Source organism: Hungatella sp., assembly GCF_046966825.1.
Genome location: NZ_JBKVCZ010000032.1, coordinates 1 through 55,355 on the forward strand (window position 1 = coordinate 1; position 55,355 = coordinate 55,355).

Sequence of the window (55,355 nt, forward strand, 5' to 3'; positions counted from 1 at the left end):
CGATAATGGTATAGACCCCGTCAATATAGAAGAAGTATGCAATCATGAAAACAAAGATCTTCTTATGATTCTTCAAATCAAGAAGCGTATGCCCCAGGCGGCGCAGGCTCTCCTTCACCACTCCGCGTCCCGACTCCGTGTTGTCCGTATAGTGAACCTGTTTGTAGTGGCGGAGCAGAGGCACCGTCACCAGGAACCACCACAGGGCGTTGATTATGAGCGCAATCACCATGGCAGTCACCATAGTGATGCCGATCTTCTCATAGAACAGAACAAACACAAGGCTGAACACAAACGGAACACAGCTTCCGATATACCCCCATGCAAAACCATGAGAGGAAACCGCATCCAGACGTTCCGGCGTTGTGATATCCGGAAGCATGGAATCGTAGAACACCAGACTCGCAGAGTAGCCCACCTTTGCAATCACAAATACCACCAAAAATACAATCCAGGATTTTGGTATGGCAAGTGCGGCACATCCCAGAACGCCCACCATCATACAGATCATAAATATTGGTTTCTTATACCCCTTCGTATCGGCAATGGCGCCGCAGACCGGACCGATAAAGGCCACCAGCAGCGTAGCAATCGAGGCTGCATATCCCCAATAGGCCAGATAATCCACCTCGGAGACGCCCGCCAGTCCCGCCAGATAATTAAAGTAAATGGGCAAAATCGTCGTCGCAAGCAGCACGAATGCGGAATTTCCTACATCGTACAGAATCCAGTCTATCTCCATTTTTGTAAGCTTTTCTTTTTTCTCCTGTCCCATGTAAGGTTTCCTCTCACTTTCTCTGTTTTCACTGCAGAAAATCAAACAGACTCATCTGGCTGTTTTCGTAATTCTTCTTATACCCGTGAATAATGTCCTTCATGCGGTACAGAATCCCGTATTTCTCACACTCTGCCGCGAATATGGCCCAGAGCCGCTTTGCCGCCGGACTCCGGCATTCGTAGCGTTCTCCGTACCGTTTTCTGTATTCCGCCGCCAGATCCCGCTCCGGAAACAGCTGCCCCAGCTTATCATAGTACCACTCCCTCTGATTATCACGGAGCGTCACACCAAAAGCCGCATAAATAAAAGAAGCTCCCGCCTCATGGGCCTTTCTCACGACAGCCGTAATATTTTCCGGACTGTCTTCCAGAAACGGAAGGACCGGCATCAGCAGAATACCGGTAAACAGCCCTCTGGAGCTTAAGTAATCGATCAGTTCAAACCGCTCGGTCGAGGACGGCACGCCGGGTTCGATCTTCCCCGCCAGCTCATCATCCGCAGTCGTCACCGTCACTTTTAAGATTACAGGCGAATGCTCTTTTATGCTCTCTAAAATATCCGCATCCCTTCTTAAAAGAGTGCTTTTTGTGGCAATCCCTGCTCCGAAGCCGAAGGCGTCCACCAGCTCCAGCGCATGTCTGGTCAGCTCCAGCTCCTTTTCAAATGGATTATAGGGATCACTCATGGCTCCGGTGCCTACCACTCCGGTCTTCACCTTCCGCCGCAGATCATCCCGGACAATCCGCAGGGCGTCTTCCTTGGCCCGCACCGTGTCAAACCGTTCGATCCGATAGCAGGAAGACCGGCTGTCGCAGTAGATACAGCCATGGCAGCAGCCTTTATAAATATTCATATTATAATCGATGCCGAACCATTCGGAGCTCTTCGTCTTCGTCACGATGGTTTTCGCCGGTATATATTCCATACGCGCTCCCTTTCTGATTGATTCCATTAGTACCATTCTATCAAATGCAGTACGGTAGGGCAACTTATTTTCGAAAGAATTACTTTGTTTTTCAAAATAATTTTTCTGTTACGAAAAATTATAACCGTGAACTGCAACAACCATGAACCATAACTATTTGAAATTCCGGTGTCTTGCTTGATATTTTTTTGCGGTCATGGTAATATTTTAGTTATATCATTAACAAAAAGGGGATATCATGATTGGATTAATACTGCGAGGCAAACAGATCTACGACAAATTCAGCAAGGATGAAATGACTGTTTACGCGGCTCAGGCATCTTTTTTTACCATCATCGCGGCATTTCCGTTCATCATGCTGCTGATGGCTATGATCCAGTTGATACCAACGATAACAAAGTCCAACCTGCTGCAGGTAATTACAAGTCTGGTACCGGCCAACCTAAAGAGCCTGGTCTTCGGCGTCGTCGAAAATATCTATACCAACTCTCCCGCTACCGTTTTATCCGTAACGGCAATCGCCGCCATCTGGTCGGCCTCCCGCGGCATGCTGAGCATCGAGCGCGGACTGAACCGGGTATTCGGGAAACAGAAGAAGAGAAATTACGTGGTGACGAGGATGATCTGCGCCGGTTATACCATCATATTCATGCTGATCTGCATTCTGACGCTGGTTTTGCTGGTTCTCGGAAGTTCGATTCAGGGATTCGTCGAACACCATTTTCCGGTCGTTGCAGAGATCACCCACTACGTCATCAGTTTTCGGACCGTGCTCCTACTGATCCTGACGATCTGCTTCACTTTCCTCTATACGTATGTGCCGGAAAAGAAGCAGCATTTTAAAAAGCAGCTGCCCGGCGCTATTTTCTCCACACTGGGATGGATCGCATTTTCATTTGCATTTTCCATTTATTTTAACAATTTCAGCAATTTTTCTGTTATGTACGGGAGCCTTACGGCTATTGTGTTGTTGATGCTGTGGCTCTATGTGTGTATCTGTATACTGTTTCTTGGGGCGGAAATTAATTATTTTTATTCTGGGGACTGGAAGGAGCAGAAAAAGGCAGGATAACGGTTATGCCAGGTGGCCTGCAAGAGATCGGAGCGCGAAGTGTTTCAGGATTATGGAATTAATGACTTGAGAAAATGAAGATGAGGGATTGAAGCACCATTTTCCCAGATCAAGGATGGTGGTAATTCTTCCCTTTACATGTGGGCAGGCTGATGTACAGCCTGCTCTTCTTATGACTTTAGCCGGTTGAACGCTTAATGCGCAAAATCATAAACACCCGTTTGACAGGTGTTCATGATTTTACTGTTTGGCAGTAACTGTGACGCATTTTTGTTATAGTGTAACAATCTTGATAATCCACAAGGGATCTTCTGCCATACCATCACAGTTCTACTGTATATATGGCTATTTTTCCTCAAAAATAAACAAAACTTCGATTGGTGTTTCCACCTCTCTCGAAATATCGATCGCCAGCTTCAGCGATGGATTGTATCTGCCCGCTTCCAGGCGCATGATAGTTTCCCGTCTTACACCGACTTTTTCAGCCAGTTGTTCCTGGGTCATCTCCTTCATTTGTCTGTACTTCTTAAGATTGCACGTAAATTCCCCCATGGCTACTCTCCATTTTCAAAACGGTACAGCAGGTACTGTTGAAGAAACAGCGATAAGCCAAATGCAAAACCGATAACAGCAATTAAAAGTTTTAGCATCACATATGGATTATTGATCCGAAATGCCGACATGGAAAGAAGCGCCACAGCGATAATCAGAGTAAGGGCCACTTTGTTAGCTATGGCACTGGCTTTGTTCTCATTGGCTAAATAACGCTCATCAATCATCGTACCGGACATCTTCCCCTCATAGTAAAAACCGAAAAATCCAAAAAAGCAGAAAAATATCAGCGGAAACGGCACAGGCAAAATACCGTCTTCACGAAAGAACTGGGGCAGAAAACCCAGAAATCCCGACAACCCCAAAAAACCTAACAGCCCCATCTTCGGACTGATTTTTCTGGTAAAAGTGGGTTTTTGACCTGCGGAGTATTTATTATTCATGACAGCCTCCTTGTGGTGATATATTTATCTCTTTATAGGATAAATATATCACTTCTCTGTGTTGATTGTCAATCCCTTATCAATACTGGTATAAAGCATTTTATATGCACAACTCTTACATTCCCCTATAAACCTTACAATTCTTTCTATAACTTTTGCGATCAGCTTTTCCTTCCCTTTTTATCTTGCTTCATAAACCAACTGCTAATAATACAGCCACTCATACAACCAATTCCATTGTGAATCATATCATCCCATTCAAATAGTCCCCGGCGGAAAATCAATTGATTAGTCTCAATGAATAAAGAAATGAGAATACCTGCAATCAGCCCCCTACACCATGAAAGTTTATGTCTGTGCAAAAAGGGCAATAAGATTCCCACGGGAAACAGCAGTATCATATTTAGTAGATTTTCTTTCATTAATTCCTGATTACCATTGTAAACTGCTTTCCAAGACCAGAACAGTTCAAGTTCATAATCGAAGTATGGCTTAGGTGTTCTGGTAAATACCGTTGAACCAAATACAATTCCTAAAAAAAGTAGTAATAACAATCCTGCGACAGCCTGCGATAAAACAATCTTCTTATATCGCAACAATGCACATGATATAATTGCTGCTATTATAAAAAGCACTGAAAAACACATAATCTCACAGAATGTCCATACACGGTTATGTGAAATAAAAATTTGGTATAAATCCATGAGATCACACTTTCTGATTACTATTCACCATACTTTATCAATTTTTTAAGTTTATTTCTTAAAGAAGTCGGCATTAATGTACTTATCAGCCTTTTGGGTTTCAATAATAGTGTAGTAATTATTCCTCTTTCCCGTAATACTGTTTTATGTAATCCATATTGAAACAAACATTTTTTAAACGAAGCATGATTAAGATCAGCTTTACGACTCTCAAAAAACATTCTATTATTTGATAAAACATGAAATACATCGGCAGATTCTACATGAAATCCCATTTGATTACACTTTTCAATATAGTTAATACCTTTCGCTGATTTTGTTAAAAGCACAGAAACACCCAAGGCATTATATCCGCTTTGTCGTTCATCAATCCCCCAATAATCGCCGATCGTAATATCAGCTTTGTGGTTATTTCCTTTAAACTGACAATTTGCACATGAACTACGAGAATAGTGATCCATTGCAAATCCTAAATCTGAATCGTAGAAGGCCTTTATATAGCATTTTCCATTTTCAAATTCCGCCCGAAGATAAGGAGGTACCCAGCTTTTCTTCTTATATTTTACAGAGAAACTAATAGTTTTAGACTTGTATCGTTCTTCTATCTCTTCAATAAAATATTTTTGCGCTTCAGGCAACGTTGGCCCATGACATATCAGATCCACTGTTGTCAAAGTTTCTATCTGTATACCTTGTTGTTCCAAATATTTAAGCAATGCCCCTACATCACACCCTAATCCTATGAAAAGAATTCTCTTTCGTTCTTTTAACAAATCACCAACAACATGATAAACACTTTTAACTTCATTCTTATACAATACTTTTTTTTCAGGGAAAATATACTTAGACCCTCTAAATTTTTTTAATTCTTCACTGGTAGAGGCTAATTCATATTCAGCAGTTTTAAAATCCTTTGAGTATTTTACACCAAACACCATACCACCTTCTGCTATCATAACTTCAGATAGAATGGTGGCGGCTCCTCCTGATGCAGAATTTCTTAGTTTTTCAGTATCATAAATATAGCCTGAATATGCTTTCCAGCAAGAAAATTTATCTGTAATTATATCTTTCATAGTTTAATCTCACCTATTGGACTATATGAATTGGATTTAATGCTTTCCATTGTGCCTTAAAAACAAATCTGGCATCTTTATAAAAAATATTTGAGACAATCAGGGATATAAATTGCGATACTGCCGTAGCTATAGCTGCTCCGTTCATTCCCCAGACAGAAATAAAACTATAATTTAAGAGTATATTAATAATAACTGTAATAATCTGCGTCTGCATCAATATTTTTCCATTTCCTGTAATGGTAAAGTGACAGCTTCTCAATACAGCATTATATGCACAGATAGATCCAACAGACAAAATTTTATAGGAATCTATCGCAGGTAAATAATCTGGTTTCAAAAGGGTAAAAATATATGGCAGTACAATAAAAGAAAGTAAAACCCCAACTATAGATATCCATGTTGCAGCAGATGTTATTCTAATATAATTTTTTTCATATTTAATCGGGTCTTTCTTCCACTCCAGCATTTTTACATAGATTGTAGTTTGAATTGGTATAGCTAAAATTTGAATAGTACTTATCAATTTTGAGGATATTGAGTAAATACCAACTTCTTTTGTTGTAAGTATCATTCCTAACATAACCGAATCACATCTTGTATATATAGTAGCTGCAGCAGATGCTATTGCAAGAGGTAAACTTTCTCTCCCGATATCTAAAATAAGCAATTTATTGATCTTCTGTTTAAACACATGACTGCGAAAGTTTTTTCTATATTGTAAATATAAAATTACCATACTTATAAATGTTGCAGTCAATTGTATTAGTGATAAATAAATTATTGATGCATGAAAGCAGACTGCTGATAATTGAAGAAAGGTTCCAGTTAACAGTCCAATATTTGATGCAATCACCACCTTCTTTGACTGAAGAATATACTCAAATCTATTCTCCATACCAAATCGCAGATTTTTGACGATACTATCCAATAACAGAATAAAAAGAATGAATGAAAATTCTTCTTCTCTCTTTGAAAAAAGAATTACAATAGAGCTTATTCCCATTATAATAATACTAAGTAACAATTTAGCTAATGTAACATTAAACACTACCTCATCATAATTATCTTCGTTATATTGCTTCTTTACAACACGGCCGTCAATTAGTTGAACAGCCACTTCAAGTATAAGTACGATATTTAAGGAATATTGATAAAGTCCATATTTTTCTGGCCCATAGTAATTCGCTATAGTGAAAATCACTATCAGATTCATAGCCAGTATAAAAAGTTTATCAAAGATCAGCCAGCCAATATTGAAAAATACTTGTTTTATAGATTTATCTATCATAACGCCTCAGTTCTAATGTTTCGACCACTTCCCGGATAACGCCTTCCCCTCCTCTGGCTGCTGTAATATATTTTGCAGCCTCTTTGACAAGTGGCATAGCATTGGCGGGAGCACAGCCGTATCCTACCATCCGGATGACTTCAAGATCATTAATGTCATCGCCAATATAAGCAACATTTTTAACTGAAATACCTTTTTCTTCACAGATCCTCTTTACCGTGGTTACTTTATCTATACACCCTGCCTCAAAAATATCAAGTTGCATTTTCTCAGCTCTGCGTCTATTAAGATCGACGTCTTCACTTGTTATAATTCCAGTAATTATCCCTTTTTCTCTAAGAAGTTTGAACCCCATACCATCACGCGTATTGAACTTCTTCAACTCATCTCCATGTTCTGAATAATACATTCCACCGTCGGTTAGGCAGCCATCACAATCCGTTAACAGCATCTTTATTTCTGGTATCCCAGTTGACAGGGTAATCCCTTTTTTCTTCATAAGAGCTTCAATTATTAACCAGTCGTTTGGTTCATCTAATTCAAAAAATGCATCTTCATTCATTTCAACCGCTTTGATGTTTCCAGATATACGATTTTGAGAGTTAAGCAAATTTATTTTTGAGGTAATATAAAATGCGCCATTTTCCACATAATATCCATTAAATTCTTGACGACGCGGTCTATTAAAAACATCATAATTTGTCGGATGCACAAATCCCAGGTTATCCTTGCCCCATTGAAAACGTTTTTGCAAAACAACAGATAGAACGCTGTCAGTATTCTCCCCATCAAACACTTCGAAGCCTCGATTTAAATCATTACTGGCCAGGAGAGGTGATGTCGCCTGAATCAGTACAATATTATCAAAAACATAGTTATTGGCAAATTCCAACATAGCAACCTCAGTAGAAGCGGTATCTAATGCAGATTCAGCAGAACGATCAATTACGATCGCCTTAGAAAATCCCTCTACATCAGAACCATTTATAATCGCTTCAACAGTCTCTCGGATCTTATCGCTATCCGTAGCAATATATACTTTATCAATATATTTACAATCACAAGCTGCTTTTAATGTCCAATAAATAAGGGGTTTCCCACATAGTATTTTAATATTTTTTAAAGAAATGGATTTACTTCCTCCCCTGACCGGTATAAATGCAACATTCATATTTTTTCTCCCTATATATTTAAAGTCGTTGTTGAATTTAGCTATATTCTAACACAATACCATGCATCATCATCCATTATATTAACTTTAGTGCTTTCTATATTTCAATTTATCCCGCTGGACCTGTTCGATTGGAAGAATTTCGGACTCCTTATAAGTCAGTGCATCATAAACAGCATTCAAATTTCTTACCAGTCTTCTAATTCCATCTGGTTCCAAAGATGCAGCATGATCCGTTCCCTTCCATGTACGATCCAGTGTATAATGACGCTCAATAATACTGGCCCCCAACGTATAAGCGGCAGTATCTATGGCAATCCCCAGGTGGTGACCAGAAAAACCAATGGCTTTAACACGTTCTTCATACTGTTCCCTCATTCGGTTAATTTCAAGTAAACAGACATCATGAAATGGAACAGGGTATCCTGAAGTACAGTTAAATAATACTAAATCTTTTGAACGATTATTTTGTTCAAACAGCTTAACAATCTGCTCCTCTTCCCCATGATTTGTCATACCAAATGAAAGCTGGATTTCTCCATTATAGTTATCGCAAAGCCACTGAAGCATCTCAAAATGAGTATTACATGCCGACGGAATTTTTATAAACGCAGGATCAAGAGATGCAATTTCTTTAGCGCTTGTCATATCCCAAACGGATGTTGAATAAATAATGCCTGCGTCTTCACACCACGCTTTCAGTTGAGCATGCTGTTCAACCGTAAACTCCAAATATTCTCTATGGGCTCCATATGTATCACCATATGAATTTACAGGATTCGGATGAGGGGCATTATATTGCTCTTGTGTCAGCAGTTCCCTGGGACAACGTTTTTGGAATTTAATCGCATCTGCTTTACAAAACCTGGCTGCTGTATTAATCAATTCATACGCGATTTCCATCTTCCCCATGTGATTGCATCCCGCCTCTGCAATAATAAAAGGTTTATTAATACTCATTGTCAGTTCCTCTCTTTCTAAAGAAAATTGATAAAAAAATAAATATCACTATATAAGCAAGGGATAACTTACTAAAAATTTTCATTACTGAACCTCGCGGCGATAAAAATAAGTTTTGTATATAGCTAACAGCAAAATAAAACCACATTGGATTCTTATACATTTTTCTAATAAATAGATTTGCAATCATCAGTAATAAAATGCTTAGTATAAAAACCACTAAATAGTTACCTTGTCCAAATTCATAAAATTCTGCTGAAATTGCTGTCCCTATAGTAGAGCCGCCTAATAATTTGGAAGAATTCAGTAAATAAGTAATATGTTGGGCCAGATAGCTTTTGTTCATTATTCCATCAATGGAATAATTACTTGAGAATGAAAAAATGGCAAATATATATCCAAACAAAAACGGCACCTTATTTGTAAAACTCTCTAACAATTGTATTGTGTAAGATAGTACAGCAATACTTTCACCATTAGAACAAATTTCATCAATTATCGCCTTGGTAAGACCGCCTGAAAAAACCCTGGAAATATCATTAACATCATGAGAGAAGCGTACTGCGCCAATCGATATGATCGCTATAAACAGAATAACAAATGCACTTACTGCCTCCCGTATTTTAATTTGACGGTAATTCCAGGAATATAAAAATAACACAGCCAATAAGATACTTATCATGTTTCCCCTCAATCCTGTAAATAATTGAACCACATAGGGCAGCAAATAGAGAGTTGCATATTTAAAGTAATCTTTTTTATCTCTGCATATAAATAATGCCATTAATCCTGCAAAAGGATAAATATAATCTATATATACCAATATTTTAGATATGCTGTCCAAATAAGAATGCAGATGCATAGTTGCAACATATCCATTTTCCATAGCAAATCTTACAAGAATTATTTCATATAGAAATTCAAACGGCAGTATTAGTAAAAACAATCTCCTTACCCATATCCAATTTCCCAGATGAAAAGAAGCTGTTTCATTAGTACAAAAGCCTGTTTTTTTCGCAGCTTGATTCTTATTAAGCAACCAGCCCACTGATGTACCTAATAATAATATTGTCAATACAGCATAGGTCTGTTGTAAAGAAGACGTCGAAATAGCCACTCTTATACCTGCGCTATAATTAAACATATTATCATCCGGATAGTCATACAAACCAAATAAGTTAAAAAAAGGAATAGACAAATTAAAGAAAAACATCATTAAAAGAAATATCTGATAAACATTAAAGAACCTATCCTTCATTGATACAACAGCACATTCAATAAAGACTACAGCAAGAACCACCTGATTAAATTTAAGTCCAAGATCTGCATAGAATAGAAGCATAACAGATAAAGAAAAGACTGTCTGCACGATAGCCAGCCGACTAACCTTCATATTGTTCAACTGCTTCACCTCTTTCTAATCCTTCTATTAATGTTAATAATTCCGTTATTGTCTCTGGCACCATTATTTTTTCCGGTCTAAAATAACATCTTCGCAGCCCATCTACTACCTGGTCTGCATGAAACACCGGTTCTCTAATAAGTTTATATAAAAAGAGCAAATAAGGTTCTTTTCCATATAATAATTTAGGAGTAAAAGCTGCTGTAGAAAAAAAACTGATTAATATTGAATCCTCATTTACAAAATCTGCTGCCTCCAACTCCCACATATTATTTTCTATATCGATACAAATGTTTTCTGTAATATCGATATCACGTTCTTTTTCTAGAGGATGTTTTCTGTAAATAATACTTTTTTTTAAAAAGCTTCTCAATGTACAATGTAATATATCTTCACAATTTTTTTCAAAATTAGTCTTGCATTTCCTGGGATTTTTCAGTAAACCTCTAAGACCAGATAAAGGTACTCCCAGGTATACTACTTCATTGTTATGATATATAACATTATTTTGATTTCCGAATATCGCTTTTAATACTTTCGTTTCATCTTCATCTATTTTGGGCAATTTATTTATGGGAATAGTGGATTTATCACCAGTAAATATTTCTTCTTCATATAACAGCTGGCCTTTAATCTCATCTGCCAAACCCCGAAACAATATTTTATTCAGTAAATTATATGCAGTGTTTCTTCTCTTTCTACTGATCGTTCTAGTAGTGTAACTGCTAAGGCCTTCTTCTAACATATATACATCGGCATCACTATATATCCGTTTGAAAAGCATACTATAAAACAATGACTGAGTAATTATTACTTTGTAATTACTTTTATTTTTAAAATCAAGAATTCCGAAATCATAAACACTATGTTTTTTCAGAAAAAGCTCAGGCAAAAGAATCAGTTTTATTTTTTCCAATGACGTTCCATAGTTTATAAAACTATACACATACACATTATTAAAAATGCATAAAGCAGACATTTTTTTTATGTAAGGAATCATATCCTTATTTCTAAGAAAAATAACAATATCCGATTTATCTCTGCTGTCTATTAAATTATGCGTAACTGTATTTATCGAATTTAGAATAGTATAATTAGTTGAACATATAAATAAAACATCACTTTCCATCATGTATAATTCCTTTTAAAATCTTCAGACTTTTTTCTTTTTCTTTTCTCAATTTCAAGTATGCCTCATCATAGTTTATAACTTCCATTAACTCAAATTCCCGATTATTACTGTATAAACACTCATTCAATCCAAGCAATTCAAGCAAACTTATAATTCGTGTTGCCAATTCATTCACACAACAATATACTTTTCTGCCATATATGATAGAAAATGCTGTGCCATGAAAAGAATCCGTTACAACGTATTCGGCGTTCCTAATCAATGTAACCCATTCTTCTGGTCCGTAGTTTAGATGACTGTCGGCTTTTAGACTGCCGCCAACAGGAAACGGAATAATTACTACTTTGTAGCCTGTCTTTCTTTGAAGTTGGCGTACAATTTTAAGCAAATACTTAGACGGCGTTAATTGATAGACAAAGATATATTTTTCATTTATTTTTAAATCCACCGTCACATTATCCCACTCAGAAGAATCCAGCAATAATGTGGGATCTAATACTACAGCAGCATTAACACCAATTTTATTAAGAATTTCTTTTCCGGAAAGTTCCCTTACATTTAAAGAATTAAACTCTTTTAAATATTTCGAATAGCCGGCTTTCATATTCATCTTCATTTTTGAAAAGCCAAAGCTCGCTGCATAACTATTCTTTTTCCTGCTGTCATAGACAAAATCTAACAAATATGTTGTATCAAAATTCGTAATATCATCATTCCAAACACAATCACTGCCAACGATAAAAATATCAAATTCTTCATTTAATGCCTTCAAATCTTGCTTCTTTACTCGTTCAGTCATTGGGATCGTATGGCGAAACTCGTGAAATTTCTTTTTTCTTGGTTTTCGAACAATCGCATTTATATTTCCGAGTATATACCGAACCATTCCTTTTCTCTTTAATGCTGCTATTGAAAAAGGCTTAGACAAATAATCACATTTATAATTGATTACCAGACATTTATTTCCCATACCTTCTATCTTTTTTTGCAATGCATAACATTGAAGCATTGCGCCATAATTATCCGCATCCTGAAATGTTAATATTCCAACTTTTTTCATCTATTGTCACTCTCCAATATATTATCCAATATCTTTGCAACAGACGTGACACTTTTTTCTATGCTATATTTTTCTGCACATAACTGATTATTACACCCCATTTTATGTCTTAATTCAGGATTTAAAATTAATTTACTAATGGCCTCAGCAAAACCGTCAATGTCATACGGGGGATTGGCATATCCATTTTCATCATTTTTTACATAATCCTTTATACCCTGAATATTAGATGTAACAAGAGGAAGCCCCGCCGACATTGCTTCTATTGCTGCTATACCTAAACCTTCTCTTTGAGATGGATGCGCAAATATATCAGCAACATTTAATATTTCAGCAATATCATATCTATGTCCTAAAAATTGAATCTGACTATTCAAATTCAAATGGCTGCTCAGTTTTTTTAGATCATCGAGTAACTCACCTCTGCCGCAAATTATATACTTAATATTAGGATTATTTAATTTTGCAATTGCCCGGATAATCACTTCATGATTTTTTCTACTCTGCAATTCACCTACAGATATGATTAATATATCATTCTCCTTAATTCCGAGTTCTTTTCTTTTTTTCTTATAATCAACACTTACATTTTTATATTTCTCAAGATCAAGACCAATCCCATCTATATGAAAAACGGGTGTTTTAAAATACTTCTTAGTAAAATAGTAATCCTCCCAATTAATTACAGTTATTGCATCGCAATACCCTGACATTATTTTCTCTATTGGATAATACAGCCAATTTTTTCTGGGGGCTCCTTTAAAAAAATGATACCCATGGACCAAATACATTATTTTGCCGCCATTATATCTATATCTTTTTGCTGCAAGTCTGGTTAATACTCCCATAACAGGTTCATTCGTCCATATCAAATCATAATTGGACGCATAAATAACAACTTTCAGATCTTTATAGCCAGCCATATTATGGAAGCTAAAGGGATTTCTTTCCGTTCTTATAAAAAAGCATTTTGATACATCAGGTAAATTATTTTGTATTTTTCCTAAATAGCCTTCATTTTGATACCCGTCTGCACCTGAACACGCAATATCTACTTTGCATCCTAATTTATCTAAATACTGAATATGCGGGACAATAAACTGAAACATCATTACATCTGTACAAGTTATTAATATTTTCCTGTTTTTTAAATTTTTCACATCACTCATATATTGGTGTCACCCATTCTTTAAACTTGCTGAGTTTTCCTCTAACCGCATCTAAATAGGTAAGATGCAGAGTTTTTGTAATATTCCCTGTATCTCCATTACCAATAACATTTTTATCAACGCTCAGTATCGATGTTACCTCCATGGCGGAACCGCAGAGAAATGCCTCATCACATGTATAAAGTTCTGTTCTGTCAATAGTCCTCTCAATTACTTCTATTCCGTTTGCTTTTGCTATCTGAATTATGGTGTCTCTGGTAATACTTTCTAAAACGCTATCGGTAAGCTTAGGTGTAATAACTGCTCCTGCCTTTACAATAAAAATACAAGAGCCTGGGCCTTCAGCCACCTTTCCCACCTCATTTAAAAAAATACATGTATCATATCCATTTCTTAAAGCTTCTCTCTGTCCAACACGACTGTTCATATAATTGGCGCCACACTTAATTCTTGGGGACAATGTCTCATCACTGATTCTTCTCCAGGATGTCACACAACATTTTAGGCCTTCTTTATTGTACTCTGCACTTGTTCTGCCTCTTGGAATGGGAGCCACGAACATTTCGACCGGTTCTGCCGAGCCCCAGGAACCAAATCCATCAATAAATAGTGTTTGTCTTACAGAAAGGTCTTCTTCATACTCATTTGCTTTAATGATATCAATAAACGCCTTAGTGAAATCTTTTTTTGTATACCTGCAATCAATCTGAATTAATTTTGCCGATCTGATAAGTCGTTTATAATGATCATCCAATCTAAATGCATATAGTTGTTCTTCTTCGTTATTCCAATAACAGGGGATTCCTTCAAAAACATTCAGTCCAAACTGAGATGTAGGTGCCAGAATATTTATTTTAGCATCATTTACATTCAGAATTTCCCCCTTAAACCATATTAACCTGTTTGAAATATCAGTTTTCATTGCTCTGCCTCCGCCGGTTTTATTTCCATATTATCTTTAATAAATCATATCTGTCCTTTCATTTCCTCTTCCTGTATATGAGCAATTCGAATAATTTCTTTCTCCACCAGTCTCGCAGCTTCTACATCCTCCAAGGATTCATCTGCTTTGTTCTCGCAGATGTCTTCTTTCCTGAGCACCTTAACAACTGATTCCATTAAAATTCTGATATCCGTAATTACACCATACTTTTTAAATTGATCCACATACTGATTATCATAATTTACCTTCTCATCCCAGGATATCTCATTTCTTCCTTTGATCTGTGCCAATCCTGTCAATCCTGCCTTAACCTCAAACCGTTTTTTATATTTACGATTCAAAGTATCAAAATCTCCCAATTCATATTTGACACAAGGTCTGGGACCTACCACTGACATCGTTCCAGATAATATGTTAAAAAGCTGTGGCAACTCATCAACACTACTATTTCTGAGTCTGCGTCCAACTTTTGTTACTCTGGGATCATTTTCATAATTGAACAGGCCTGTCCCTATATTTTCAGCATTCACTATCATAGATCGGAATTTCAACATTTGAAAAACCCTGCCGTCTTTTGTCCGCCTTTCCTGTTTAAAAAATACTGGCCCTTTTGAATCCTGTTTGATTGCAATAGATACTCCAATCCATAATGGAATCAACAGAACAATTGCAGTCAAAGAAGATATTATATCAAAACCTCTTTTTAACACTAAACTAAACCTATACATACTTTTTCCTCATATATTGTAAGTATGGAATATATCATCAAAAGTTTCCGCTTGCTTAATTACCTCCGTTTGACCTTGAGAAATGTCTATAACCGGGAAATTTGGCAAAATAAAAGGCGGTTTCATAACAAGAGAATAGGAACCACAATTGCTTATTACTACCATATCTCCGATGGCGAATTTTCCAGTATACTCTTTATAAAGCATATCTGATTCAATGCATGTAAATCCCGCAAAATCTGCATTTTCATATTCTCGCTGTTCTTCACCCATCGCATATATTTTCATAGGCGGGTTCACGCCTGTCATACTTATATTTTTCTGACTTCCCAAAACAGTTGCAATTGTCTTTCCTCTCACCTTCTTTATTGTTTTAATCGTCCCGACAAACTTCATACAATCACCAACCAGAGCAGTGCCTGGTTCAATTAACAATTCTGGTTTATTTTCCATATTACAAAAATGCTTTGAGAACAATGTGGCAGCAGCTTTTGCATAGGCAGTATAATCCGGAATATCAATACTAAGCTGTTCTCTTAATGAGTCTTCCATTTTTCCAAACAAACCTCCCCCCAGATCGATCCGCTCTGGAACTATACCGGTCCTGTCAATCACATCTATCATGCTTTTTGCTCTTGCCGGCCAAAATTCTATTTGCCGATTTGCAAAGTGGCATTGTAAACTGATCATCTTCAAATTGTCTGCCATCTTAATGAAATCCAGCGCTTTCTTAAAATCATTGCTATCAATATCCAGGCCAAATCTGGACAATTCCCCATTTCTCACATCAAAATTACAGCGAATTCCCACATTAATGGTATGATCTGGGAACTGCTCTGCAATTTTCTTAATAAACAAACATTCCTCTAAGGAATCAATATTAACAGAACCTCCCTGCAGCAAAAATTTTTTAAGTTCAAGTGGATTTTTTATTGGACCGTTCCATATAACTTTTTTAGGGCATACTCCTATTCGTAATGCCAGTTCAGCTTCCATTTCCGATACGACTTCAGCATATCCGTCGAACTCATTAACGATTTTACATAACTTTGGTGTATAATTCGTTTTATAGGAGTATGCTATATTAAAATTTGAATATAAGCTTGAAAATGCTTCTTTTAATTCAACATAATTGGCTTTGAATTGAGCTGTATCCAGTAAATAAAATGCATCTCCATACTTATCTCTTAATTGGCTCAAAACCTTTGAATTCAGTTCCATCTCTCTGTCTCTCTCCATCACTGGATCTCTGTAAGCTATCCTATTTTTTGAATTATCTCTTTAATTTCTTTTTTATTATCAGTAAAAAAATCTCTGTGTATAGAAACCTTTTCTTCAAATCTTCTAATTTCCTTTACACCATTGATGAAAGTATCACTTATAATCCCCAAATGCTGAATCTTACTAACGTTGCAAAAGCTTCTTGATAATATGGCACATGTAGATCCTAATCGGTAATGCTCCGTAATAATTTTCTCAGAAGGAAGATCTCCTTTTCCCAATGCCGCAATTCCTCCAAATCCATATGGAATTCCTGCTTTTTTAAACCTATAACACAAATCTTCTACTATACCATCACTCAAAAGTTCAAACATAAACTTTTTTCTATATCCCAGACTCAAATCGTTAAGCCCTATAAAAATTTCATCTAATCCATCCAGCTTCAGAATATCATCTACAACTTGAACTGCCTCTGGAGTCTCAAGTAAAAGCACCACCCTCGCTCTACCAGCGACAATCTTTATAAACATCTCTGCTTCAGCTACTGTCTTAAAATATGGTAACATCAAAATCTTTGCACCGTTCTCTATTGCCCTGTCAATTTCTTCCTCCGATGATATGTAGTGATCTGTCTTGTTATGTATTGGGTTTACTCTTACCAACAAGTCAGCCAATACAATTGAATTCGAGATTTTTTTAATATCTTCTAAAGTATGATGATTTTGAACTGTATCCAGCTCCCCTTGTCGATCAGCTTTCCCAATATATTCCATATCTACCAAAATCCTATCTACTCCTGCTGTTTCAGCAATCTGAGCAATATCCGGCCTATTGGTAATATACATTAATTTAAGTGACATTTTTTATCCTCCCAGACTTCTTATAATTAAACCTGGAGTAGTTTATACTCTGCAAAAGTTTTTTGGTTAGTTATTCATATTAATTAAAAATGCATTATATGGTTTTCTTCCTATCATAAAAGGAGAAGAGCACTCGTTTCTTCAAATATATGATAATTGGTATCATGTAACATCTAAAAACCCGCAAGTTTCCACTCATTTACCCTTCTGTTTCGTAACCGCCGCTTCCACCATCGCACTTCCACCCTGACTCTTTCTCACAACCTCATTCCCCGTAGGCTTATCCCCCACCGGCCGAAATGTCGTAACAATTTCCTCAACCATCTCGATAATGCGATTACTGTTCTCATAACTCGCCTCGGCTAACTCCTCCAACTGTGTCAAGAACACCTCTTTATCAAACGGAATCGGTTTCCCAATATGAATCAGCTCATTATCCGTTTTAAGCATTCCTTCTTCAGCCATCAACTTCTCCTCAAATAACTTTTCACCAGGTCTCAAGCCTGTATATGCCATCTGGATGTCAACTCCGGGTTCATATCCGGATAATTTAATCAGGTTTCGGGCCAACATATCAATCTTAACCGGATCTCCCATATCCAGAACAAAGATCTCTCCTCCCTTCGCATAAGTACCTGCCTGCATTACAAGACTTACCGCCTCCGGTATCGTCATAAAATAACGAACTATGTCCGGATGCGTAACAGTTACAGGCCCGCCTGCTTCAATCTGCTTCTTGAATAGCGGAATCACAGACCCGTTGCTTCCAAGTACATTCCCAAATCGAACCGCCACGAATTGAGTTCTCGCTCCTCTTCCTTCTCTAGTGGCGTCCATGCTTTTTTCTTCCCTTAAACCCTCAACAGCTATATGATCCACAGGATCCGCCACAACTTGACCATCAATTGTTTTATTCACATGTGCATACAAAAATGGCAGCAGCTCCACCCTGCCCTCTTTGCTGACTGCGTCCATGCTCTGAATCACCATCTCACAGAGCCGCTTGCTCGCCCCCATAATACTGGTCGGATTGACAGCCTTATCCGTACTGATCAGCACAAACCGCTGTGTGCCATGTTTTAACGCAGCATAAGCCGTCTTATAGGTTCCTACAACATTATTCTTAATCGCCTCATTGGGACTGGTTTCCATCAACGGAACGTGCTTATGCGCGGCCGCATGGTATACGATATCCGGTTTATACTTCTCAAATACCATGTTGATTCTTCTGCTGTCCCGCACCGAACCGATCAGAACAACCAGGTTCAGCTTATCCTTATATTTTCTTTTCAGTTCCTGTTCAATGTCATAGGCATTATTTTCATAAACATCAAAGATAATCAGCTGTTTCGGCTCATGCCCGGCGATCTGACGGCATAGTTCACTACCAATGGAACCGCCTCCGCCTGTGACAAGTATGGTCTTTCCTTTGATATACTGGAATATTTCTTCCATATTTACCTTGATCGGATCTCTTCCAAGTAAATCCTCTACTGCCACTGCCTTCATCCTGCTCAGCGATACCTCGCCATTGGCCAGCTGGTAGATCCCCGGCAGGCTCTTCAGCTCGCAATGGGTCTCTTTACAGATATTTAAAATATCCCTCTTATCCTTTGGAGATGCGGTTGGAATCGCTAATAAAATCTGGTCAATCTTATATTTTTCAACCGATTCCATAATCGAATCGCGCCCGCCAACGATGGGCACGCCTTCCATAAACCGATCCCATTTATTAGGATTATCATCAATCACACAGCATGGCTTTGACAGGACTTCTGTTGAACTTTTTAATTCCTTTAATATAACCTGTCCTGCGGCACCAGCTCCAATTACCATTACATTGTGAACTGCCTTAACGCTTCTCTCTCTTCGCGTCCTTTCCAACGTAATATAGCGATAAGCGAATCGTATTGCAGTTACCAATGCAAGCTGCATGGCTGCACCAATCACATAATAAGAAATTGGCATACGCTTTATGAGCAACGTGATGCATACAATATGAAATACTGTAGTAATCACACTCGATGCAAATATTCGATTTAATTCACTAAAGCTGGCAAATCTCCATAGGCTTTTATACAGATGCAGCGCATAAAATACAACCAACACAAACACCGTATAGAACGGTGCAAATCTCAAGTATGAATTAAGGTATGTCTGTGGAATATTCGAGAAACGCAAATCAAACCGCAGCCACAAACCAAAAAAGTAAGAAAAATTCACTGCGATTATGTCATATATGATGAGATAGAAAGCGACTACTTTCCAATGTTCGATATGTCTTTTTTTTGAGGTATTATTATTTGTATGGTTTAACGCTATTTTATTATTCTTTCGTTCATTTGTATTAACTTTCACTGTACTTCATACTCCATTCTCCCCTAACCCCAAAAAACTTCGGGGTTATCTGTTCATTGCATCTATCGGGTTGTATACAATCGGGATAACTTTTATCCACATCACTTTGGAACAGATTCCAAATAAACCTTCAACAGATTCACCGCCCCCTCACGAATGCGTCCATTGCAGTGGGACAATCTATTTACAATCTGCTTCTGTTCATCCAGCCGGTCACCGCTGTCATCAGGCGAGGCGCCGTAGATCAGATAATCCAGTGACAATCCCATCTCCTCAGAAAGAAGAATTAATGTCTCAACAGACATGCCGCATCGGCCATTCTCAATATCCCGGTAATACCGGCCATTCTTCCCGATTCTTCTTCCCATTTCCTCCCCGGTCAGTCCCATTTCGCGTCGACGGCAGCCCAGACGCTTGCCTACTTCCTGCCTGTTATAGGTAACCATTTCATCCCGCCTTTCGCCCAAACAACATAATAAATATTATGTTGTATATAGGACGACAAGTCGCCTGCCGCTTACATTCGGATAACAGTGTTTTAAAAATTCATTCACATATTTTAGGGGATTTTGGATTTTAAGAGTTGTAAAAAGTCGAAATGCGTGCTAGTATAATATGGAGTTTCGGTTTAAAACAGATCTGATAGTTATGCTTACAACATAATATTTATTATGTTGTATCCCCTCAAACCACCAGCCGCAGCCGTTCCAGCTGCCTCCGGTGTTCCTCTCCAGTGGAAATCATATAGATTCTTGTTGTATTGATACTGCTGTGCCCCAACACATCTGCGAGCTTCGCAATATCCTTATCAATTTCGTAAAAGCTTCTGGCAAACAGGTGACGGAGATTATGCGGAAATATTTTATCGGCCAGAACCCCGGCTTCTTTCGCCAGACCTTTCATTTTGCGCCAGATATTGCTTCTGTCCATGGTATTGCCGGCCTTCGTGATAAACACCTCCCCTTTTTCGATTCCATTTTTCTGTATGTAAAGAAGCAGTTTTTTTCTCAGATTTCCCGGTATCATGATCCTTCTGTTTTTCCCTTTGCAGCACACCTCTGCGTATCCCAGCCTGACAGCCTTTACCGTCACGAAACTCAGCTCGCTCACTCGAATTCCCGTACAGCAGATCGTCTGCAGGATCATCTCCAGCCTGATATTGCCGGTCCTTCTCGCTGCTTTTACCAGGCGGACATACTCCTGTCTCGTCAGTTCTTTTTCCTCCAGGCAAAAGGCCTGCTGCTGTATTTTTAGCTGCTTAACAAGAAATTCCGGATGATCCAGCCAGCGAAAGAAACTGTTTAAGGAAGCAAGCATGGTGTTCACACTTCTTGCGCTGTATTTTTTTTGCAGGGACTCCTTGTAGCTGATGATCCGCTCTTTGGTCACCGGATTTTTCCCTATATAGCTTAAAAAGCATCCGATGTCATGAATATACTTTTTAATCGTTATTTTACTTTTCTCTTCCATAATTAAATATTTTTTAAACTCTTCAACTTCTGTTCTTTTAATCTTAAGTCCATTCATTCCTTCTACCTCTTTCCCCATTCGTATTGTTGCATACTCATACATTTCCCTTTGCCGCAATTAAGTTTAGCACACCCCCATAGCTTCATGCATAAAAAATGCCCCATCAGCCGTATAGGAACAGGCCGATGAGGTATCGTAAAACCATCTATATCACCAAAAAGCACCTTGATGATACGAAAAAACCGCAGGAACCAATCACATTCCTGCGGCGAACTTTTTCTATATACATCAGGAGAACAACGGCGTAGAGAAATACCGGTCTCCCGTATCTGGAAGCAGAACAACGATTCTCTTCCCTTCATTTTCCGGTCTTCCGGCCAGTTCCTTTGCAGCCCATACCGCTGCCGAGGATGAAATACCAACCAGAATTCCTTCATTCTGAGCGATCTCACGACCGGTCACATAGGCATCTTCGTCCTTCACACGAATGATCTCATCATAAATATCCTGGTTCAGGATCGTTGGAATGAATCCGGCGCCAATGCCCTGAAGTCCGTGAGGACCAGGATTTCCGCCGGAAAGAATGGGAGATCCCTCCGGTTCTACCGCTACGATTTTCACGTCAGGATTCTGGCTCTTTAAATATTCGCCGGTTCCGGTAATCGTTCCGCCGGTTCCGACTCCTGCTACGAAAATATCCACAGTGCCATCGGTATCCCTCCAGATCTCCGGACCGGTCGTCTCCTTATGAGCCTTCACGTTCGCCGGATTATCAAACTGCCCCATGATCACGGATCCGGGTATCTCGTCTCTCAGCTCTTCTGCCTTCGCGATCGCTCCCTTCATCCCCTTCTTGCCATCGGTCAGTACAATCTCCGCACCGTAGGCCTTCAGTAAATTCCGGCGCTCTACGCTCATGGTTTCCGGCATGGTGAGAACTGCACGGTAGCCCTTCATCGCCGCGATGCTGGCAATGCCAATGCCGGTATTACCGGAAGTCGGTTCGATAATGGTTGCGCCCGGTTTCAAGGTTCCCGCCGCTTCCGCATCAAGAATCATAAACAGCGCCGCACGGTCCTTCACGCTGCCTGCCGGATTTAAATACTCCAGCTTTGCGATGACGGATGCCTTCAGCTGATGCTTCTTCTCGTAATTAGTCAGCTCTACCAGCGGGGTGCTGCCAATCAGTTCCATTGCACTCTTTCTGATCTTTTCCATAATCATCCTCTTTTCTAATTCATAGTATTCTTATATGAATTCTTTTTACTGATTTTAGTCTTGTTACTGCCATTTGTCAACTGTTTTTTTGTGATTATGGAAAATATTTCTATAAATCGTATAAGCGGCTGTATTTTTCCTTCAGATACTGAATGTAATATTTCGGATTGAAATCTTCTCCTGTCGTATCCTTCAGAATCTCTCTGCTGGTCTTCAGCTTGCCAAAACGATGGACGTTTTCCCGTAAATATTCACGGATTACTCCGATCTCCCCTCTCTCCAGAAGGCCCTCAAAGTCCATCTCTTTCTTCATATGGTAATACAGCTGTGCCCCAAACGCACTGCCCAGCGCATAGGATGGGAAATAGCCAAAGGAGCCCTGAGACCAGTGAATATCCTGCAGTACGCCTTCGGAGGCATTTTCAGGACGGATTCCTAAGTACTCCTCGTATTTGTCCGCCCAGATCTCCGGAAGCTTCTTTAAATCCAGATCTTCTTCGATGATCATCTTCTCGATCTCATACCGGATCAGAACGTGAAGGCTGTATGTCAGCTCATCCGCCTCCGTACGAATCAGGCCCGGTTCTGCCTTATTGATGGCTTCCACAAACTGTTCCCTGCTGACTCCCTTTAACTGCTCCGGGAAAATGGACTGGAGCTTCTCATAAAGCGGCACCCAGAAGGCGGCATTGCGGCCGATAATATTTTCGAAGAATCTGGACTGGGATTCATGCATTCCCATGGAAGCGCCCTGGCCCACCAGTGTCTGTGTCAGGTCGTCGCCGATACCGAGTTCATAGATTCCGTGGCCCGCCTCGTGGATCACGGAGAACAGGGAACTGTCCACATGGTCGTTGTAATGTGTCGTAATTCTTACGTCATGATTGTGCAAATTCGTCGTAAATGGATGAGCACTGACTGCCAGCACACCCTTATTAAAATCAAAGCCTACGTACTCTGCCAGAAATTCCGCCAGCTCTCTCTGCTTCTCTTCCGGATAATCTCCTGTCAGGAAGGCGTTTTCAATCTTCTTTCCACGTTCCCTGATCTCACGGATCAGGGGAACAATGGCCTCTTTCAGCTCATCAAAGAACTTATCAAGCAGTTCCATGTTAAAGTCCTTCTCGTATAAATCCAGCATGGAATCGTAAAGCTTTACGCCATCCTTTGCGCGGTAGGAGGCAAATTTCTTCTGGTAGTCCACTACCTTTTTCAGAGTGGGAACAAATTTGTCAAAATCATTCTCCTTCTTCGCCTTAGACCACACTCTCGTAGCCTCTGATACCAGCTGTGCGTTATCGCGGTACTCCTCCGCCGGGATGCAGACAAGCTGTTCCCTCGTCTCCTTCGCCTCTTTCACAATGGCTTTCTCCACGTCTGTGAGGCCCTCTTCCTTCTCACACGCTTCGATGGCTTCCTTCATCTCGTCGCCTGCCACCATGTTGTAATACTCTTCAGATAAAGCTCCGATCACTCTGGCCGTATGGGCTCCGGCTTCCTCGGGTGCCAGCGTTTCATTATCCCACTCAAACAAAATCAGAGCGGTCTGTAACGCCATTGTCTTTTCCAGTACTTTTTCCAGTCTTTCATATGCTTTGCTCATGATGCCTTATCTCCTTGCTTCTTTATTCATATTCTGTCAAACATGTATTCAGTATACCTCTTCTGCCATATCCTGTAAAGTATGGAAATCCGGCCCACAAGGCATACTGTAAACGGTAAGAGACAGTCTTACCAAACAGTATATACGAAAACTCAGAAATTACTACTATCCGTCTGCCTATGTCTCCGCCTGCAAACGCAAAAAACGAAAAATGCAGGAAACCGGCATCTCCGGCATTCCTGCATCCATTTTTTCGTGTGATCCGTGTATATCCACGATTCCATGCATCAAAAATACTTCTTATTCCCCCATAAGTTGCTCTTTTTTAAATCCAGATATTCATTATAGGCTTTTTCCAAAATCTGCTTCTCGTTGGAAAATTTCAGTAAATGATACGCTTCGTGGAACTTATAATACCCGGAATCGATAAAATACTCTTCCCGTTGTGGTTTGCTGTAATAGCTGTCCGCCATCATCAGATACCAGTGAACATCCTTCTCCACCATATCCTGCGGCGTGTTAAAGGAGTACTGACTCTTTCCGATATACTTAATAATCGACGCACTGACTCCCGTCTCTTCCTTCACTTCACGAAGGGCCGTCTCCTTATATTCTTCTCCCGCTTCTACAGTTCCTTTTGGCAAAACCCAACCTTCATATTTGTTCTTATAATTCTTATATAAAACCAGAATTTTACCTCGAAAAATAACCACACCGCCACAGCTCGTTGCCTCTATCATTGCAATTCCTCCAGACTGAAACCTTGCATCCCTGTCCGGGATTCCGGTTTTGGTGTGTCTCACAGACTGGGTATAGTATACCTCTTTTTAAGCCTATATGCAAGAGTGTTCTTGTCATGGCATGTGAAACGGGACTTGTCATCTCGAAAAGTAGGTATCAAACAGCGATCTGGCTATTGGCGCGGCCGTTTTTCCCCCGGAACCGCCTTCCTCCACGATCACGCTTACCACCAGTTTCGGATGCTCCGCCGGGGCAAATCCGATAAACCATGCGTGAGTCTCCTTGTCCTTGTCAAATTCCGCCGATCCTGTCTTCCCCGCCACCGTATAGGCATCCGTACGCACCGCGGAACCGGTTCCTTCCGTTACAACGGCCCGCATAAGCTCTGTTAAACTGGACGACTCCTCCGCGGTCATCAGATTGCCGTATGACTGGGGCATAAATTTTTTAATGACATCACCGCCCACATTTTCCACGTGGTCGATGAGGTACGGCTTCATCAGAGTGCCGCTGTTTGCGATGGCTGCCGCGATCATGCCGCCATGTATGGGTGTCATCTGGGTCTGTCCCTGTCCGATGGAGGTCTGAAGAATCTGCCACGTATCGCCGTCCGGCGTCAGCGTATAGGCGCTCTGACTGTATGGAATGGCGATGGGAAGAGGCGTATCGAACAGAAGCTGATCCGCCGTGGTCTTAAGCCTTCCTAAATCCAGCGTCAGGGCGAGATTCGCAAAAGCGCCGTTGCAGGAATTTGCAAAGGCCCTGACAAAGTCCTGACTGCCATGCGCCGTCTCATGGTAACATTTTATCGTATAATCCTCATAGTGAAAAAAACCGCTGCAGTCGAACCGGTAATCCCTGAAATTCTCCGGATTCTCCCTTATATACTCTAATGCCGTCACAATCTTGAACGTCGAGCCCGGCGGATAGAGCCCCTGAGTGGCACGGTTTAACAGCTGTCCCTCGCTGTTGTCGCCTGCCACGAGAGCGTCCCAGTCCGCAGCCAGCGTATTGGGATTGTAGTCCGGTTTTGAGACCATGGCGAGTATCTTCCCGGTGTCCGGTTCCATAGCGACCACCGCCCCTTTCCGGCTGCCCAGAGCGTCATACGCCGCCTTCTGGAGGTCTACGTCGAGAGTCGTGATCACATTGTCCCCGAGATTTTTAACGGACGACAGCTCATTGATCACCTGCTCGGCCAGGTTCACGTGGCTGGTCAGCAGATAAAAGTTACCCAGTGCCTCCAGGCCGGTCTTTCCCCTGGCAGAATACCCAACCACATGGGAGAACATGGAATCATAGGGATAATACCTAGTCTCGCCGCCGTTCTCGTCCACATTTGTCTGAGCCAGAACTCTTCCGTCACTGCTTAAGATTTCTCCCCTTACCACCCGGTCCGAAAAGCTGTCGAGTCGGGCGTTGTAGGAATTGTTGATCACATTTTCACTTTTTATCTGAAGAAAAAAGGCAAAATACAGGACCAGTCCTGCGAAAAGAGCCGCCACCGCATAGGTAATCATCAGAATATGGCGGTTTGCCTTGGGATTCGGGTCAGCCTTTTTCATATTGTTTCTCTTCCTCTTCATTCTGTTTTAAAATATACAGCCCCTGCATGACTCCGAACAGAATAAACGTGCTGAACACAGAGCTTCCGCCGTAACTCATCAGGGGAAGGGTCACTCCGGTAGAAGGAATAAACTTCGTCACGCCTCCCACGGTTAAAAATACCTGGACGATATAGACCGTTCCCAGACCAAAGGCAATCAGTTTGTAAAACACCGCTTTCATGCGGCTGGCAATCATCATAAACTGCAGAAAGCACCCAAAGCAGATGAACAGAACGCACAGGGCAAAGATTCCTCCCAGTTCCTCCGAAACGGCGGAAAATACAAAGTCCTTTTCCACCACCGGTATCTTCCCAGGCATTCCCTGACAGAGTCCCATGCCAAACCATCCGCCCGTTCCGATGGCGAAAAGGGACTGGGTAATCTGATATCCCTTATTTTCAATATCCGACCATGGGTTTCTCCAGGCTAGCACCCTCGCCCTGACATGATCGAAAAGCTGATAGGCCAACACCGAAGCCGCGGTCCCCGCACCTGCTCCGCCCAGAAGATACACCCATTTCCCCGTAGCCACAAACAGCATCAGCACGTAGGTTACGAAGAAAATCAATGCGCTTCCCAAATCCTTGGAAGCCACCAGAATCAGTACATGGAGGGCGGCCACCAGCGTAGTCATACATACTGTCTTAAACTTCGTGGAACGGTAAAACATAGTCGCCACGAAGAAGACGAAGCTGATTTTTACGAATTCAGACGGCTGGAAGGTAAAGCCTCCGATTCCGATGGAAAGCTGAGCTCCATAGCTGCTAATTCCGGTAATCAGCACGACGCCGAGCAGAATCAGTCCCAGGATCCCATAGACCCACGGAATCTTCGACAGCTGCCATACCCGGTCCATAATAAACGGTATAATCCAGGTAATGACCGCGGCCGCCAGCACGATCACAAACTGTTTCAGCGCCCGGTCAAAGGACAGCCGCGTCAAAATGATAAAGCCCACGCTGAGCAGCATACACATATTGTTGACCAAAAGACGTGAAACATTGTGGTAGAACAGGCGGTAAACGTAAATGTAGCACAGAAAAAATACCACCTGCGCCACATAAAACGCGAGGATGCGCTCATCTCCCGTTTTCAGCCACAGTATCCCGTATGCCAGAAAATGAATCAGAAACATGCACCGGTTCTGACGTCCGCATATCTTCTTTTGTTTTCCTTCATCCCGGAAAGAAAAATACCGGAAATTCAACCAGGTATACACCGCAATCAGCAGTATCATCAAATACCTGGAAACATCGACAATCAGATTCACCATAGGCTCCTACTCCACACCGCGTTTAAAATGTCCTCTTGTAAAGTCTCCAAAGGGCTGTTCCACCCGTTTCCCCGACAGCAGGCTGTCTGTAAAGCACCGGATCACCGCCGCCGTCTCCTGCGGTGTCTCAACGGTAAACTGAAGTCTTACCGCCGCCGGGGCCAGCGCCTTTATCTGTTTCTCCATTCCCAGGAGGGATACCGGCGCTGCATTATAAATCGAGTTATAGCAGAATGCACAGTGATTCTTCACAGGGAATTCCTTGCCCATACGGTCTTTCAGCATAAGAAGCCCCGGCTTTTTATCACACTTCTCCGTTCCCTGGTGAATACACTGCGCCGTCACCATCATGGGCAGACGGCCATATGCAATCAACTCACCAGGTTTGGAGAGCCGGGAAAGCTCTCTCTCGTTTAATTCTACCGGCCAGGTCAGCTCTGCGGCACCCATCTTCATAAGAAAGGATTCCGCTCTGTCGTTCATTCCATACATCCCATAGTCGAAAACCCAGGGGATTTCCGGGCCATGTTCCTTCAAATATCCGATCTCCTCCATGGAACGGATCAGCACTCCGTCAAATCCGGCTTCGCAAAAAGCCTTCTGACTGCGTTCGAAATACCGTTCCGCCTCGGTCCGGAAGATATGGGGCATCGTCAGCATACACTCTTTTCCCGCGTCGTGACAGGCCGAGACCGTCGTTTTCCAAAGCTCCGGCCCGAACTCAGCCGCATCCACATAGACTCGCTTCACATGAGGATTATCGAGACCTGCACTGAGACAGTCCGGGCGCTCGAGGGAAACGAAAATACGCGCCAAACCATTTTCTCTGCGGTTGGCAGTCTCCAACGTACCGCGATTCTTTTCGTCCGCCGTTTCCACCGTCTGCGGCACTGTTTCCACCATCTGCGGCACTGTTTCCACCGCTTGCGGCGCCTCGCGGCGGTACTGCTTAAGCACTGCGTCTTCCAGTGCTTCCAGCCCTCTTCTTCGCAGATCATTCAAAGACTGCACCGGAAGAAAGACTTCCCCGGCAAGCTCAACGGTAAGAGTTTCAAAGTAAAATGGAGTATTCCCGGTCTTTTCCAGCTGCTTTCTGATCCTGGCTTCATCCATGGGCTGTTTTAAAGCCTCCAGAACGGGATCACCGGACACGGACACGCGGCAGTCTCCGCAGGAAAGCTCCAGCAATGCAGGCTTTCCCGTCTCCAGGACAACCGTTCCCCGGATCGGCTCCTGCAGCTGCTTTTCCACAAAATTCTTATCCAGATAATCGAACAGCTCCTGGTTGCCTTCGCGGAAGGATGGTTTTTCCTTCCATACCACCATATCTTTCCCATTATGGCGGCGGTAGTATCCGTCCGTCTGGCCCCCGCGGTCAAACAGCTCCAGAAGGCGCTTTCTGTCCTTTTCATCCACCCGGTAACCGGCCCGTCCCCGTTCCAGATAAAGGTCCGTGTAGCGCCGGTAGATTTCCACCACTCCGGCCGTATAGCGCGGACTCTTCATCCGGCCTTCAATCTTCATGGAGTAGATTCCCGCTTCTATCATATCGGGAATGAGATCCAGGGTGCATAAATCCTTTAAACTCAGCACATACCGGCTGTCCTTCCCATTCAGAGTCTTCCCATCCCGTTTCACGTCATAAGGCAGGCGGCAGGTCTGCGCGCACCTCCCCCGGTTGCCGCTCCGTCCGCCGATCAGGCTGCTGAACAGACACTGACCTGAATAGCAGTAGCAAAGCGCCCCATGGACAAAGCTTTCGATCTCCACGTCCACCTCCCGGTGAATTCCCGCAATCTCCTCCAGAGACAATTCCCTGGCAGTCACCACACGCTCCGCGCCCAGTTCCTTCAGGAGGCGTGCTCCATACACTCCAGTTATGGTCATCTGCGTACTGGCGTGGACCGGCAATTCCGGGAAACGTTCTCTGATCAGCGCAAACGCCCCCATATCCTGAACGATAACCGCATCGACTCCCCGCATATAATAAGGCTCCAGAAACGCATATAAATCTACCAGCTCCGTTTCCTCATGAGCGTGTTCACGGTCATGTACAGTCTGCATCCATAGAGATGGGCATAATCAATCGCCTCTAAAAGACGGTCTTCTTCCGGATTATCCGCGTAAGCGCGGGCTCCAAACCTGCTGCCGCCGATATAGACTGCGTCGGCCCCTGCCGCCACTGCTGCCTTCATACTTTCCAATGACCCCGCCGGAGCGAGAATCTCTACTCTTTTCTGTTTCACGTAATCCTCCCTTATAAGCTTTTTCTAATAATAAGGGGATGTCTCCCTGCTCATGAGACATCCCCCGATTTTATTCCTTATTCTCACTGCCTGTCCGGACTGTGCCGCCGGTCTGACCTGCGTTCTTCTTACTCTCCGAAGCATTCCCGGCAGATGCAGCCTGTCTGGAGGTTCTGCCTGCTGCCAGCTCCTTATTCGCGGCCTCCAGCTTCATCTGGGTCGTCACCAGCTCATGCTTCAGGCTGTAGACTTCCTTTTCCATCTCATGCTTTTGCCGCTCCAGCTGCGCGATCTGCTCTCTCGCTTTGAAGTAATCGTCCGCCATATTCAGTTCTACCATGGCGGTCTGGTACTCTGCACTCTGCTTCGTAAAACCTTCCTGCCTCTTAAGCGTTGTGATCATCTCATTGATATAGCTGGCCACACGCTGCATGTAGCCCTCATCCTCGGTGCCTCCCAGAGTATATATTCTTCCATCTATTAAAACCTCGGTATAGTGCTTGGTATCCATGTCATGCTCTCCTGTTATCTTTTGCTGTATCGCTTTCTTATCATAATATACCATATTTTACACGGATGTCAAAGTGTTTTCCTGCACTGAGTTTTTACATTTCTTCCTGTTCGCAGCTATTCCAGAGCAAGTCCCAGATGGTGATACGCCCGTTCCGTCGCCACACGGCCGCGGGGCGTTCGGTTGATAAACCCGTTCATCAGCAGATAGGGCTCATACACGTCCTCCAAAGTCCCTGCATCCTCGCCGAGAGAAGCCGCCAGCGTCTCAAGCCCCACCGGTCCTCCCGAAAATTTCTCTATCATTGTGATTAAGATGGCTCTGTCATTGTTATCCAGTCCAAATTTATCCACATCCAGAATATCCAGTGCGAAATCTGCCACCTCTTTCGTGATCACGCCGTTGTACTTCACCTGGGCAAAATCACGAACCCGCTTTAACAGACGGTTCGCCAACCGCGGCGTACCTCTGGAGCGCTTGGCGATCTCCGCGGCGCCTTCCGGCTCAATCTCCACCTCTAATACCTTAGCCGAGTGGCAGACGATAATCTCCAGCTCCTTCGGCGTATAAAATTCCATCTTCTGTACCACGCCGAACCGGTCCCGCAGCGGGGCTGTTAAGAGTCCCGCCCTGGTGGTTGCACCGACCAGCGTAAACCTGGGTAAATCCAGGCGGATCGAACGCGCTGCGGAATCCTTGCCCAGCATGATGTCGATTGCGTAATCCTCCATGGCCGGATACAGGACTTCCTCCACCTGACGGTTAAGGCGGTGTATCTCATCCACAAACAGGACATCGCCTTCCTGAAGGTTATTCAATATGGCCGCCATCTCCCCCGGCTTCTCAATCGCGGGGCCGCTGGTCACTTTCATGTTTACGCCCATCTCATTGGCAATGATCCCGGATAAGGTTGTCTTCCCCAGTCCCGGCGGTCCGTAAAACAGCACATGGTCAAGGGATTCTCCCCTGGCCTTCGCTGCGTCGATATACACCTTTAAGTTGGCCTTCAGCTTCTCCTGGCCAATATAATCGTTCAGACTCTGCGGACGGAGGTTGGGCTCGATCCGCTTATCTTCTTCCGTAACTTCTGTCGTTATGATTCTTCGTTCCATCTTCTCATCTACCTGCTGTTTTTATAGGAATGCCAGATGCTTCAGCGATGCCTTCAGGACATCCTCGGAGGTCATGTCGTCACTCACTTCCACCTTGCCTACCGCGCGGTTCGCCTCGGTCTGGGAATATCCCAGCGCAACCAGCGCTTCGATCGCCTCTTTGGCCACACCTCCGGCTGATATCCGGGGCCTTCCGCTGCCGCAAACTGTGCAGGCAGAACCTCCGCCATATCAATCTTGTCCTTCAAATCCAGAATCACCCGCTGGGCCGTCTTCACTCCGATCCCCGGCGCCCTGGAAATTGCCTTCGCGTCGCCGGAAATAATAGCGACCCTCAAATCATCAGGCGTCATGGCCGACAGGACGCCCAGCGCCCCCTTCGGGCCAATCCCGCTGACGCTGATCAGCTGCTTAAACATCCGTAAGTCCTGCCGGTTTAAGAAACCATAAAGGCACATCCCGTCTTCCCTCACCTGAAAATATGTATACAAAATCGTCTCCATACCAATGCCCGGCAAGCGGTCCAGTACGGATAACGGTACATGGATTTCCAGACCGATGTATCCCGCTTCAATGATCACGGTGTCTTCAAAGATATCGACCAGAGGTCCCTTTACATAAGAAATCACGCGCTCAGTCTCCTTTTTCTCTTCTCTGCTTTGCCTTTTATCATATCATACCGTGTATTCATATGCAAGCAGTTAATCGAACAAATATTCTGTTTTCCCGTCCGGAGGTTGCCCTTCACAGCCTGGGAGGAATCCATTTTTCCGGTAAATACACACTTAAAAAGACCGGTTTAAGTCTTTCCTGAATTTTCTCCTTATGATATAATGACTCCATAAAAACGGATTTCAGGAGACATCACGATGATTACCATACACGAAACACCGCTTTTCCCTGAGACATACCCCTTGGACCGTCTCGGGAAGCGGGAAGACCTTTTATTTTTTGATATAGAAACGACCGGATTTTCCGGAGAATATTCCAACCTGTATTTAGTCGGATGCGTCTATTACGAGGGCGGCCGGTGGAACCTGGTTCAGTGGTTTGCCGACACCGTGTCTGCCGAGAAAGAGGTGCTTACTACCTTCTTTGAATTTCTGAAACGATTCCCTATCGTCGTGCATTTTAACGGGGACGGCTTCGATATTCCTTATCTTTTAAAGCGCTGCCGCGCCTACGACCTGCCTTACGATTTTTCCGGAGTGACGAGTCTGGATATCTATAAAAAAATCCGCCCTTACCGGAACCTGCTTGGCCTGGAGAGCATGAAACAGAAAGCCATCGAACAGTTTCTCGGCGTCGAGCGGGAAGATATCTACTCCGGCGGCCAGCTGATTGAAGTATATAAGGATTATTTATTTTCGCACGAACAGGTGCTTTTGGACATGCTTCTCTTACATAATGCCGACGATCTCCGGGGGATGCCTGGTATCCTGCCTATACTCAATTATCCGGACTATCTGGAGCACGGCTTCACGCTGGTAGATCAGGAGCTTCTGACACGGAACGATCTCTTCGGCCGGGAATATCACTCCCTCAAACTGATTTACCAAAGCGACTATACCGTGCCGGTTCCATTTTCCCGTTCCTCCTCCGTGGCCGATCTCGAAGCGAAGGGCGGACAGCTCACGGCCTCTGTCGATCTGTATGAGGGAGAGCTTAAGTATTTTTATCCTGATTACAAAAATTATTACTACCTGATCTATGAGGACCGGGCGATCCATAAGAGCGTCGCAGAATACGTGGACAGGGAAGCCCGCATCAAGGCAACGGCAAAGACCTGCTATACACGCCGTGCCGGCTGCTATCTGCCCCAGTTTGCTCCCATCTTTGAGCCGGTTCTTCAAAAGGAGTATAAGGACCGTATCACATACTTTCCATATGATGACAGGCAGTTTGCGGAACAGGAACGTAACGGCGGTTACGTCCGCCATTTACTGGATTACCTGTGCAGTAAATAGAGGAGAGGCAGAGCGCAAACGAGAGAGCGTTCGCTCAAACGCCCCCCTGCATCTTTCTGAATGCACGCGGAGATACGCCTTTCGCCTTTCTGAACGCGTCTCCAAAATAGTTTCCGTCTCCAAATCCGCACCGGTCTGCAATCTCTATGACAGAGCAATCGGAATTGAGAAGAAGTCTAGACGCCTCCCGTATTCTGATATTGGTCAGATATTCTTTATACCCAAAACCTGTGACCGCCTTAAACTTCCGGGAGAAATAGGCGGGACTCATGTGGCTTAATTCCGCCATCTCCTCCAGGGTAATGGGATTCTGATAATGATCGTAGATATATTTGGCAGCTTCCTCGATGGTCTCTTCTCCCAGTTCCAGCCGGCCATGATCCGTCTCCGCCTCCTGACAGCGGGACAGTGACACCAGAAGTTCATAAAAACACCCTCTTTTCATGAGCGGTGAAAATCCATCCTGTCCTGTCTCCTCATATTCGATCCGGCTGATCAGCTCTTCCACTCTGCTCCGGTTTCCACTTGGAACGGTAACCTTGGAGTTGCGGAAAATATATTCCACATTCTCTTCCCCGCACAGTTCCTTCATACTGTCGAGATATTCCCCGTCAAAGCTGATGGTAACCCTTTCATTAACCGGACTCGAATGGTATGTGGTCCGGTGTATCTCCCCCGGCTTTAAGAAGATAATATCCCCCGGTTCGACGTAATACAGCGTATGGTTGATAAATATCTTGCAGTGTCCCGAATAGAGATAATAAAACTCGTAATGCGTATGCCAGTGGCTTTCCGCCATGTGAAACTCATAAGACCGCTTTGTGCGGCTGATGTTGCATTTCATAGCTTTCCCCCAATCAATAATCACCATTTTTCAGCAGGGCCTTCATATAGGCGAAGGTCCGCTCTTCTCCATGTTCCTTCAGCATCAGAAGGAGTTCTTCCAGCAGCCTGGCCGTCTCCGGCGCTATGACCATATACTTCTTCGCATGGCTGTAATACTCCCAGGGGGATGCATCCGTGTAGTCCTTCCCCTTATATGTTTTGGACGCCGCGATCCGGTCCATCATCATCTCGATGACGTACTTAAGCGGCATCTTATGGCCGGCCAGACCCTTCGACATATCTGTCGTAAAGTCGATCCAGTATTCGTAATGATGCTTATTCCTCCCCTTGTGGTGAAGCCACGCCTTCGAAAAGCCCTTCTCCTCCCTTTCTGCAGCGTTGGGACTCCTCGTCCCCTGATAATAAATCACCCCTGGAATAAACTCTTCCGGACCGTATTTCGACAGATCATGAAGGAGTCCCTGTTTATAAAGCCCTACCCGGAAACAATTCTTCATGACTCTGAATTTATGCACCGTTATCGTATGAAAATGTCCCCAAAGATTATGTAACGTCATGGCCGCCTCCATCTGTTCTTAAAAGCGCAGAATACGCTTCAAATCGTTCCCATTTTACCACACTTTTCCTACTCTATGCCACTATAATTTCTTTCTTCTTTTATTTTTTAGATTTCTTATTTTTTTAAGCTGAAAATGTTTGACACCTTTCCCAAACTATGCTATTCTTAGGGAAGTTGCAGAGATGCTGCAGCTCAATATACTATAATTTTTTTATTCATTTTGGAGGTATCACAATGAAAGGTACAGTTAAGTGGTTTAACAACCAAAAAGGTTACGGATTTATTTCCGACGAGCAGGGTAACGACGTATTCGTACACTACTCAGGTCTGAACATGGATGGCTTCAAGTCTTTAGACGAAGGCGCCAGCGTAGAATTCGACGTAGTCGATGGTGCTAAGGGACCTCAGGCAGTAAACGTTACCAAATTTTAATCATTGACTTAGCGATGTACCTTTTTCAAGATGTGACCGCCACTGCGAATTTCCCATGCGTGGATTGAAATAACATAAAGGAAGAAGTACGATTGTTTTACATGATTACAGACAGAGCCACCCGATTTCGGATGGCTCTTTTTGACTGCACAGAGATATTTACCCTATGAAACCCTATCTCACCGCACGGTCGCGGATATCCGTCAGTTCTTCCACAGAGAAATTGTAGTGCCTGTTGCAGAAATGGCAGTTCACCTCGATGCTCTCGCCCTCATCAATCATTTCGTTTAATTCTTTCTTTCCAATACTGATTAATGCTTTTTCTACACGTTCTTTCGTACAGTTGCAGGTAAACTCCGCCGGAACCTTATCCATAATTTCAAGGCCAAACTCCCCTAATATATGATCCAGAATCATCTCCGGGGTATTCCCCTCATCCAGCAGTGAAGTAATGGAGGTGATCTCGCCCAGCTTCTTTTCCAGCTTATCGATCATCTCGTCCGACGCGCCCGGCAGAAGCTGAATGATAAAGCCTCCCGCCTGTTTCACCGTATTGTCCTTATTCATCAGGACTCCCAGTGCTACAGAGGACGGCGTCTGCTCCGACGTAGCATAGTAATAGGTTAAATCTTCCGCAATCTCTCCGCCGACCAGAATTGTCTGACCTACGTACGGTTCCTTTAAGCCGATATCCTTAATCACGCTTAAAACGCCCTCTCCCACGGCTCCGCCCACATCCAGCTTGCCTTTCTCATTAGGCGGCAGCATGACTCCCGGATTAAAGGCATAGCCTTTTACATTGCCCTTAGAGTCCGCGGTCACGGTCAGGCCTTCAATCGGGCCGCTCCCCTGTATCTTAAGGGTCAGTAAATCGTCATCGCCCTTCATCATAACACCCATCATGGCTCCCGCCGTTAAAAGGCGTCCTAAGGCCGCTGTGGCCACAGGGCTCGTATTATGGGCAAGCCTTGCTTGTTCCACCAGTTCTCTTGTTGTAGCCGCAAATGCACGGACCTCATGGTCTCCGGCTGTGGCTCGTACAATATAATCCGTCATCGTTCTTCCTCTTTCTTTCCGCGTTCCCTGGCAACGACGTAGATACGCTCACTGTCCTCCCTTATGGGATTCTCCGTAAATGCGTCATAAGCCGCCACAAAGTCCATTCCTGCCTCTCTAAGTGCCATTATCACTGTGTCCAGAGAATAGGCTTTCTGATAGTGAGTTTCCACATACTTCCGGTAGAGATCGTCCTCCATCCGGATAAACAGGGCTAAATCGTATTCATTGACCATGGTGTCCTGATCGTAATAATTCTCCCAGATGAAGCTGCTCTCCTCCCGGTCTTCCGCAATGGTAGATTCCCCAAGCACATTTTCATACTTATAGATTGTGTTTAAATCAAAAATAAAAATACCTTCCGGATCCAGGTAATTGTTAACAAGAGAAAATACCTCCACCAGATCGTCGTATTCCAGGATATAGTTGATACAGTCGCAGATGCTGACCACGGCTGCCACCGTGCCGTACAGCTCGAAATCCCGCATATCCTGAAGCAGATATAGAATATCACGCCCGGAGGCGGCGCGCTTATCCATGGCGATCTGAAGCATGTCCTCGGAATTGTCGACGCCGATCATGTCGTAGCCTTCCTCGGCCAGGAGCTCCGTCACACTTCCCGTTCCGCATCCCAGATCCAGGACCAGGCCGTCTTCTACGCCGTATTTCTTTAAAAGTCCGGTTAGATACCGGCACCATTCTCCATATGGAATATTATCCATAAAGGTATCGTACACCTCTGCAAATCCGGTATAGGCCTCCATCTGCATCTCCTCCTCTTAACAATCAAATACCCCGCACATAACATGCAGGGTATCAGTTTGCGTTACTATGCGTTCTTTCCGCAGCACTTCTTATACTTCTTGCCGCTTCCGCACGGACATGGATCATTTCTTCCGATCTTCGGTCCCTTTACAATGGTTCCTGAAGCTTTCTGCTTCTTGTACAGCTCTTTCTTCTTCTCTTCCGGAAGAAGCTGCTCCCACTGAGGAAGACCGTAAAGCCATTCCGCTTTCGCCTCTACCATGTTGTAATATAACTTTTCCGGATCGATCTCGATCTTTACAACAGTATCCTCGTCCATGGTGTCGATCGGGTTCTCATATCCCTTTAAGCTCTCATTGATACCATCTAAAAATCCTGTCATGGTCTGAACATCGGTACCGTACTTTTCAGCCAGTTCCTTCACAGTTCCTTCCACTACAGTCTCCGGCGCGGAGAGAATCTGCTCATAGATGCCTTTCTCCACTACGAAGTAATTAGACCATAACTCTTCCCTTGCTTTATCATCCAGCCCATCGCCATACGCCAGGGTTCTCCAATTTTCTAAAATAGTCATCGCTCAACCATCCTTTTATCTCTTATTTCTGTAATACTCCATGAATCAGTATATAACAACTTTGACAAATTTGCAAAACGTTTTTTGATTATTTGGACACGGAATCAAAAAAAAGTGCAGAAAGCTGCATAAACTCGAGGTTTTTCAGCCTTCCACACTAAAAAGGGGAGGATAAGTATTTCTTTTTTCTTTTGTTGATAGTATTATAATTCCCATTCTGGATTTTTTTATACCGGGAGATACCAACTTTTTTTAATGAAAGAATCCCCATGCCAAGCACAGGGATTTTACTTTTTTATTCGCTGATTGTTCTTGGATAAACAGAAACCTGCTTTTTGTCTCTGCCCTTTCTTTCAAATCTGACAACGCCATCCACGGTAGCGAACAGTGTATCATCTCCACCACGGCCTACGTTGATGCCTGGATGAATATGTGTACCACGCTGTCTGTAAAGAATGTTGCCGGCTAAAACGAACTGGCCGTCCGCTCTCTTGGCGCCTAATCTCTTGGACTCGGAGTCTCTGCCGTTCTTTGTAGATCCAACACCTTTTTTATGTGCAAAAAATTGAAGATTCATATTTAACATTTGTCAGTCCCCCTTATTAAGCGTTGATCTTATCGATCTTGATCTGTGTATAAGCCTGTCTGTGACCATTCTTCTTATGGTAGCCGGATTTTCTCTTATACTTGTAAACGATGACTTTCTTTGCTTTGCCTTCCTTTACAACAGTACCCGTTACAGTAGCTCCTGCTACGGTAGGACATCCAACTGCCAGTTCTCCGTTGTTCACAACCAGAATCTGATCAAATGTTACTGTTTCTCCTGCTTCGACACCAAGCTTTTCAACCTTGATTGTGTCACCTTCTGATACTTTGTACTGCTTGCCACCTGTTGCGATAATTGCGTACATATGGCACCTCCTGTTTTCTTTACTCGCCAATTTCGGTGGTCCGGGAAGCCGGACGCTTAGGACCTTGTTGAGCGGCACATACTTAGTTAGGATAGCATTATTTGGTTAATATGTCAAGAAAATTCCGGCTGTTTTACATTCTATCCCGCCAGATTTATTTTAAGTAATGTAAAAAACAGGATCACTGTCCCTAAAATTATAAGCGCGCAGCCACATTTACTGACAAAGTTCAGAATCTCTTTCATTCTGGACTGCCCTCTTAATCCGGGTACTGTAAGCCGGTAGATCGAATATCCCAAAAGTGTGCCCCACGTATTGTTAAACATATCATCCAGCTCACACAGGCCTAACCTGAAAAAATACTGAGTTGCTTCGATTGCCACCGACAAAAGAAATCCAAATAAAACCGTCAGCAGAGAGTATTTAAAGATCTTTCCATTCATTGGCAGAAGGTACCCCAGCGGGATAAAAAGGGCAATATTCCCCAGTATATAAAACCAGTGTATCCTTGAGTGCCGTTCCCACGCATACCTGACAGTCCAGAACAACTCCATATTGATCCTCGGTTCTGCTGTCTCCTTTCTGGCCAGCAGCGTGGCTGAGAAAATTGTGAACAGCCAGTAAAGAAGCAATTCTTTTTTGAGAACTCCTGCCGCTGTCTTCCTGCCAAAAAATAGTGCTGTGAAACTTACGGTTACAACCATTGCCAGGATTACAAGCATCACAATGGTTTGAGCCCCCGGAAATGTGTACGGATTCCAGATGCTGTTCCATGGGATTAGATTTGTGATGCTATTAAGCATGGCTTCGTGGTCTCCTTTTTTTAACTTTTTTGTATTCCATTAATTATAACATATTTTCTTAAAATGAAAACAACCTGTTCGATATTGAAATTAGACACCTGTTTCTGAATGAAGGCTGCTTCTTGATGCCTCCCCTTCATACACCCTGAAATCACACCGCCCCGCCCTTTTCACCTCATACAACGCGATATCCGCGTTGCGGTACAGCTCTTTGAAGTTTTCTCCGTCCCTCGGATAAAAGACGACGCCCAGACTGCAGGAGACTTCTCCTTTTTCCGGGTACTTCCGCTTAAGCAGGTCACAAAGCTGAGCGATTCTGGGAATCACATCCTGCTCAGAGGTGATATCATTTAAGAAGACCATGAATTCATCTCCGCCGATCCGGCCGCAGATGTCATTTCTTCTGAGAAAATGTTTCAGTATCCCGGCGGTCTCCTTGATGACCTGATCACCGAACTGATGTCCATAGCTGTCGTTCTGTACTTTAAACTGGTCGATGTCCAGCATAATCAGCGCGTGACGGGCCGCCGGGCCGCTCTCCTCCAGTGTCTCTGTCACCCTGGTCATAAAGGTGTCGCGGTTTAAGACTCCTGTCATTCCATCGTGTTCCACCCGGCGCTGCAGCCTGAGCGTTTCCGTTTTCTCCTCGTCGATATCCAGCGTCATCATAAAAAGCCGAACGTCGTTATTATATGGGTCCGCGATCAGCTGTATGGTTGCACGGACCCAGTAAAGGCTTCCGTCGTCCCTTTTTCTCAAGTAATCCATGTTACCGGAGGACTGTCCGTTATAATAGCGCAGCAGCAGTTTGTCTCTGTTAAAGAAATTATAGAATCTCGCCCGGTCTCCTTCATATACGAACCGCTCTGCGATGTAACGCACCGTCTCTGTGTATTTGTCAAATGGCCTGAGATAATCAGGTGGATCGTCCCCTGACTCCACAGCGTCTTTTGTCAGATTATACTCATAATAGCCAATGGTCTTGCCTTCCTGCGCCTTAAAATGCTGGCTCCATTTCTGATAAGTCAGTTCTTTCTCCCGCTGTTCCGTAATGTTCTCACTGGAAATAATGGCGCGGCGGGGTCTCCCCTCACTGTCGTAAATCATCGCAAATTTCGCGGAATACCAGCCGGTGGTGCCATCTTTTTTCCTCTTTTTGACGACTGTCTGTCCCTTTGACTCTCCCTGTATGATAGATTCGTAAAAATCAATATATTCCTGTCTGCTCTCCTCGTCGATGGTCCCCGACTCCACAATGCTGTACGGTGCATTGTCTGCAACCACAGGTAAACCGAATTCTTCCGCGGTTGCCTCCGGCTGAAAAAGCCGTCTGTTCTCCACATCGAATATATACATGTATTTATCCGTGAGTGCAAAGGCAGTTTTGCTCTCCTCCATGCTCATGCGGATCTCGTCTTCCATCCGTTTCCGGTCGGCAATATCCATCAGGGAACAGAGTACGCTCCCGGGTATATTCGGGTCGTAGGTGCACTGGACCAACAGCCACAAAATTTTTCCCGAACTATGTACTCCCCGGTATTCCATCTGAAATTTTGTCTTGCCGCGCACAACCTGATCCAAAAGGTTTTGATGGATCATCTGAAAATCCGCTTCCGGCAGAATAAATCTGGCATTTGTAAATCCCTTTTCTTCTGCCTCCTGCGAAGTATAGCCATAGATATCATAATAAAACTGGTTCGCATACAAAATTGTCAGATCATCATCCAGTGCCACCTGGCAAATACCACAAGGTACCAGGTCCAGTATGTTCTTGTAGTGCTTCAATATCGATCCTTCCATATGTCTGCCGCCTTTCCCGTCCGATGTCCGCATCTTGTTTCATTATATCCTCTCGAAGGATAACTGTACAGCCGGATTTCCATAAAAAATGCGGAAGCCCTGTAAACCTTACGTTTTCTGGCTTCCGCACTAAAAAGGGGAGGATAAGTATTCACTCATCTTTGGTATACTCCTATTTTAAACCAAAGAGAGATTTTTATACACTTCCCAATTAAATTATTTCTGTTTTTATTTTTTCGTACCGTTTTTTATCGGTGTCTTTTAAATTTTTTAAAAGGCCCTCCAGATAGATGCGGTCGAGGTTCAGCTTCGCCTTCCATTTCTGACCGTCGGGCTCCTGCGCCTTTTTCTCCAGCGCTTCCATCTCTTCCTGACACTTCCGGATCCGGGCTTCCAGGCCCGATACACTCGGCCCCTTCATAATAACCGGAAGATCCAGCGTTCTTGTCAAAAATTCCTGCATGGCCGTTTCCGCCGTCGCATCATCCCTGAAAATCCGCAGGAAAAGTTCCCGGCAACCGCGGTAAAAATCTTCCTGTTCCGAGTCTTCATCTCCGCCCCCGCTTACCAGGAATCCGTGGTCGGAGGGGATCAGGCACACAGCCCCTTCCCGGACAGTCTCCAGCGAACAGGCAGCCTCCTCAATCCCATGTTTTTCCATGATCTCGCGGACAAGATCGTATAAATACCATCTTAATTCATCCATATCGCTCCACCTCAAACTCAACCGTTAATTCACGTATTATTCCCGCTTCTTATAATCCCACTATTACTCCAGTCCCTTATTCTTCCATTTACCAATCCGGTAGAATACCACGGTCAATACCGCACCCAGTACCCAGGAAATCAGAAGGGATACCCAGATACACTCATATCTGCCGCCCGGAAGCTCCGGAGTCTTCGTAAAATGAGCGATGCCGTATGCCAGCGGAACACGGATAAATACCGTCGTTACGATGGAAATCCACATGGGGGTCATGGTATCACCGGCGCCTCTCATGACACCGGAGAGACTCTGTGTCACCGCCATGGCGATATAGCCGACCGCAAGGATCTTCATCATATTGGCACTCAGCGTCACCAGCTCGGAGGTATTGGTGAAGATACCCATCAGATATTTTCCGAAAATCAGAATCAGGCCCGTGATCGCCGCTGACGTTCCCGCCGCGATGATGGTTCCCTGTTTTGCTCCTTTATGTACCCGGTCGAACTCTCTCGCACCTACATTCTGGCCGGAATATGTGGTCATCGCCGTACCAAAGGAGAAGTTCGGCATCATGGCGAATCCATCCACACGCATGATGATAACGTTGGCCGCAATCACCATCTCGCCGAAGCTGTTGGTCAGCGACTGAACCACGACCATAGCCATGGAGAAGATGGCCTGGGTGATACCGGACGGAAGCCCCAGACGCAGGATCGTCATGATATTTTCCATATCCGGCTTTAAATATTTAAATTTCAGATCAAAGACATCCGTCATCCGTTTCAGCTTGAAGAAACAGAGGACTGCGGATACCATCTGTGCAATAACCGTGGCCAGAGCCACCCCCGCTACGCCCATCTGCAGGCCCGCCACAAACCAGAGATCCAGGACAATATTGATGACCGTCGCTACCAGCAGGTATACCAGGGCCGACAGCGAATCTCCCAGCCCTCTTAAAATACCGCAGAACATGTTGTAATATGCCACGCCCATGATGCCTACAATCAGAATCAGCAGATAAGAGGTACACCAGTCAATAATGCTGGCCGGCGTGTTCAGCATCTTTAAAAGCGGCCGGATCGTCACTGAACCGAGGACCATAATGATCAGCGAGGACACCGCGGTAAGAGTGATGGTGCTCCCGATGGTCTTCGATAAGCTTTCTCTGTCCTTTGCTCCAAAAAACTGGGACACCATGATGCTGGTTCCCATCGATATACCAATAAAAAGTACCAGCAGCAGATTTAAAATCGGGCTGGCACTTCCAACCGCCGCAAGGGCGTTATCTCCTACATACTTTCCGACTACGATACTGTCTACCGTGTTATAAAGCTGCTGTGCGATATTGCCGATCAACATGGGAATCGTAAAGATAACGATCTGCTTCCATGGTTTCCCCACCGTCATATCTGTCTGCGCAAATAAAGCTTTTAACTTTCCACCCATACGTTCTTCCAACTTCCTTCTCTTTCGAAATAAACGCCTGATCTCAAGACTCTGTTTTCAGGCGAATATATCTATTATATCGAATATCAAAGGAAACTACAAGCTTTTTTCCGTATGTCCCAAATAATATCGTTACAGGGTCTCACGCACAGCCCGAAGCGCCGCAGTGCATTCCTCCGGCCGCTCGTACATGGGATTATGCCCTGCTGCCGGAATCATGGCTATCGTTTTAAGAGGTGCGTCAATCGTATCAAAGTATGCCTTGCTGAGCGCCGTTGGCGTAATGTTGTCGTTCTCCCCAAGTATGTAGTGAACCGGCACCTCATAGTGCGGCAGGATTTCGCCAAGATTAAATGACAGCATCTGCAGATGGAATGGATGATTGACTTTCATAATCCGCATAAAACTGACGAGATCGCCCCATTGGAAGGAAGGGCTGCGCCGTAAGGTTTTAAATAGCTCGCCTATACCGGAACCGGAAACTGGGCCATTGTCGTATGCCTCCTGTATTTTTCGTAATTTAGGAAGCTGCTTCAGCAGTAATTCCGGATTATCGGGGGGGATAATCCCCCATACGCTCCAGCGCCTGTATATGTCTTTTGTTTCCCGCTTTCCTGGCCAGCTCTGATACTTCCTGATATGCAGTCCGTTCATTCTCCATGATGCTGATTACCTGCCCTATACCGATATAGGCCAAAACATTTTCCGGCTGCTGCAGCACATACAGGCTGCCTAGCAGGCTGCCCCAGGAATGGCCCAGGATGACAATCTTCTCCTCTCGATATTTCTGCTGCAAATGCTTGACGATGCCATGTAAATCTTCCAGCATCTGATCCACATTTTCCGGCATTCCGGTCTTCTTGTTTCTGCGGAGTGTTTTGCCCGCACCGCGCTGGTCCCAGTGTACGTGAGTAAATAAATCTCCCCAGGCTTTATCCAGCTCGTATGCGAAAAGCGATTCAAAGCTTCCGGGGCCGCCATGGAGATACAGGAGCACCGGGGTGTCGGAGGTTTTGGGGTAGTGTAACAAAAAGTGCTCGATGCCGTTTACCAGGATGTACTCTTCTTCAAATTGATTCATGGTCAGCTCCTTTGTTATGTAGTTTCATCGCCTTTTACCCGATTCGATGAATCCTGCTCATACCATCCACTATTTAAATTTTTCACATAAGCTTTCAATATACTGTCTCTTAGCAACCGCGTTCAGCCATTCGGATGGAATGTTTTCGATCCCGTAATAAATCCCTGCCAAACCTCCGGCGACTGCTCCAACTGTATCGGTATCATCCCCGAGGTTTACAGCCTTTAAGACACAGTCTTTATAGGAATCTGTATTCAGCAGGCACCATATGGCGGCTTCCAGTGTATGGACTACATATCCGCTGCTCTTTATCTCATGATCCGGCAACGCGCTAAACCCGTTTAAGTTTCTCAGCCTTTCATAGGCCGCCGTCTCCGGATTCCCCGCTGCATCATAACAGGAAAACGCTGCATTGACTCCCCGTTCTACGGAATCCTTTAAAGTCCCCTTCTCCCGGATTAATTCTTTTGCAGTGAGTACATAGATCCCACAGCCCACGAGGCTTCTCATATGGCGATGCGTTAAGGAAGACACTTCATGGATCAGCCTGATTTGATCCTTCACAGGCCATTGATCATGTAAATACAGATAAAATGCCATCGGCAGAATACGCATTAAGGAACCGTTGCCATTTTCGTATTCAGATACCATACCGCACTGCAGCGGTGCAGTCCCGTGTCCATAATTCATGATTGCCCTGCCTGTAGCATTCCCTACATCAAACACCTCGCCCGCCGCCGTATAATCTCCATACAGCAGCCATGCCGAAAATCTTTCCATGATATCGTTGTAATCTATACCGCTGGATTTTACAATGCTGTCCACCAGAGCAAGCGTCAGGCTTGTATCATCCGACCATACGCCCCTGGCCTGATGGTGGGTTCCATATTCCCTCATTTCCCGAACGGGATTCTCCGCTATTTCCTGCCGCGTTTTAAACTCAACAGGTACACCGAGCGCATCTCCGATTGCCAGACCAATCATTCCATCGTATAATTTCTTCAAAATTTCCTCCATTAAAATAATTCATTGCCGATACCATGCCGCTTGCTTCCAAAAATATATAGACAATTATACCATGGCCTTTTCAATAATGCTATAAAAGTATAGCGCAGTACTGTTTTGTCTCGTCATGATTTTGGGAAAAACGGGCAAAGGGAACGTCAAAAAAGTAAACAAAAGAAACGCCCGCATTTATTATCATGAGGCGTTTCTTCTTATAATTAATTTTAATCTGTATTTTCCGTTTTCCCTATCGCTAATTCCGTATCCGGCGCAGTTTAATTACCTGGTGATCCTCATTTGCGTGCGTTGGGAACAGGAATAGATCGCCCTGCTTATTGGCCGCCAGATCGTGGGCGCGCAGATCGGAATTGAAGGTTCCCAGCTGCGCCACCATGTTCAAATCCAAGTCGAAGACCGTCAGGTAGCCCGCGCGCCCCACGACGTAAATGTATTCGCCGTCCGTATCCACGCCGGAGGGCATTCCCATGTTGTTGCTGCAGTAGCCGACTACGTTGCCTTCCGTATCGAACACATGCACGGCGTCCTTCTCTCTGTCACAGATCCAGATATGGTCCCGCGCATCCACGCACAGCGCATGAACGATCAGCATATCTCCCGGAGTGTCCTCATAGGGCTTTTCCCAGTCTCCCACGCCGCCGAAGGTCTTTCGGTAAGTACCGTCCGCATTAAAGATATGTACGGCCCGGTTCCCATATCCATCTGCAAATATATATTCTCCGCTGGAAGTCATATCCACATCAGTCGGCATATTAAACGGCCCTGCAACCCGCTTGACACGACGCTGCGCCTCATAGAAGGCCCACATCCCCACAATGCCAAGGTATGGCTCCGTCGGGAAGATCTTACCGTCCCTGCGCATCCTGGCCAGCGTTCCCATATCCATTCCCGTGTCGCTGGGCTTTCCTGCTTCTCCGAAATCGCGGATTAGCGTTCCGTCTGTGTCAAATTCACGCACAATATGATTATGGGTATCGGTACAGAGGATCGTGTCCTGGGGTGTATACTTAATAAAATGCAGATAGTCCCCCAGCAGTTCTCCTCCAAACCCCTTTATGTACGTTCCGTCGGGCGCCAGCTTCACAATCTGGCTGGGATTTCCGCGCATCCCCAGGTAGACATTCCCTTCCGGGTCGGTACAGCCCCCGGCAATGCTGGCGCTTGCCACATTGCCCGGTAAATCCTTTGCAAAATCAGAAATATATTCATATGCAAACTCACCGCAGGAATATACTGTTTTCTGAATCTCATCTCGTCTGGCATCACAGTGTAAAATCTTCATGGTTTCTCTTCCTCTTTTCCTCATTTCCTAAATTTAAGTGCTTTGTACTTTTTCTTATTACACTTCCACCTTTATAACTATTTTTCTCATCCTGCACGGCTCCCCCACCGCACAATGCGGCTTATGCGCGTCTTCCGGCGCCAGAATGACGTATTCACCGGGATGCAGAATCACCATGCTCCCCTCCCTGGGTTCCTCCCAGTATCCCATGTCCTTTTCCGGGTCGTAGGTTCCCTTTTCCGTAAGGCCGTCACGCGCTGTCACTCCGATTCCTTCCAGACCATGGATTACGTAATGAATATCGAAGTGATGATCATGGGTTTCGAAATCAATTCCGGCCGCCGGTTCTGTCTCGTAGCTTTGCACCTGAACGATCACACCGGAGCATAATTCAAAATTTCCGACCGGCAGTTCCTCCAATCCCTCCTGTTTTAAGAAGGCAAGGGCCTCCGTAAACTTTTCATTTCTCAAATCATAACGATCCAGACTGCTGATTTTCTCAAATACCATCGATTTGCTCCTCTCTCTTTTCCGTCTTTTAAAATGGCCTTTCATAGCTGGTTAATTTCCCGCGCTTTGTGGCATGCCACAAAATGGTCCGGCAGGACTTCTTCAAATGCCGGCTGCCGGGTCCGGCATACTTCCGCCGCATAGGGACACCTCGGTGCAAATCTGCATCCGGGCTTCGGATTAATGGGGGAAGACAGTTCTCCCTGCAGAAGAACCCGTTTCTTCTCCACATCAATATCCGGTACCGGAATTGCTGACAGCAGCCCTTTCGTATAGGGATGCAGCGGGTGGTCAAACAAGTCGTCGGAACTGCTCTTTTCCACCATACAGCCGACGTACATCACCAGAATATCATCAGAAATATGCTTCACCACCGACATATCGTGAGTAATGAATAAATAGGATAAGCGGCTCTCTTCCTGGATATCCTGAAGCAGATTGATAATCTGCGCCTGAATCGATACATCCAGGGCGGATACCGGCTCATCACAGACCAGGAACTTCGGTCCCAGCACCAGAGCCCTCGCTATACCGATCCGCTGCCTTCTGCCGCCGTCAAGCTCATGAGGATAGGAGTAGGCAAACCGTCTCGCCAGGCCCACCTGATCCATCAGTTCATAGACTCGTTTCCGCATCGTCTCCTTATCACGGCAGGCGCGGACGATTTTCATGGGATCCATAATCAGCTCTTCCACACACATACGGGGATTTAAGGAAGCCAGCGGATCCTGGAAGATCATCTGCATCTCCTTGCACATCTCCCGCCGTTTCTTCGGCTTCAAATGGGTGATATCTTTTCCCTCAAATAAGACGGTCCCGTCTGTCGCTTCGATCAGCCCCAGCACCACGCGGCCCAGTGTGGATTTTCCGCATCCCGACTCTCCCACCACGCCCAGCGTTTTTCCGGCTTTCAGCGTGAAATTCACGCCGTCTACCGCGTGCAAATCTCCTCCCGGCGTTTTAAAATACCGTTTCAAATCCTTTACTTCCAGTAAATCAGCCATTGGCCTTCACCTCCCTGTGTCCCATTTTCGCCTCCTCCAGGTGAAAGCACCGGACCTTATGGCCGTTTCCCGCGTCCGAAAGGTCCGGATGGCAGCTTCTGCATGTCTCGTCCGCATAGGGACAGCGGGGATGAAAGCAGCAGCCCCCAGGCAGGTTGGCCGGATCGGGCATCAGGCCGTCGATGGGATTCAGCCTTTTTTCCTTCCGTGTCAGAGACGGAATGGAACGGAACAGTCCCATCGTATACGGATGAGAGGTTTCCTTGAAAATGTCGCGGAGAGAGCCGTATTCCACAATCTCTCCAGCATACATGACCGCCACCTTCTGGCAGCACTCCGCGACGATCCCCAGGTCATGGGTAATCAGCAGCACGGAGGTTTTTAAGCGGTTCTTCAAATCGTTGATCATCTCCAGAACCTGCGCCTGAATCGTCACATCCAGTGCGGTCGTCGGCTCATCCGCAATCAGAAGCGCGGGACTGCAGGCCAGCGCCATGGCGATGACCACCCGCTGCTTCATTCCGCCTGAAAGCTGATGGGGATAATCGGTGCTTCGTTCCGGCCCGATTCCCACCATTTTTAACATATCGAGACTTCGCTCTACCGCCTCAGCCCGGGAGCACTCCATATGGAGGCTGATGGTCTCGACGATCTGGTCTCCAACCCTCATGACCGGGTTGAGAGCTGTCATGGGATCCTGAAAGATCATGGAGATCTCATTTCCCCGCAGTTTCCGCAGAGCCGCCTGATCCATGGTCACCACATTTTCTCCCTTGTAGAGAATCTCTCCGCCTACAATCTTTCCGAGGGTTGGGGATCAGGTTTAAAACCAAAGCCGTCGTCGTCTTTCCGGCTCCGGTCTCCCCCACCAGTCCCAGCGTCTCGCCCTCCTCCAGGGACAGATCGATTCCATTTACCGCACGGAAAGTCGCCTGTTCCGTTACGTAGTGTATGTTCAAATCATTAATTTCCAGTAAGCTCATGTGATCTCCTCCCCCTACTGCTTCAGCTTGGGATCCAGCGCGTCACGCAGACCGTCGCCCAATAAGTTGAATCCCAACAGAGTCGTCATAATCGCCAGGCCCGGGAAGATTACCAGAGGCCAGAAGTCACGGATATATGCGCGGCCGCTGCTTAAGATGGCGCCCCACTCGGGCGTCGGCTCCTGAACCCCCAGTCCGACAAAGCTTAAGCTGGAAATCGTAAGAATCGCCATTCCGACCTTTAAGGAAGCGTCCACAATAAGCGGTGCAATCGTATTTGGCAGCACATGGTGCACTATGATATAGGCATGGCCGGCACCTCCCGCCCGTGCCGCCTCGATGTACTGCTCATCCCGTATGGTCATAACCGTAGAACGGAGGATTCGCGCACCTCCCGGTATACTGGCAAGCCCGACCGCGATTCCGGTATTCAATAAACCGGTTCCCAGGGCCGCTGAGATCGCCACTGCCAAAAGCAGGCCGGGAATGGACATGATAATGTCAATCACACGCATGATAACGGTATCGTACATTCCCCCGAAATATCCGGCCACCGCGCCGAGCACGGCCCCTATCACCAGAGAAATGACAACCGCGATCAGTGCCACGATCAGGGACACCCGGCCGCCGGAAAGAATCCGCGCCAGGGGAGATCGCGCCGTACTGATCCGTGCCAAATGGATGAGCCAGGCACGGATAGACAAACCGGTCACCGAAGGACTGGGCGCTGTAATCATAGGGGGTTAAAAAGTTGGCAAAGATTGTGGCAAAGAGAACGGCTGCCACCAGAATCAGACCTACGATGGCAAGCCTGTTTTTAAACAGGCGGTGCATCACATCGCGCCACTGGCTGTGTTTACGGGTCATCCCTTCCAGAGACTGTATGTAAGTTTCTTGTTTCTTTCTTCCGGACATATTATGACCCCTCCTTTGCAGTTGCTTTTTTCTTCCTGCCGGATACGTACTGTGAACGGATTCTTGGATCGGCAAACGCATAGCACAAATCCACGATCAGGTTCATGATACAGATAAAGAATGCAAGAATCAGGACACAGGCGTTGATCACCGGATAGTCCCGGCCCGAGATTCCGGTCAGGAGATAGGAACCGAGACCGGGCATGTTAAAAATCGTTTCGATCACCACGGACCCCGCCATAACGGTTCCCAGCTGCATGCCTACCACTGTCAGAATCGGAATCACGGCGTTGTGCAGCGCGTGGCGCCAGATCACCGTATTTTCCCTGCAGCCCTTGGCTCTGGCCGTCCTGATATAATCGGAGCGGATCACCTCCAGCATGGACGAACGGGACATACGGGCCACATTGGCAACGGTTCCCATGGAGTTGGCCAGGACTGGAAGCACCATGTATCTCCAGTTTCCCATCCCGGTGGCTGGCAGCCATTTTAACTTCAGCGCAAACACGATAATGCAGATGAGTGCCAGCCAGAAATTAGGCATGGCCGCGAAAAACAGAGAGCCTACCGTGACGCTGTAATCCATAGCCGAATACTGTTTTGTGGCGGAGATCACGCCGAAGGGAACGCCGATCAGCGTGGTGACAATGACACTCAGCACCCCCAGCTTTACGGTGATGCCGATGCGGGAAATGATTTCTCCGCTGACCGCGTGCCCATAGGTATAGGAATTGCCGAAGTCAAATTTCGTCACAATATTCACAATGTACCGGAAATACTGTGCAAAGAACGGCTGATCCAGTCCCAGTTCATGCTTTAGGCTGGCATAAGCCTCCGGCGTGTACCCGCTGGCTCCCAGCATGGACATGACCGGATCCCCCGGCGCAAAGTAACTGATGCTGAAAACGATCAGCAGTACGCCGAGGCAGACCGGTACGATCCACAAAATTCGTTTCAAGATATATTTAGCCATTTCGTCAACCTCGTTTCATTTCCTGTTATTTTAGAATCACGTAACGCAGGTTTGCGCTTACCGCGCTGTGCAGGCTGACGCTTTCGATCTTCTCAGGATTGTAGGCCACAGCGTCCACAGACTCATAAAGCGGAATAATCATGGCGCGGTCGTGAACGTACTGCTGAAGCTCTGCGTATTTCTCCTTGCGCACATCGTCATCCGTCGTATAGTTTGCTTCTTTATAAAGTGTCACAAATGTCTCATCTGAAATGGCCGCAAATGGGAACGTCGCCAGTTCAGCCGGGAAGAACCGAAGAGAAATATAGGGTTCCCCGCATACGGAGCCGGTATCGGAATCCTGGAAATTCAAGTCAGTCCCACCCTCTGTCAGCCATGCGGAAAACGCGGTTGGGAAGTCGGTGAAGTTCATCTGCAGATTGATGCCCAGCTGCTGCAGGTAAAACTGAATTACCGTGGCTGCATTGGTCTTAACCGCCTGATCCACAGTCGTCATATTCAGTGTAAAGTTCACGGTTGAGCCATCTGTCACGTAACCAGCTGCCTCCATATACTGTTTCGCCTTCTCCAGATCATACTCATAGACACCGGTGTCCTTGTAATAGGGGCTTACTGATGTGATGATGGATCCCGGCACCTCCGCTAACTCCCCGCGGGCCGATTCTGCAACGTCCTGCCAGTTTACGCCGTAAGCAATCGCCAGCCGCACATTTTCATCCTTCATGTACTGATTGTTATTGTCCAGAGCCAGAAGGATATTTTCTCCCTCATGGGTCGTCATAACCGCAATTTTATCATCGGTCAGCGCGCGGCTGTAATCGCTCTCCGCGATGTTAAGCGCAAGATCGATCTCCCCTGTCTCCAGAGCCATATACATGGCGGAATCCTCCGCATAGTGATTGATCTTCACGGTGTCTGCGCCTGTGAACTCGCCCCAGTAGCTGTCGCGGCGCTTCAGAGTGACATAGGAGTCTGTCACGTATTCAGCGACCTCATAAGGTCCGGAGCCGTTGGGCGCGTTAAGCCATGGATCAATGTTGTCGAATCCGGTTTCCTCGCACCATGACTGATCGAGCAGGTATACGACGCCCATGTTGATAATGCCGGGGCCGAATTCCTGTGTATTCGCCAGATATACGGTAAATCCGTCCTCGCTGACATAGGACTTATCCCAGTCAACCGTTGCATAGTACGCGGCCTGGTTCGTCTCCCGGTCCACCAGAGTCTTTATGGAGAAGAGAACATCGTCTCCGGTCATCTGGTCGCCGTTTGCAAAGTAGACATCGTCTCTGCACTCCATGACAAAGGTGGTGCCGTCTTCTTCATAGTGCCACTCTTTTAAAATATCGGAGAAGGGATTGTTGTCCTCGTCATAATAGAACAGGTAGTCGTAAACGAGGTAACAGCCCCAGTGACATACTTCATTTTCGCTTCCCGGCATAAATGTGCCGAGTACATTGATAGTGCCTACGTTCAGAGTCTTCTCCCCTCCGCTTTCACCTGCTTTTGTACCGGCTTTAGTTCCGGCATTCGTGCTGCTTTCTCCGGCAGGCGCCGCCGTGCCTTCTCCCGTATTTTTGTTCCCGCCTCCGCACGCTGTCATGCTCATGACCAGCGCCGCGGCAAGAAGCAATGCCCCCAGTTTTTTCATTGTTAAACTCCTCCTTTTATTTTTGCTTAATTTATTCAGCAGGGCGCAGATCCTGCACTTCACAATGCGTTACGTAATGCAGTACCAGGCCTTCCGCTTTCTCTTCTTAATACCGGTCCGCCTCTGAGTATGTCTCATACGGCTTCGGCACCTTCGGTTCCTTCTCCGTTCTTCCGTCCACGCGGTACTGCCAGTGATAGGAAGTCGGCGAATTGGCCAGATTTTCCGGAGCACGGTCTTCTGCAAACGGGAGATTGGACCGGAACATGGCGTCCAGCCGTATTCCATCCGTCGCATAGCGCTCCTCGGCAAAACGAACCCAGTCGCTGCCGCATGGAAAACGCACCAGATCGTACTGATGAAGATGAAGAATCCTCCACTGTTCCCCTTCCCGGATAAAGTCCGCCCCCAGACGCCAGACGGCGCATTCCGCCCGATATGCCTTTCCATCCGCTGTCTTTGAGGTGAGAAGCGCTCTTTCTTCCGGGTCTCCTGTGCCCAGATCACCCGCGTCGGAGTCCAGCCCCAGCACAAACCACATCCCCCTGGCGGATCTGCCGTCTGCCGCCGTCTCGATGACAGGGGTAACGGGAAGCAGCAGCGTAAATTTGCCGGCAATGTGGTCCTTCTGATAGTAGGTCGCCACCTTTTCCCTGGTGGAATACCTGCCCGAAGCCCCGATCTCGATGCTTACCTCCTCCGACCTGGACCAGAGCTCATCCATAATTTGTCCGCCCTCTCCCGCAAACAGCAGATGGCAGTATGTCCCTATTATATTTTCCACTTCCGCTCTGGTCTCCAGGCGGTATAAACGGTTTTCCACAGAATTGTCCATCATCCTCACCTCCTAAAATGCGATACACACAGGGGACGGAATCTTACAGCCAGCCCCGGTGTAAACCAGCGTCTCCCCCTCAACACGGTAGAGGTCGAGATATCCCTGAAACTGATAGGCCACCACCAGATATTTTCCATCAGGCGTGAAATTTATGTCTCTCGGCATCTCTCCGCCCGTCTTTACCACTAACCGGAGTGTGAGACGGCCCGTCTCCGCCTCCACACCATATAGCGAAATGGAATCCTCCCGGTTTTCTCGTCCCATGCCGCGGTTGCTGACCGCCAGAAGCCTTCCTCCCGGACACAGCCGTATGGCCGCCGGCTCTGTTCTTCCCTTCATACCGGAAGTCCGTACGGAAATAGTCTGCACAGGGGCCAGCTTCCTCTCAAATTCCGGTGTAAAGGAGTAGACGGAAACCATCTCATCATCCTGCCGGTTCACATAGAGGAACCGGCCGTCTTCGCTGAAAGTCAGATGCCTGGGTCCGGAGTGTGCCTCCATCTCCTCAATCCAGATGATCCTGTACCGATCTTCACAGTCGTAAATATAAATCCTCCCCCCGATCAGCTCCACCGCCGCTAAATATCTGCCTGCGGGCGATTTCATCACACAGTGGAGAAAAGGCCCCACCGGAGTCGTATCGAGAGATGCTACGCAGGCCAGCCGCTCACCGATCCTTCCATCCTCCTGCCTCCTGTAAGCCTCCATCGTTCCCCGATAGAAATTGCTGACATAGATTTCCGCGCTGTTGTCATCACAGCACACAAAGCAGGGGCGCTGGCCGTCCGTCACCGCCCAGTTCTGTTCTTCAAATTTCCCATCGCTTATGTCATAGGCCGTCATGCCGCCGCTGGCTCTTCCCTTAAAGGTCATCCCCTCGCTCAGCACATAAAGATTCCTTCTGTCCTTCGATACGGTCAAATATCCCGCATGATACATGGGCCTCGTATCCATCACACGGATCTTTCCCGTTAATGCATTGAGTCCGATCCGGTAAATCCCCCGGCTTCCTCCGGTTGAAGTGGTACCCACAAAGCCTGTATAGTCGGGCAAAAATGTTTCTGCCATTCTGTTACTCCTCTCTGATTGATGTATCTCACCGCTTATGCACTTTTTCTATTTTCTCTTTTATTACGATACATTTATTATCTATTTTTACTTATACCATGTCTGAGCGCTCCTGTAAAATTCCAAAACCGGAATAGCAAGTATAACTTTTGGATTATACTTGCAAAAATCACTTTTCTGCTATATAAAAATACCAGATACCAGGAGCCTTTTCCACTGGCTCCTGCATCTGGTATTTTGCCGTCAGTCTGCTGTATACGCTCTTAGCGCCGCATTCCGGTCACTTCCATACAGGAATTCCCCGCTGCTCCAAATCACTGTTCAAGGCGTTCTGATTCCTTAAAAAACGCTGTGTCACAAAATGGATAAAATCCTGATTCTCGGCTGTGTAATAGTGATCCTTTCTGGTCACCAGCGTCACACTCGCCTTTGCCTCACAGTCGCTGATGGGAATAAAGTAGATTCTGTCGGTCGGATCTGCATCCTCCTGCTTTGTCTCCACCGATTTATTTTCCTCAAACATGGGCATGCAGAAT

At 45.1% G+C, this 55,355-nt stretch carries 55 protein-coding genes and 3 pseudogenes; 4 read left to right on the plus strand and 54 right to left on the minus strand.

All coding sequences use genetic code 11. From position 1 onward, the window contains the following. Both ACLTD4_RS12225 and ACLTD4_RS12230 read right to left on the minus strand, forming a co-directional pair. Positions 1-775, minus strand: a 775-nt coding sequence (locus tag ACLTD4_RS12225; protein ID WP_412331334.1) for an MFS transporter, incomplete at its 3' end; no start/stop codon positions are given. A gap of 28 nt (positions 776-803) precedes the next feature. After that, on the minus strand, positions 804-1,703 hold the full coding sequence (locus tag ACLTD4_RS12230; RefSeq protein WP_055652963.1) for an SPL family radical SAM protein: 900 nt from the start codon (positions 1,701-1,703) through the stop codon (positions 804-806). Between the two features lie 238 nt (positions 1,704-1,941). Here ACLTD4_RS12230 and ACLTD4_RS12235 point away from each other — a divergent pair, with 238 nt between their 5' ends. After that, positions 1,942-2,775 (plus strand): YihY/virulence factor BrkB family protein, encoded by an 834-nt coding sequence (locus ACLTD4_RS12235; RefSeq protein WP_002603784.1) that lies wholly within the window; start codon positions 1,942-1,944, stop codon positions 2,773-2,775. A 345-nt stretch (positions 2,776-3,120) separates the two neighbouring features. On the opposite strand, the gene ACLTD4_RS12240 is transcribed toward ACLTD4_RS12235, so the two are convergent. The 27 genes and pseudogenes from ACLTD4_RS12240 to ruvA form a co-directional block, all read right to left on the minus strand. After that, the gene (locus ACLTD4_RS12240) at positions 3,121-3,327 is read right to left on the minus strand and encodes a helix-turn-helix transcriptional regulator (RefSeq protein WP_055652964.1); all 207 of its coding nucleotides are present in this window, start codon (positions 3,325-3,327) and stop codon (positions 3,121-3,123) included. Positions 3,328-3,329: 2 nt separating this feature from the next. Further along, positions 3,330-3,770 (minus strand): DUF3796 domain-containing protein, encoded by a 441-nt coding sequence (locus tag ACLTD4_RS12245; RefSeq protein WP_117620551.1) that lies wholly within the window; start codon positions 3,768-3,770, stop codon positions 3,330-3,332. A 161-nt stretch (positions 3,771-3,931) separates the two neighbouring features. After that, complete coding sequence (locus ACLTD4_RS12250; protein ID WP_117620550.1) at positions 3,932-4,474, minus strand: VanZ family protein; 543 nt, start codon at positions 4,472-4,474, stop codon at positions 3,932-3,934. 20 nt (positions 4,475-4,494) lie between these two features. After that, positions 4,495-5,550: a Coenzyme F420 hydrogenase/dehydrogenase, beta subunit C-terminal domain gene (locus ACLTD4_RS12255; RefSeq protein WP_117620549.1), complete on the minus strand. Its 1,056-nt coding sequence runs from the start codon at positions 5,548-5,550 to the stop codon at positions 4,495-4,497. 13 nt (positions 5,551-5,563) lie between these two features. Continuing rightward, positions 5,564-6,841, minus strand: a complete 1,278-nt coding sequence (locus ACLTD4_RS12260; protein WP_117620548.1) for a flippase — start codon at positions 6,839-6,841, stop codon at positions 5,564-5,566. Then, the gene (locus ACLTD4_RS12265) at positions 6,831-8,012 is read right to left on the minus strand and encodes an N-acylneuraminate cytidylyltransferase (RefSeq protein ID WP_117620547.1); all 1,182 of its coding nucleotides are present in this window, start codon (positions 8,010-8,012) and stop codon (positions 6,831-6,833) included. The genes ACLTD4_RS12260 and ACLTD4_RS12265 overlap by 11 nt, the downstream gene beginning before the upstream one ends. An 87-nt stretch (positions 8,013-8,099) precedes the next feature. Then, entirely contained in the window at positions 8,100-8,972 is an 873-nt protein-coding gene (locus tag ACLTD4_RS12270; protein WP_117620546.1) for an N-acetylneuraminate synthase family protein, read from the minus strand. Continuing rightward, positions 8,962-10,383, minus strand: a complete 1,422-nt coding sequence (gene wzy / locus ACLTD4_RS12275) for an O-antigen polysaccharide polymerase Wzy (protein WP_147335865.1) — start codon at positions 10,381-10,383, stop codon at positions 8,962-8,964. Before wzy ends, ACLTD4_RS12270 begins: the two co-directional genes overlap by 11 nt. Then, entirely contained in the window at positions 10,355-11,506 is a 1,152-nt protein-coding gene (locus tag ACLTD4_RS12280; RefSeq protein ID WP_147335866.1) for a hypothetical protein, read from the minus strand. The genes wzy and ACLTD4_RS12280 overlap by 29 nt, the downstream gene beginning before the upstream one ends. After that, positions 11,493-12,566 carry a polysaccharide pyruvyl transferase family protein gene (locus ACLTD4_RS12285; protein ID WP_117620543.1) on the minus strand — a complete coding sequence of 358 codons (1,074 nt, stop codon included), beginning with the start codon at positions 12,564-12,566 and terminating at the stop codon, positions 11,493-11,495. Before ACLTD4_RS12285 ends, ACLTD4_RS12280 begins: the two co-directional genes overlap by 14 nt. Beyond that, on the minus strand, positions 12,563-13,735 hold the full coding sequence (locus ACLTD4_RS12290; RefSeq protein ID WP_117620542.1) for a glycosyltransferase: 1,173 nt from the start codon (positions 13,733-13,735) through the stop codon (positions 12,563-12,565). Before ACLTD4_RS12290 ends, ACLTD4_RS12285 begins: the two co-directional genes overlap by 4 nt. Further along, entirely contained in the window at positions 13,728-14,657 is a 930-nt protein-coding gene (locus ACLTD4_RS12295; RefSeq protein WP_117620541.1) for a branched-chain amino acid transaminase, read from the minus strand. Before ACLTD4_RS12295 ends, ACLTD4_RS12290 begins: the two co-directional genes overlap by 8 nt. A gap of 44 nt (positions 14,658-14,701) precedes the next feature. Next, entirely contained in the window at positions 14,702-15,406 is a 705-nt protein-coding gene (locus ACLTD4_RS12300) for a sugar transferase (RefSeq protein ID WP_117620540.1), read from the minus strand. 9 nt (positions 15,407-15,415) lie between these two features. Beyond that, the gene (locus tag ACLTD4_RS12305; protein WP_243008201.1) at positions 15,416-16,645 is read right to left on the minus strand and encodes a pyridoxal-dependent decarboxylase; all 1,230 of its coding nucleotides are present in this window, start codon (positions 16,643-16,645) and stop codon (positions 15,416-15,418) included. 17 nt (positions 16,646-16,662) lie between these two features. Then, a complete protein-coding gene (locus ACLTD4_RS12310) occupies positions 16,663-17,487 on the minus strand; it encodes an aldolase/citrate lyase family protein (RefSeq protein ID WP_117620538.1) in 825 nt (274 codons plus the stop codon). A gap of 195 nt (positions 17,488-17,682) precedes the next feature. Next, the gene (locus ACLTD4_RS12315) at positions 17,683-19,809 is read right to left on the minus strand and encodes a polysaccharide biosynthesis protein (protein WP_181988561.1); all 2,127 of its coding nucleotides are present in this window, start codon (positions 19,807-19,809) and stop codon (positions 17,683-17,685) included. 137 nt (positions 19,810-19,946) lie between these two features. Further along, positions 19,947-20,291, minus strand: coding sequence for a helix-turn-helix domain-containing protein (locus tag ACLTD4_RS12320; protein ID WP_117620537.1), 345 nt, complete (start codon positions 20,289-20,291; stop codon positions 19,947-19,949). A gap of 238 nt (positions 20,292-20,529) precedes the next feature. Next, positions 20,530-21,372 carry a tyrosine-type recombinase/integrase gene (locus ACLTD4_RS12325; protein WP_002603767.1) on the minus strand — a complete coding sequence of 281 codons (843 nt, stop codon included), beginning with the start codon at positions 21,370-21,372 and terminating at the stop codon, positions 20,530-20,532. 231 nt (positions 21,373-21,603) lie between these two features. Further along, complete coding sequence (cysK, locus tag ACLTD4_RS12330) at positions 21,604-22,533, minus strand: cysteine synthase A (protein WP_117620536.1); 930 nt, start codon at positions 22,531-22,533, stop codon at positions 21,604-21,606. A gap of 109 nt (positions 22,534-22,642) precedes the next feature. Further along, entirely contained in the window at positions 22,643-24,136 is a 1,494-nt protein-coding gene (locus tag ACLTD4_RS12335; protein ID WP_055652978.1) for a carboxypeptidase M32, read from the minus strand. Between the two features lie 287 nt (positions 24,137-24,423). Further along, positions 24,424-24,876: an NUDIX hydrolase gene (locus tag ACLTD4_RS12340; RefSeq protein ID WP_002603763.1), complete on the minus strand. Its 453-nt coding sequence runs from the start codon at positions 24,874-24,876 to the stop codon at positions 24,424-24,426. Between the two features lie 138 nt (positions 24,877-25,014). Continuing rightward, the gene (locus ACLTD4_RS12345; protein ID WP_412331335.1) at positions 25,015-26,442 is read right to left on the minus strand and encodes a peptidoglycan D,D-transpeptidase FtsI family protein; all 1,428 of its coding nucleotides are present in this window, start codon (positions 26,440-26,442) and stop codon (positions 25,015-25,017) included. Then, positions 26,429-27,757, minus strand: a complete 1,329-nt coding sequence (locus tag ACLTD4_RS12350) for an FtsW/RodA/SpoVE family cell cycle protein (protein ID WP_117620534.1) — start codon at positions 27,755-27,757, stop codon at positions 26,429-26,431. The genes ACLTD4_RS12345 and ACLTD4_RS12350 overlap by 14 nt, the downstream gene beginning before the upstream one ends. Before the next feature lie 6 nt (positions 27,758-27,763). Then, a pseudogene (locus ACLTD4_RS12355) lies at positions 27,764-30,003 on the minus strand (DUF3656 domain-containing U32 family peptidase). Between the two features lie 70 nt (positions 30,004-30,073). Then, positions 30,074-30,514, minus strand: coding sequence for a cell division protein ZapA (locus ACLTD4_RS12360; RefSeq protein WP_055652982.1), 441 nt, complete (start codon positions 30,512-30,514; stop codon positions 30,074-30,076). A gap of 116 nt (positions 30,515-30,630) precedes the next feature. Further along, the gene (gene ruvB, locus ACLTD4_RS12365) at positions 30,631-31,626 is read right to left on the minus strand and encodes a Holliday junction branch migration DNA helicase RuvB (protein ID WP_055652983.1); all 996 of its coding nucleotides are present in this window, start codon (positions 31,624-31,626) and stop codon (positions 30,631-30,633) included. Positions 31,627-31,647: 21 nt separating this feature from the next. Beyond that, positions 31,648-32,255, minus strand: a pseudogene (gene ruvA / locus ACLTD4_RS12370) (Holliday junction branch migration protein RuvA). 240 nt (positions 32,256-32,495) lie between these two features. On the opposite strand from ruvA, the gene ACLTD4_RS12375 reads away from it, so the two are divergent. Next, the gene (locus ACLTD4_RS12375) at positions 32,496-33,593 is read left to right on the plus strand and encodes a ribonuclease H-like domain-containing protein (protein WP_117620531.1); all 1,098 of its coding nucleotides are present in this window, start codon (positions 32,496-32,498) and stop codon (positions 33,591-33,593) included. A gap of 34 nt (positions 33,594-33,627) precedes the next feature. Here the strand turns inward: ACLTD4_RS12375 and ACLTD4_RS12380 are convergent, their stop codons facing one another. Both ACLTD4_RS12380 and ACLTD4_RS12385 read right to left on the minus strand, forming a co-directional pair. Further along, complete coding sequence (locus ACLTD4_RS12380) at positions 33,628-34,437, minus strand: helix-turn-helix transcriptional regulator (RefSeq protein WP_243008202.1); 810 nt, start codon at positions 34,435-34,437, stop codon at positions 33,628-33,630. Between the two features lie 13 nt (positions 34,438-34,450). Then, positions 34,451-34,996 carry a DUF5662 family protein gene (locus ACLTD4_RS12385; protein WP_117620529.1) on the minus strand — a complete coding sequence of 182 codons (546 nt, stop codon included), beginning with the start codon at positions 34,994-34,996 and terminating at the stop codon, positions 34,451-34,453. Positions 34,997-35,232: 236 nt separating this feature from the next. On the opposite strand from ACLTD4_RS12385, the gene ACLTD4_RS12390 reads away from it, so the two are divergent. Further along, the gene (locus ACLTD4_RS12390; RefSeq protein WP_002603753.1) at positions 35,233-35,430 is read left to right on the plus strand and encodes a cold shock domain-containing protein; all 198 of its coding nucleotides are present in this window, start codon (positions 35,233-35,235) and stop codon (positions 35,428-35,430) included. A 174-nt stretch (positions 35,431-35,604) separates the two neighbouring features. Here ACLTD4_RS12390 and hslO read toward each other — a convergent pair whose 3' ends face one another. The 18 genes and pseudogenes from hslO to ACLTD4_RS12480 form a co-directional block, all read right to left on the minus strand. Then, entirely contained in the window at positions 35,605-36,486 is an 882-nt protein-coding gene (gene hslO / locus ACLTD4_RS12395; RefSeq protein ID WP_117620528.1) for an Hsp33 family molecular chaperone HslO, read from the minus strand. Further along, complete coding sequence (locus tag ACLTD4_RS12400) at positions 36,483-37,250, minus strand: class I SAM-dependent DNA methyltransferase (RefSeq protein ID WP_055652988.1); 768 nt, start codon at positions 37,248-37,250, stop codon at positions 36,483-36,485. The genes hslO and ACLTD4_RS12400 overlap by 4 nt, the downstream gene beginning before the upstream one ends. A 65-nt stretch (positions 37,251-37,315) precedes the next feature. Then, complete coding sequence (locus tag ACLTD4_RS12405) at positions 37,316-37,825, minus strand: SEC-C metal-binding domain-containing protein (RefSeq protein WP_002603750.1); 510 nt, start codon at positions 37,823-37,825, stop codon at positions 37,316-37,318. Positions 37,826-38,120: 295 nt separating this feature from the next. Further along, entirely contained in the window at positions 38,121-38,411 is a 291-nt protein-coding gene (gene rpmA / locus ACLTD4_RS12410; protein WP_002603749.1) for a 50S ribosomal protein L27, read from the minus strand. A 16-nt stretch (positions 38,412-38,427) separates the two neighbouring features. Next, a complete protein-coding gene (gene rplU / locus ACLTD4_RS12415) occupies positions 38,428-38,736 on the minus strand; it encodes a 50S ribosomal protein L21 (protein ID WP_002603748.1) in 309 nt (102 codons plus the stop codon). A 140-nt stretch (positions 38,737-38,876) separates the two neighbouring features. Continuing rightward, a complete protein-coding gene (locus tag ACLTD4_RS12420) occupies positions 38,877-39,539 on the minus strand; it encodes a VanZ family protein (RefSeq protein ID WP_117620527.1) in 663 nt (220 codons plus the stop codon). Positions 39,540-39,629: 90 nt separating this feature from the next. Then, positions 39,630-41,339: a sensor domain-containing diguanylate cyclase gene (locus ACLTD4_RS12425; protein WP_117620526.1), complete on the minus strand. Its 1,710-nt coding sequence runs from the start codon at positions 41,337-41,339 to the stop codon at positions 39,630-39,632. Between the two features lie 211 nt (positions 41,340-41,550). Further along, complete coding sequence (locus tag ACLTD4_RS12430) at positions 41,551-42,045, minus strand: hypothetical protein (RefSeq protein ID WP_117620525.1); 495 nt, start codon at positions 42,043-42,045, stop codon at positions 41,551-41,553. 63 nt (positions 42,046-42,108) lie between these two features. Next, positions 42,109-43,491 (minus strand): MATE family efflux transporter, encoded by a 1,383-nt coding sequence (locus ACLTD4_RS12435; RefSeq protein WP_002603744.1) that lies wholly within the window; start codon positions 43,489-43,491, stop codon positions 42,109-42,111. Between the two features lie 132 nt (positions 43,492-43,623). Next, on the minus strand, positions 43,624-43,893 hold the full coding sequence (locus tag ACLTD4_RS12440; protein ID WP_243008203.1) for an alpha/beta fold hydrolase: 270 nt from the start codon (positions 43,891-43,893) through the stop codon (positions 43,624-43,626). A 148-nt stretch (positions 43,894-44,041) separates the two neighbouring features. After that, positions 44,042-44,572, minus strand: a complete 531-nt coding sequence (locus ACLTD4_RS12445; protein ID WP_243008204.1) for an alpha/beta fold hydrolase — start codon at positions 44,570-44,572, stop codon at positions 44,042-44,044. Positions 44,573-44,641: 69 nt separating this feature from the next. Next, complete coding sequence (locus tag ACLTD4_RS12450; RefSeq protein WP_117620785.1) at positions 44,642-45,577, minus strand: ADP-ribosylglycohydrolase family protein; 936 nt, start codon at positions 45,575-45,577, stop codon at positions 44,642-44,644. A gap of 253 nt (positions 45,578-45,830) precedes the next feature. Beyond that, positions 45,831-46,877, minus strand: coding sequence for a hypothetical protein (locus ACLTD4_RS12455; RefSeq protein WP_025531444.1), 1,047 nt, complete (start codon positions 46,875-46,877; stop codon positions 45,831-45,833). Positions 46,878-46,934: 57 nt separating this feature from the next. Then, positions 46,935-47,387: a YhcH/YjgK/YiaL family protein gene (locus ACLTD4_RS12460; protein WP_055652992.1), complete on the minus strand. Its 453-nt coding sequence runs from the start codon at positions 47,385-47,387 to the stop codon at positions 46,935-46,937. 41 nt (positions 47,388-47,428) lie between these two features. Next, the gene (locus ACLTD4_RS12465) at positions 47,429-48,391 is read right to left on the minus strand and encodes an ABC transporter ATP-binding protein (RefSeq protein ID WP_055652993.1); all 963 of its coding nucleotides are present in this window, start codon (positions 48,389-48,391) and stop codon (positions 47,429-47,431) included. After that, positions 48,384-49,374: pseudogene (locus ACLTD4_RS12470) on the minus strand (ABC transporter ATP-binding protein). The gene ACLTD4_RS12465 and the pseudogene ACLTD4_RS12470 overlap by 8 nt, the downstream one beginning before the upstream one ends. A gap of 14 nt (positions 49,375-49,388) precedes the next feature. Beyond that, positions 49,389-49,907 (minus strand): ABC transporter permease, encoded by a 519-nt coding sequence (locus ACLTD4_RS12475; protein ID WP_412331337.1) that lies wholly within the window; start codon positions 49,905-49,907, stop codon positions 49,389-49,391. Beyond that, positions 49,876-50,178 carry a hypothetical protein gene (locus ACLTD4_RS12480; RefSeq protein WP_412331338.1) on the minus strand — a complete coding sequence of 101 codons (303 nt, stop codon included), beginning with the start codon at positions 50,176-50,178 and terminating at the stop codon, positions 49,876-49,878. The genes ACLTD4_RS12475 and ACLTD4_RS12480 overlap by 32 nt, the downstream gene beginning before the upstream one ends. Here ACLTD4_RS12480 and ACLTD4_RS12485 point away from each other — a divergent pair. Then, complete coding sequence (locus ACLTD4_RS12485) at positions 50,126-50,263, plus strand: hypothetical protein (RefSeq protein WP_412331339.1); 138 nt, start codon at positions 50,126-50,128, stop codon at positions 50,261-50,263. The two genes, ACLTD4_RS12480 and ACLTD4_RS12485, sit on opposite strands and share 53 nt — an antisense overlap. 27 nt (positions 50,264-50,290) lie before the next feature. Here the strand turns inward: ACLTD4_RS12485 and ACLTD4_RS12490 are convergent, their stop codons facing one another. The 5 genes from ACLTD4_RS12490 to ACLTD4_RS12510 form a co-directional block, all read right to left on the minus strand. Continuing rightward, positions 50,291-51,262, minus strand: coding sequence for an ABC transporter permease (locus tag ACLTD4_RS12490; RefSeq protein ID WP_025531447.1), 972 nt, complete (start codon positions 51,260-51,262; stop codon positions 50,291-50,293). A gap of 25 nt (positions 51,263-51,287) precedes the next feature. Next, positions 51,288-52,913, minus strand: coding sequence for an ABC transporter substrate-binding protein (locus tag ACLTD4_RS12495; protein ID WP_055652996.1), 1,626 nt, complete (start codon positions 52,911-52,913; stop codon positions 51,288-51,290). Positions 52,914-53,019: 106 nt separating this feature from the next. Continuing rightward, a complete protein-coding gene (locus ACLTD4_RS12500; RefSeq protein ID WP_055652997.1) occupies positions 53,020-53,751 on the minus strand; it encodes a nuclear transport factor 2 family protein in 732 nt (243 codons plus the stop codon). Positions 53,752-53,760: 9 nt separating this feature from the next. Next, a complete protein-coding gene (locus ACLTD4_RS12505; RefSeq protein ID WP_117620523.1) occupies positions 53,761-54,819 on the minus strand; it encodes a lactonase family protein in 1,059 nt (352 codons plus the stop codon). 280 nt (positions 54,820-55,099) lie between these two features. Continuing rightward, positions 55,100-55,355, minus strand: a 256-nt coding sequence (locus ACLTD4_RS12510; RefSeq protein WP_412331336.1) for a hypothetical protein, incomplete at its 5' end; no start/stop codon positions are given.

Bases quoted from the DNA above. Each gene is read 5' to 3' on its own strand.
- ACLTD4_RS12230 (WP_055652963.1), bottom strand. From the start codon at position 1,703: ATGGAATATATACCGGCGAAAACCATCGTGACGAAGACGAAGAGCTCC.
- ACLTD4_RS12235 (WP_002603784.1), top strand. From the start codon at position 1,942: ATGATTGGATTAATACTGCGAGGCAAACAGATCTACGACAAATTCAGC.
- ACLTD4_RS12240 (WP_055652964.1), bottom strand. From the start codon at position 3,327: ATGGGGGAATTTACGTGCAATCTTAAGAAGTACAGACAAATGAAGGAG.
- ACLTD4_RS12245 (WP_117620551.1), bottom strand. From the start codon at position 3,770: ATGAATAATAAATACTCCGCAGGTCAAAAACCCACTTTTACCAGAAAA.
- ACLTD4_RS12250 (WP_117620550.1), bottom strand. From the start codon at position 4,474: ATGGATTTATACCAAATTTTTATTTCACATAACCGTGTATGGACATTC.
- ACLTD4_RS12255 (WP_117620549.1), bottom strand. From the start codon at position 5,550: ATGAAAGATATAATTACAGATAAATTTTCTTGCTGGAAAGCATATTCA.
- ACLTD4_RS12260 (WP_117620548.1), bottom strand. From the start codon at position 6,841: ATGATAGATAAATCTATAAAACAAGTATTTTTCAATATTGGCTGGCTG.
- ACLTD4_RS12265 (WP_117620547.1), bottom strand. From the start codon at position 8,012: ATGAATGTTGCATTTATACCGGTCAGGGGAGGAAGTAAATCCATTTCT.
- ACLTD4_RS12270 (WP_117620546.1), bottom strand. From the start codon at position 8,972: ATGAGTATTAATAAACCTTTTATTATTGCAGAGGCGGGATGCAATCAC.
- ACLTD4_RS12280 (WP_147335866.1), bottom strand. From the start codon at position 11,506: ATGATGGAAAGTGATGTTTTATTTATATGTTCAACTAATTATACTATT.
- ACLTD4_RS12285 (WP_117620543.1), bottom strand. From the start codon at position 12,566: ATGAAAAAAGTTGGAATATTAACATTTCAGGATGCGGATAATTATGGC.
- ACLTD4_RS12290 (WP_117620542.1), bottom strand. From the start codon at position 13,735: ATGAGTGATGTGAAAAATTTAAAAAACAGGAAAATATTAATAACTTGT.
- ACLTD4_RS12295 (WP_117620541.1), bottom strand. From the start codon at position 14,657: ATGAAAACTGATATTTCAAACAGGTTAATATGGTTTAAGGGGGAAATT.
- ACLTD4_RS12300 (WP_117620540.1), bottom strand. From the start codon at position 15,406: ATGTATAGGTTTAGTTTAGTGTTAAAAAGAGGTTTTGATATAATATCT.
- ACLTD4_RS12305 (WP_243008201.1), bottom strand. From the start codon at position 16,645: ATGGAGAGAGACAGAGAGATGGAACTGAATTCAAAGGTTTTGAGCCAA.
- ACLTD4_RS12310 (WP_117620538.1), bottom strand. From the start codon at position 17,487: ATGTCACTTAAATTAATGTATATTACCAATAGGCCGGATATTGCTCAG.
- ACLTD4_RS12320 (WP_117620537.1), bottom strand. From the start codon at position 20,291: ATGGTTACCTATAACAGGCAGGAAGTAGGCAAGCGTCTGGGCTGCCGT.
- ACLTD4_RS12325 (WP_002603767.1), bottom strand. From the start codon at position 21,372: ATGAATGGACTTAAGATTAAAAGAACAGAAGTTGAAGAGTTTAAAAAA.
- cysK (WP_117620536.1), bottom strand. From the start codon at position 22,533: ATGGAAAAGATCAGAAAGAGTGCAATGGAACTGATTGGCAGCACCCCG.
- ACLTD4_RS12335 (WP_055652978.1), bottom strand. From the start codon at position 24,136: ATGAGCAAAGCATATGAAAGACTGGAAAAAGTACTGGAAAAGACAATG.
- ACLTD4_RS12340 (WP_002603763.1), bottom strand. From the start codon at position 24,876: ATGATAGAGGCAACGAGCTGTGGCGGTGTGGTTATTTTTCGAGGTAAA.
- ACLTD4_RS12345 (WP_412331335.1), bottom strand. From the start codon at position 26,442: ATGAAAAAGGCTGACCCGAATCCCAAGGCAAACCGCCATATTCTGATG.
- ACLTD4_RS12350 (WP_117620534.1), bottom strand. From the start codon at position 27,757: ATGGTGAATCTGATTGTCGATGTTTCCAGGTATTTGATGATACTGCTG.
- ACLTD4_RS12360 (WP_055652982.1), bottom strand. From the start codon at position 30,514: ATGGATACCAAGCACTATACCGAGGTTTTAATAGATGGAAGAATATAT.
- ruvB (WP_055652983.1), bottom strand. From the start codon at position 31,626: ATGGAACGAAGAATCATAACGACAGAAGTTACGGAAGAAGATAAGCGG.
- ACLTD4_RS12375 (WP_117620531.1), top strand. From the start codon at position 32,496: ATGATTACCATACACGAAACACCGCTTTTCCCTGAGACATACCCCTTG.
- ACLTD4_RS12380 (WP_243008202.1), bottom strand. From the start codon at position 34,437: ATGAAATGCAACATCAGCCGCACAAAGCGGTCTTATGAGTTTCACATG.
- ACLTD4_RS12385 (WP_117620529.1), bottom strand. From the start codon at position 34,996: ATGACGTTACATAATCTTTGGGGACATTTTCATACGATAACGGTGCAT.
- ACLTD4_RS12390 (WP_002603753.1), top strand. From the start codon at position 35,233: ATGAAAGGTACAGTTAAGTGGTTTAACAACCAAAAAGGTTACGGATTT.
- hslO (WP_117620528.1), bottom strand. From the start codon at position 36,486: ATGACGGATTATATTGTACGAGCCACAGCCGGAGACCATGAGGTCCGT.
- ACLTD4_RS12400 (WP_055652988.1), bottom strand. From the start codon at position 37,250: ATGGAGGCCTATACCGGATTTGCAGAGGTGTACGATACCTTTATGGAT.
- ACLTD4_RS12405 (WP_002603750.1), bottom strand. From the start codon at position 37,825: ATGACTATTTTAGAAAATTGGAGAACCCTGGCGTATGGCGATGGGCTG.
- rpmA (WP_002603749.1), bottom strand. From the start codon at position 38,411: ATGTTAAATATGAATCTTCAATTTTTTGCACATAAAAAAGGTGTTGGA.
- rplU (WP_002603748.1), bottom strand. From the start codon at position 38,736: ATGTACGCAATTATCGCAACAGGTGGCAAGCAGTACAAAGTATCAGAA.
- ACLTD4_RS12420 (WP_117620527.1), bottom strand. From the start codon at position 39,539: ATGCTTAATAGCATCACAAATCTAATCCCATGGAACAGCATCTGGAAT.
- ACLTD4_RS12425 (WP_117620526.1), bottom strand. From the start codon at position 41,339: ATGGAAGGATCGATATTGAAGCACTACAAGAACATACTGGACCTGGTA.
- ACLTD4_RS12430 (WP_117620525.1), bottom strand. From the start codon at position 42,045: ATGGATGAATTAAGATGGTATTTATACGATCTTGTCCGCGAGATCATG.
- ACLTD4_RS12435 (WP_002603744.1), bottom strand. From the start codon at position 43,491: ATGGGTGGAAAGTTAAAAGCTTTATTTGCGCAGACAGATATGACGGTG.
- ACLTD4_RS12440 (WP_243008203.1), bottom strand. From the start codon at position 43,893: ATGCGGATTATGAAAGTCAATCATCCATTCCATCTGCAGATGCTGTCA.
- ACLTD4_RS12445 (WP_243008204.1), bottom strand. From the start codon at position 44,572: ATGAATCAATTTGAAGAAGAGTACATCCTGGTAAACGGCATCGAGCAC.
- ACLTD4_RS12455 (WP_025531444.1), bottom strand. From the start codon at position 46,877: ATGAAGATTTTACACTGTGATGCCAGACGAGATGAGATTCAGAAAACA.
- ACLTD4_RS12460 (WP_055652992.1), bottom strand. From the start codon at position 47,387: ATGGTATTTGAGAAAATCAGCAGTCTGGATCGTTATGATTTGAGAAAT.
- ACLTD4_RS12465 (WP_055652993.1), bottom strand. From the start codon at position 48,391: ATGGCTGATTTACTGGAAGTAAAGGATTTGAAACGGTATTTTAAAACG.
- ACLTD4_RS12475 (WP_412331337.1), bottom strand. From the start codon at position 49,907: ATGTACGATACCGTTATCATGCGTGTGATTGACATTATCATGTCCATT.
- ACLTD4_RS12490 (WP_025531447.1), bottom strand. From the start codon at position 51,262: ATGGCTAAATATATCTTGAAACGAATTTTGTGGATCGTACCGGTCTGC.
- ACLTD4_RS12495 (WP_055652996.1), bottom strand. From the start codon at position 52,913: ATGAAAAAACTGGGGGCATTGCTTCTTGCCGCGGCGCTGGTCATGAGC.
- ACLTD4_RS12500 (WP_055652997.1), bottom strand. From the start codon at position 53,751: ATGATGGACAATTCTGTGGAAAACCGTTTATACCGCCTGGAGACCAGA.
- ACLTD4_RS12505 (WP_117620523.1), bottom strand. From the start codon at position 54,819: ATGGCAGAAACATTTTTGCCCGACTATACAGGCTTTGTGGGTACCACT.